The 50551-nt window shown below is 44.2% G+C and carries 46 protein-coding genes and 1 riboswitch; of the genes, 33 read left to right on the top strand and 13 right to left on the bottom strand.

From position 1 onward, the window contains the following. Positions 1 to 177 precede the first annotated feature (177 nt). A complete protein-coding gene (locus ACWQ4X_RS14390; protein WP_161932859.1) occupies positions 178 to 678 on the top strand; it encodes a DUF1877 family protein in 501 nt (166 codons plus the stop codon). Between the two features lie 74 nt (positions 679 to 752). Here the strand turns inward: ACWQ4X_RS14390 and ACWQ4X_RS14385 are convergent, their stop codons facing one another. Together ACWQ4X_RS14385 and puuE are read right to left on the bottom strand one after the other, a co-directional pair. Then, positions 753 to 1472 (bottom strand): outer membrane protein OmpK, encoded by a 720-nt coding sequence (locus ACWQ4X_RS14385; protein ID WP_374527528.1) that lies wholly within the window; start codon positions 1470 to 1472, stop codon positions 753 to 755. Between the two features lie 513 nt (positions 1473 to 1985). Beyond that, positions 1986 to 2960 carry an allantoinase PuuE gene (gene puuE, locus ACWQ4X_RS14380; protein WP_457904106.1) on the bottom strand — a complete coding sequence of 325 codons (975 nt, stop codon included), beginning with the start codon at positions 2958 to 2960 and terminating at the stop codon, positions 1986 to 1988. Positions 2961 to 3201: 241 nt separating this feature from the next. On the opposite strand from puuE, the gene ACWQ4X_RS14375 reads away from it, so the two are divergent. The 5 genes from ACWQ4X_RS14375 to ACWQ4X_RS14355 all read left to right on the top strand — a co-directional run bounded on the left by ACWQ4X_RS14375 (position 3202) and on the right by ACWQ4X_RS14355 (position 7571). Continuing rightward, entirely contained in the window at positions 3202 to 3579 is a 378-nt protein-coding gene (locus ACWQ4X_RS14375; protein ID WP_100241157.1) for an HPF/RaiA family ribosome-associated protein, read from the top strand. Between the two features lie 143 nt (positions 3580 to 3722). After that, positions 3723 to 4265: an ankyrin repeat domain-containing protein gene (locus tag ACWQ4X_RS14370; protein WP_457904105.1), complete on the top strand. Its 543-nt coding sequence runs from the start codon at positions 3723 to 3725 to the stop codon at positions 4263 to 4265. A gap of 14 nt (positions 4266 to 4279) precedes the next feature. After that, positions 4280 to 5050 carry a transporter gene (locus ACWQ4X_RS14365; protein ID WP_457904104.1) on the top strand — a complete coding sequence of 257 codons (771 nt, stop codon included), beginning with the start codon at positions 4280 to 4282 and terminating at the stop codon, positions 5048 to 5050. 29 nt (positions 5051 to 5079) lie between these two features. After that, entirely contained in the window at positions 5080 to 6888 is a 1809-nt protein-coding gene (dsbD, locus tag ACWQ4X_RS14360) for a protein-disulfide reductase DsbD (RefSeq protein ID WP_457904109.1), read from the top strand. A 2-nt stretch (positions 6889 to 6890) separates the two neighbouring features. Then, on the top strand, positions 6891 to 7571 hold the full coding sequence (locus ACWQ4X_RS14355) for a glutathione S-transferase family protein (RefSeq protein WP_374527535.1): 681 nt from the start codon (positions 6891 to 6893) through the stop codon (positions 7569 to 7571). Here the strand turns inward: ACWQ4X_RS14355 and ACWQ4X_RS14350 are convergent. Beyond that, positions 7534 to 8769 carry a GGDEF domain-containing protein gene (locus tag ACWQ4X_RS14350; protein WP_457904103.1) on the bottom strand — a complete coding sequence of 412 codons (1236 nt, stop codon included), beginning with the start codon at positions 8767 to 8769 and terminating at the stop codon, positions 7534 to 7536. The genes ACWQ4X_RS14355 and ACWQ4X_RS14350 overlap by 38 nt on opposite strands. Positions 8770 to 9004: 235 nt before the next feature. Here ACWQ4X_RS14350 and ACWQ4X_RS14345 point away from each other — a divergent pair, with 235 nt between their 5' ends. Beyond that, complete coding sequence (locus ACWQ4X_RS14345; protein ID WP_457904102.1) at positions 9005 to 9571, top strand: FMN-dependent NADH-azoreductase; 567 nt, start codon at positions 9005 to 9007, stop codon at positions 9569 to 9571. A gap of 51 nt (positions 9572 to 9622) precedes the next feature. Here the strand turns inward: ACWQ4X_RS14345 and ACWQ4X_RS14340 are convergent, their stop codons facing one another. Further along, positions 9623 to 10552, bottom strand: coding sequence for an alpha/beta hydrolase (locus ACWQ4X_RS14340; RefSeq protein WP_457904108.1), 930 nt, complete (start codon positions 10550 to 10552; stop codon positions 9623 to 9625). Between the two features lie 139 nt (positions 10553 to 10691). On the opposite strand from ACWQ4X_RS14340, the gene ACWQ4X_RS14335 reads away from it, so the two are divergent. Continuing rightward, positions 10692 to 11129 (top strand): DUF2147 domain-containing protein, encoded by a 438-nt coding sequence (locus tag ACWQ4X_RS14335; RefSeq protein WP_100241164.1) that lies wholly within the window; start codon positions 10692 to 10694, stop codon positions 11127 to 11129. A 65-nt stretch (positions 11130 to 11194) separates the two neighbouring features. Here ACWQ4X_RS14335 and ACWQ4X_RS14330 read toward each other — a convergent pair whose 3' ends face one another. Together ACWQ4X_RS14330 and ACWQ4X_RS14325 are read right to left on the bottom strand one after the other, a co-directional pair. Further along, the gene (locus tag ACWQ4X_RS14330) at positions 11195 to 11545 is read right to left on the bottom strand and encodes a Spx/MgsR family RNA polymerase-binding regulatory protein (RefSeq protein ID WP_142769949.1); all 351 of its coding nucleotides are present in this window, start codon (positions 11543 to 11545) and stop codon (positions 11195 to 11197) included. A gap of 474 nt (positions 11546 to 12019) precedes the next feature. Continuing rightward, positions 12020 to 12838, bottom strand: a complete 819-nt coding sequence (locus tag ACWQ4X_RS14325; RefSeq protein ID WP_457904101.1) for an exodeoxyribonuclease III — start codon at positions 12836 to 12838, stop codon at positions 12020 to 12022. A gap of 40 nt (positions 12839 to 12878) precedes the next feature. Here ACWQ4X_RS14325 and pyrE point away from each other — a divergent pair, with 40 nt between their 5' ends. Next, the gene (pyrE, locus tag ACWQ4X_RS14320) at positions 12879 to 13529 is read left to right on the top strand and encodes an orotate phosphoribosyltransferase (protein WP_457904100.1); all 651 of its coding nucleotides are present in this window, start codon (positions 12879 to 12881) and stop codon (positions 13527 to 13529) included. Between the two features lie 113 nt (positions 13530 to 13642). Here pyrE and ACWQ4X_RS14315 read toward each other — a convergent pair whose 3' ends face one another. Both ACWQ4X_RS14315 and ACWQ4X_RS14310 read right to left on the bottom strand, forming a co-directional pair. Next, positions 13643 to 15892 carry a TonB-dependent receptor gene (locus ACWQ4X_RS14315; protein WP_457904099.1) on the bottom strand — a complete coding sequence of 750 codons (2250 nt, stop codon included), beginning with the start codon at positions 15890 to 15892 and terminating at the stop codon, positions 13643 to 13645. A gap of 209 nt (positions 15893 to 16101) precedes the next feature. Continuing rightward, positions 16102 to 16320, bottom strand: coding sequence for a DUF3565 domain-containing protein (locus ACWQ4X_RS14310; RefSeq protein WP_457904098.1), 219 nt, complete (start codon positions 16318 to 16320; stop codon positions 16102 to 16104). Between the two features lie 121 nt (positions 16321 to 16441). Between ACWQ4X_RS14310 and gshB the strand changes: the two genes are divergently transcribed. From gshB to lpxC, 8 genes are all read left to right on the top strand, one after another. After that, positions 16442 to 17389, top strand: coding sequence for a glutathione synthase (gshB, locus tag ACWQ4X_RS14305; protein WP_457904097.1), 948 nt, complete (start codon positions 16442 to 16444; stop codon positions 17387 to 17389). 310 nt (positions 17390 to 17699) lie between these two features. Next, on the top strand, positions 17700 to 18797 hold the full coding sequence (gene murG, locus ACWQ4X_RS14300; RefSeq protein WP_457904096.1) for an undecaprenyldiphospho-muramoylpentapeptide beta-N-acetylglucosaminyltransferase: 1098 nt from the start codon (positions 17700 to 17702) through the stop codon (positions 18795 to 18797). Between the two features lie 12 nt (positions 18798 to 18809). Continuing rightward, complete coding sequence (gene murC, locus ACWQ4X_RS14295) at positions 18810 to 20258, top strand: UDP-N-acetylmuramate--L-alanine ligase (protein ID WP_457904095.1); 1449 nt, start codon at positions 18810 to 18812, stop codon at positions 20256 to 20258. 49 nt (positions 20259 to 20307) lie between these two features. Then, complete coding sequence (locus tag ACWQ4X_RS14290; RefSeq protein ID WP_161932874.1) at positions 20308 to 21237, top strand: D-alanine--D-alanine ligase; 930 nt, start codon at positions 20308 to 20310, stop codon at positions 21235 to 21237. A 3-nt stretch (positions 21238 to 21240) separates the two neighbouring features. Further along, complete coding sequence (locus ACWQ4X_RS14285; RefSeq protein WP_100241174.1) at positions 21241 to 22095, top strand: cell division protein FtsQ/DivIB; 855 nt, start codon at positions 21241 to 21243, stop codon at positions 22093 to 22095. A gap of 64 nt (positions 22096 to 22159) precedes the next feature. After that, positions 22160 to 23422: a cell division protein FtsA gene (gene ftsA, locus ACWQ4X_RS14280; RefSeq protein WP_142769957.1), complete on the top strand. Its 1263-nt coding sequence runs from the start codon at positions 22160 to 22162 to the stop codon at positions 23420 to 23422. 162 nt (positions 23423 to 23584) lie between these two features. Further along, positions 23585 to 24775: a cell division protein FtsZ gene (gene ftsZ / locus ACWQ4X_RS14275; RefSeq protein WP_100241176.1), complete on the top strand. Its 1191-nt coding sequence runs from the start codon at positions 23585 to 23587 to the stop codon at positions 24773 to 24775. Positions 24776 to 24900: 125 nt separating this feature from the next. Beyond that, the gene (gene lpxC / locus ACWQ4X_RS14270) at positions 24901 to 25803 is read left to right on the top strand and encodes a UDP-3-O-acyl-N-acetylglucosamine deacetylase (RefSeq protein ID WP_457904094.1); all 903 of its coding nucleotides are present in this window, start codon (positions 24901 to 24903) and stop codon (positions 25801 to 25803) included. A gap of 97 nt (positions 25804 to 25900) precedes the next feature. Here the strand turns inward: lpxC and ACWQ4X_RS14265 are convergent, their stop codons facing one another. After that, a complete protein-coding gene (locus ACWQ4X_RS14265) occupies positions 25901 to 26344 on the bottom strand; it encodes a DUF721 domain-containing protein (protein WP_100241178.1) in 444 nt (147 codons plus the stop codon). A 107-nt stretch (positions 26345 to 26451) separates the two neighbouring features. Here ACWQ4X_RS14265 and ACWQ4X_RS14260 point away from each other — a divergent pair, with 107 nt between their 5' ends. From ACWQ4X_RS14260 to recJ, 10 genes are all read left to right on the top strand, one after another. Then, positions 26452 to 27141: a M23 family metallopeptidase gene (locus ACWQ4X_RS14260; protein ID WP_457904093.1), complete on the top strand. Its 690-nt coding sequence runs from the start codon at positions 26452 to 26454 to the stop codon at positions 27139 to 27141. Positions 27142 to 27469: 328 nt separating this feature from the next. After that, entirely contained in the window at positions 27470 to 30184 is a 2715-nt protein-coding gene (gene aceE, locus ACWQ4X_RS14255) for a pyruvate dehydrogenase (acetyl-transferring), homodimeric type (protein ID WP_457904092.1), read from the top strand. 2 nt (positions 30185 to 30186) lie between these two features. Continuing rightward, positions 30187 to 32154: a 2-oxo acid dehydrogenase subunit E2 gene (locus ACWQ4X_RS14250; RefSeq protein WP_457904091.1), complete on the top strand. Its 1968-nt coding sequence runs from the start codon at positions 30187 to 30189 to the stop codon at positions 32152 to 32154. Between the two features lie 166 nt (positions 32155 to 32320). Further along, entirely contained in the window at positions 32321 to 32614 is a 294-nt protein-coding gene (locus ACWQ4X_RS14245; RefSeq protein ID WP_457904090.1) for a hypothetical protein, read from the top strand. A gap of 73 nt (positions 32615 to 32687) precedes the next feature. Beyond that, positions 32688 to 32832: riboswitch (yybP-ykoY riboswitch) on the top strand. Positions 32833 to 32916: 84 nt separating this feature from the next. Continuing rightward, a complete protein-coding gene (locus tag ACWQ4X_RS14240; protein ID WP_142769960.1) occupies positions 32917 to 33492 on the top strand; it encodes a TMEM165/GDT1 family protein in 576 nt (191 codons plus the stop codon). A 180-nt stretch (positions 33493 to 33672) separates the two neighbouring features. Continuing rightward, on the top strand, positions 33673 to 34470 hold the full coding sequence (locus ACWQ4X_RS14235; protein ID WP_142769961.1) for an oxygen-binding di-iron domain-containing protein: 798 nt from the start codon (positions 33673 to 33675) through the stop codon (positions 34468 to 34470). Between the two features lie 182 nt (positions 34471 to 34652). Then, positions 34653 to 36119, top strand: coding sequence for an IMP dehydrogenase (guaB, locus tag ACWQ4X_RS14230; protein WP_100241184.1), 1467 nt, complete (start codon positions 34653 to 34655; stop codon positions 36117 to 36119). A 123-nt stretch (positions 36120 to 36242) separates the two neighbouring features. Beyond that, complete coding sequence (glmM, locus tag ACWQ4X_RS14225) at positions 36243 to 37574, top strand: phosphoglucosamine mutase (RefSeq protein ID WP_457904089.1); 1332 nt, start codon at positions 36243 to 36245, stop codon at positions 37572 to 37574. 11 nt (positions 37575 to 37585) lie between these two features. After that, positions 37586 to 38242: a pyridoxamine 5'-phosphate oxidase gene (gene pdxH, locus ACWQ4X_RS14220; RefSeq protein ID WP_161932879.1), complete on the top strand. Its 657-nt coding sequence runs from the start codon at positions 37586 to 37588 to the stop codon at positions 38240 to 38242. Beyond that, the gene (recJ, locus tag ACWQ4X_RS14215) at positions 38243 to 39943 is read left to right on the top strand and encodes a single-stranded-DNA-specific exonuclease RecJ (protein ID WP_457904088.1); all 1701 of its coding nucleotides are present in this window, start codon (positions 38243 to 38245) and stop codon (positions 39941 to 39943) included. It abuts the gene before it with no gap. Between the two features lie 51 nt (positions 39944 to 39994). Here recJ and ACWQ4X_RS14210 read toward each other — a convergent pair whose 3' ends face one another. Together ACWQ4X_RS14210 and ACWQ4X_RS14205 are read right to left on the bottom strand one after the other, a co-directional pair. Then, complete coding sequence (locus ACWQ4X_RS14210) at positions 39995 to 40771, bottom strand: putative porin (protein WP_100241188.1); 777 nt, start codon at positions 40769 to 40771, stop codon at positions 39995 to 39997. A 343-nt stretch (positions 40772 to 41114) separates the two neighbouring features. Then, positions 41115 to 41273 carry a hypothetical protein gene (locus tag ACWQ4X_RS14205; protein WP_457904087.1) on the bottom strand — a complete coding sequence of 53 codons (159 nt, stop codon included), beginning with the start codon at positions 41271 to 41273 and terminating at the stop codon, positions 41115 to 41117. 288 nt (positions 41274 to 41561) lie between these two features. Here ACWQ4X_RS14205 and prfB point away from each other — a divergent pair. The 5 genes from prfB to ACWQ4X_RS14180 all read left to right on the top strand — a co-directional run bounded on the left by prfB (position 41562) and on the right by ACWQ4X_RS14180 (position 46512). After that, a protein-coding gene (prfB, locus tag ACWQ4X_RS14200) for a peptide chain release factor 2 (RefSeq protein WP_100241189.1) occupies positions 41562 to 42657 on the top strand; the annotation gives its coding sequence in 2 pieces (ribosomal slippage) (positions 41562 to 41633 and positions 41635 to 42657; 1095 coding nt in all). 141 nt (positions 42658 to 42798) lie between these two features. Further along, complete coding sequence (locus ACWQ4X_RS14195) at positions 42799 to 43098, top strand: ArsR/SmtB family transcription factor (RefSeq protein ID WP_100241190.1); 300 nt, start codon at positions 42799 to 42801, stop codon at positions 43096 to 43098. A 24-nt stretch (positions 43099 to 43122) separates the two neighbouring features. Beyond that, positions 43123 to 44202, top strand: a complete 1080-nt coding sequence (locus ACWQ4X_RS14190) for an alkene reductase (RefSeq protein ID WP_457904086.1) — start codon at positions 43123 to 43125, stop codon at positions 44200 to 44202. A gap of 99 nt (positions 44203 to 44301) precedes the next feature. Next, positions 44302 to 45582 carry a 3-deoxy-D-manno-octulosonic acid transferase gene (locus ACWQ4X_RS14185; protein ID WP_457904085.1) on the top strand — a complete coding sequence of 427 codons (1281 nt, stop codon included), beginning with the start codon at positions 44302 to 44304 and terminating at the stop codon, positions 45580 to 45582. 222 nt (positions 45583 to 45804) lie between these two features. Further along, positions 45805 to 46512: a 16S rRNA (uracil(1498)-N(3))-methyltransferase gene (locus tag ACWQ4X_RS14180; protein WP_457904107.1), complete on the top strand. Its 708-nt coding sequence runs from the start codon at positions 45805 to 45807 to the stop codon at positions 46510 to 46512. Here ACWQ4X_RS14180 and ACWQ4X_RS14175 read toward each other — a convergent pair. Together ACWQ4X_RS14175 and ACWQ4X_RS14170 are read right to left on the bottom strand one after the other, a co-directional pair. Further along, positions 46492 to 47415, bottom strand: coding sequence for a mechanosensitive ion channel family protein (locus ACWQ4X_RS14175; RefSeq protein WP_216071719.1), 924 nt, complete (start codon positions 47413 to 47415; stop codon positions 46492 to 46494). The genes ACWQ4X_RS14180 and ACWQ4X_RS14175 overlap by 21 nt on opposite strands. Before the next feature lie 161 nt (positions 47416 to 47576). Continuing rightward, on the bottom strand, positions 47577 to 48158 hold the full coding sequence (locus ACWQ4X_RS14170) for a DUF805 domain-containing protein (protein WP_161933066.1): 582 nt from the start codon (positions 48156 to 48158) through the stop codon (positions 47577 to 47579). 291 nt (positions 48159 to 48449) lie between these two features. On the opposite strand from ACWQ4X_RS14170, the gene acs reads away from it, so the two are divergent. Further along, the gene (acs, locus tag ACWQ4X_RS14165) at positions 48450 to 50393 is read left to right on the top strand and encodes an acetate--CoA ligase (protein WP_457904084.1); all 1944 of its coding nucleotides are present in this window, start codon (positions 48450 to 48452) and stop codon (positions 50391 to 50393) included. The last annotated feature ends 158 nt before the right edge of the window (positions 50394 to 50551 follow it).

Here is a 50551-nt window from a genome sequence, read left to right as displayed (position 1 = left end):
AACAGTATAAATCAAGAAAAAATGAGCGATACAGGTGGCTGGTTTTTGTTTAAAAAGGAAGCGATTCAATTTGGGCGGGTAGGTTACAAACTGCAATTGAATTAACACAGTTTGTACTGTGTTTTGGTCGCCGAATCGAGCTAAGCTAAGGGCAATAAGTATAACAAGGACCTCATCATGGACGCTTTTCTTTTCAGCATTGCCCCGAATGATTTAGAGAATTTAATGCTCGATGCGGAGAGCATGGGGGACATTGAACAGGCCCCATATAAACAGCAACAAATTGATTTGGGGGGGCTCTGGCCTGTGCTGGGTCAAATGTTCAGCCAGCAGCGTTCGACTCATTTGAATTTACATGACCTCATTTATGCAGAATATCCCATCTCGGAACACTCGAAAATAAAATCCGTTGCGCGCTATAATCCAGCCGTGCATGTCATGGAATTGACGCAAGCCCTTGAACAGATTAGCGTTGAAGATCTAGAAAAATATTGTCAGCAGCATCGGCATACCTCTGAAATTGCCCAGTTAGTGGGGGATCACTCAGCGCAGTTAGATGAGGCAGAGCTCATTTTATTATTGACCCAATTAAAAAGTTTTTATCGGCATGCCATGGAACAAAACTATGCTGTGGTGAGCTTGATTGCCGAAAATTTACGTCCGAAACAATTGATTTAGTCTACAAGCTACGAAACGGATGCATAAAAAAAGCAAGACCGATGTCTTGCTTTTTCTCAGGCTGATTCAATCCATTAGAAATGGTATTTAATCAAAGCGCTGACGTTATTTTCGTCTTTACCAGAAATGCCGTATTTGTTGTGCCAAACCGACCATTCTGTACCGAGGTATAAACGCGTATCTGGAGAAATGTGTTTACCGACATTCCATTTCCACTGAGTCGTCCAGTTCATTTCGCTCGCATGATCATCTTCAGCTGTTGACCAGTCTAAGAAACCATCCACAAGGAAATCTTCTGAACCGAGTTTAAATGGTACGCCATAGACCAAGGTCATTTGGTAGTCATCATCTTGAGCTTCGTTGTCAGCTTTGTACAAGTTGACTTGAGCATATTGGAAATATGGAATGGCAAGATCTACACCTACACCATAGAGGTAGTTGTTGAAACCTTCACCACCTTCCCAAGTGGTTGCAACCAATACATCTTTAATTGGACCTAACTCAAGTTTTTGACCTGAGATTGCACCAAGGCTCAAACGCGGTGAAGCTTCGAAATAAGTTTCGTTGCCACTTACATCGTTGTTGGTACGGTCAGCAAAAGCGAAAAAATCACCATATTTTAACTTTGCTGTATATTCAAAAGTTACCGTGCTTTGCTCGTCTTTACGTGCAATCAGTTGGTAATCTTCACCATATAAACCTGTGATACTAAAATCTTGCCAGATTGGCGCAGCTTGAGTAAAAGTCGCTACAGTAGCCAATGCACATGTCGCCGCAATTTGAGTCAGTTTCATCAAAAAATATCTCCCCCGAGAAAGCGTTTAAAGGATACAGATTCTTTAGCAAAAATAAAGCCAAATTTGACCAATAATTTAAAAAATCAGCCATTGAAAATGAATTTAAATAGAGTTAATAGATGTGATTGATAATATTGATTATTTTACCAAATGGTATAGTTTTAATAGGGTTTTAAAATCACATAAAATAGATTGAAAACTATTGGTGATAAAATATTCAAGATAAATGGTTTATGAGACAGATATTTGCACTAATTTGGTGAGTTTGTGTTTAACCATTTGGTCAATTGTGGTGATTGTCGAGCTGACCTTAAAAATAGAAAGAGATGGTTAAAGCATGGTTCATTTTGCATCATCCTTTGGCAGAAAGACGCGACCTACTGAAATTCAGGATTAAGCAATTTAACTTATTAATGTCTGAACATGGGATCTGTAGCAGATTGCCAAAAGAGCGCAAACTTTGCAGTTCTCTTTTGGCGGTGAGTGATGCCTCTGTGCATTTAACGCCATTTAATGGGATGCTGCGGGTGGATGTTGCTCTAACCAATGTTGCGCGATATCGCCACGTCGGCAAATCCAAACCTGCTCATGCGACTGAATATAATCCAAAAACTTTTGTAAGGCCTTAAATCGTCCAGGTCGACCTAACAGTCGGCAGTGCATACCAATTGAAAGCATTTTCGGTGCATGCTCACCTTCGGCATAGAGCACATCAAACGCATCTTTTAAATACTGGAAAAAATCTTCACTGGTGCTGAACCCATTGGCTGCACTGTATTTCATGTCATTGCTGTCGAGGGTATACGGAATAATCAGATGTGGACGACTGTCGCCTACCTGATTGGTCAATGTGGTCCAAAAAGGAAGGTCATCACCATAATGATCGCAGTCATATTGAATCTGTGGGAACTCTGCCAGCAGCTGACGGGTGCGTGGGCTATCGCGTCCTGTATACCAGCCAATTGGAGCATAACCAAACAAGGCATCGAGTACACTCATGGCCTGATCCATATGCTGACGTTCTATTGCTGCATCGATATTTTGATAATGTAGCCAGCGTTGCCCATGCGAAACGACATCGTACTGTGCCGCTTGAATGGCTTCGACCACATACGGATTACGCACTAAGGCCATGCCGACACCAAAAATGGTCATTGGCAGTTGGCGACGTTGAAATTCTGCATGAATACGCCAGAACCCTGCGCGAGAACCATATTCGTACATGGAATCCATCGACATATGTTTTTCTGGATAGCTGGCGGCGCCAAAAATTTCCGATAAAAATTGTTCCGAACCTGCATCGCCATGTTCAATGTGGTTCTCTCCACCTTCTTCATAATTCAACACAAACTGCACCGCAATGCGTGCTTGATTGGGCCATGCAGCATGAGGAACTTGCCCGTGATAGCCAATTAAATCACGGGAATAAGGGGTTGATCGTATCGAGTTGATGAGTTCTTGACCACGCAAGTAAGGAGTTGTCACGATTGGTTATCCTTTTGATAATTTTTTTAAAATAGCACTTGCATATTTTCGAGTTAAGCCCGATATTCAAAGGACAAGGACACGATTCTGCAGACTCAAAAGTGTTCATCATTTCAATGAGGAGGTTGGTTCCAAAATTGATTAAAGATGTTCGAATGCTGTGTAAACAGCAAGCTACAAGCGTGCCAAGATAAAAAAGTTTTGCACAAAAAAGATTCAGATAGATAAAGAGGATTAGATTATGAACATTGAAATCCGTACAGATAAAAACATTCAAAATAATGATCGTTTAATTAGTTATGTGCGTGCAGAACTGAACCAAGAATTCCAACGTCATAGTGAACGTATTACCCATTTCTCAGTCCATTTAAGTGATGAAAATGGGGATAAAGGCGGCGATGATGACATTAAATGTATGATAGAAGCGCGCCCAGCAGGATTAAAGCCTGTGGTGGTGAATCATAAAGGACATAATGTTGATACTGCCTTGCACGGTGCCATTGATCGTTTGAAACGTAGTCTTGAGCATGTGTTTGAAAAACGAGAAAATCCCCGAGGTGGGCAATTAGAATTTGCGGATGCTGATGCAGACAAAGATGTGATTGATGATGAAGATTAAGCTCAACTGAATTGAGCCAAAAATAGAAAAAAGCCCTGCGGGGCTTTTTTTATATGAATTAAAAACTTTAGATATACATTTACCTAAAACAAAACAGCGAGAATTCGGCATAATATTCCGAAACTGATGAAAGAGTATGTTCCATGTTAACAGCACAACAACAAGTCTTTGTGCAGGCGATAGAACAATTAGACCTGCCGCAAGTACAACGTCTTTTAGCTGAAGGTTTAGATCCCAACTTTATTGATGCTGAGAAAGGTCCTGCTGTTTCAGTGTGGTCAGACGGATTATTTCAATGGTGGGAACACGTTTGCGAAGCTTATGAAGCAGGGCAAGCATTGACTGAAGAACAAAAACAGCAGCAACTGGCAGTGCATCTCGAGATTATGGAAGCTTTAATTCAAGCCAAAGCCAATTTCTATTTATGGGACAGTGAAGAATTATATGGTCCGTTATGGGATGCGGCGAGTTCGGCTTGTGTACCCGCAGTACAGCGTTTATTAGACATCAAGGTCGATCCAAATACCCGTGATGAACATGGACACACCATTTTATCTTCGATCAGTGATTTATTTTTTGATTGCGACTTCGATGCCATTAACTGGGCAGAAGCTTTACCTGAAGAACGTCAAACGTTAGAGTTATTGCGCAGTCAGGGTGCAAAAATGACCAAAGAATTGGCTTAATACCGAGGCAAATCATGAAAAAATTACAACAATATGGCGTATTGGCACTGACTCTTGGTGCCGCTTGTCCAGTTTTTGCGGCAGACTTTTCGTTTGAGCGTCCAGGTTCCGGCATCGGCACAGGGATTACACCAGTCGGACAACTGGCTTGGGAACAAGGTTTGCCAAGTGCCAGCTATCAAGAAAGTACTGTCGATGGCGTACAGCAAAAAACCACAACCTTGAATGCAGACACCTTATTGCGTACGGGGATTGCACACAACTTGGAATTACAACTGGGTTGGCAAGGACCCTCTTGGAGTCAGGTCAAGCAAGCGGGTAAAACGGTGGATGAAGATGGCTTAGGCGATGTCAGCATCGGTTTAAAAAGTGCAATTGACCTGAATGATGACAACTTGACCATGGCGGTGCTATTGGAAGCGGTACTGGCAACAGGCAATGATGGCTTTACCGCAGAAGACGATATTTATGCCTTGGCAACTGCCGTGTCTTATCAGCAAAGTGATTTACTTAACACCTCTATCACCATGCGTTACGAAGTTCAGGATGGCGATTGGGCAGTGACCGCAATCCCGACCATTGGCTATAAGCTTTCCGACAAATGGTCAGGCTTTTCGGAATTGGTCTATCGTAAAGCGGAAAGCCAAGACTATGAATACTCACTGGGTTCGGGTGTAATTTATGCCTTGAATGAGCGGACTCAGTTCGATGCCAGTGTCGGTGTGATGTTGAGTGGTGCCGATAAGAGCTATCAATCTGGTTTAGGCGTTTCGTACTTATTCTAAAGGTGTCAGTCTTGTTTATGGAAAAGTCTCTGCTGCTTGCAAAATCGTATGGGCGCAGTGTGCTCTGGCTATGTGCTGCATTCTTGGCATTTTGTTCAACCTTGCTGCACGCGCAGCCAGCTTTGTTATCTGCCGAAGAGGCTTTTCCTGTTCAAGTCGAATCTGTTTCTGCGCAAGAAGTGCAGTTACATTGGGATATTCCCGAACATTATTATTTGTATCAGCACAAGTTTGAGGTACGACAAGGGCAGCAGGTCCTACCGTTAGCCTTGCCCAAGGCACAAGCACTGTTTGATGATAACTATGGTCAAACTCAGGTCTATTATCAGCAAGTACAATTTAATGTCCCTGCACAGGCCTCGCAAACCTATCAAGTGACTTGGCAAGGCTGTGCCAAAGACCGTATTTGTTATCCACCACAAACCATTGAATTTAAAACCGATGCCGATGGTTTGGTGGCTTTGCAAAATCAATCGACTGCACCCAAGCGACTGTTAGATTTAAATTCAAATCTCAACCATGCCACCGTAGAAAATGCAGAGGTCTTGGATCAAAGCACTACACCTACTGCATCGCCAACTGCTCAGGATCAACGTTGGTCGGCCCAGTTGGCGCAGCGCTCACCCATTTACGGCTTATTGTTGTTCTTAGGCTTGGGTATTTTGTTGGCGTTTACCCCGTGTTCTCTACCGATGATCCCGATTCTCAGTTCTTTGATTGTGCGTGATCGGCGTGGGGTCAAGGCTTGGATGATTGCCTTGGTGTTCGTGTGCAGTATGGCCATGGTCTATGCTGTGTTGGGCTTGGTGGCTTCTTCTGCGGGTCTGAATTTCCAGCGCTGGTTACAGCAGCCATCGACCCTGATTGCGTTTAGTCTGTTATTTGTGGTGTTTTCTTTCAATTTATTCGGTCTGTTTGAACTACGTTTGCCACATGCCGTGGTGCATCGTTTAGATCATTGGCAGTCGATGCAAAAAGGCGGCAGCCTGCTTGGGGCTGCAGTCATGGGCATGATTTCTGCCTTGCTGGTGGGTCCATGTATGACCGCGCCGCTGGCAGGGGCTTTGCTCTTTATTTCTCAAACCCAGAATCAGTGGCAAGGCGCTTTGCTGTTGTTTACCCTTGGTTTTGGCATGGGCTTACCGCTGTTGTTAGCCAGTATTCTGGGGGCTAAAGCTTTGCCAAAGGCGGGCCTGTGGATGAACCAGATTAAAGTGCTATTTGCCTTTTTAATGCTGGCACTGGCGCTGTATTTTATCCGTCCACTGTTGTCCGAAGGCTGGATGCAGGGCTTAAGTTTGCTTTTGGGGCTGAGTTTTATTTGCTATGTGCTGTACCGTGCGCTGTGGCAAAAATCTCCGTTACGCCCGTTGTATCTGGTGATTTTAATTGTCGCGGTACCTTATGTGATCTACAGCCAATATCAGCAAAGCCAGCGTTTCTTTGTAGAGCAAAGTTCACAACAGGCCCAGTGGCAGGTGGCGCAAACTGCGGCAGAGTTTCAGCAAATTTTGGCACAGGCACCAAAAGATCGTGGCATTGTGATTGATGTCTATGCGGACTGGTGTGTGGCCTGTCAACCGATTGAGCATCGTATTCTCAAGTCGGCACAGGTACAGCAGTCCTTAAGTCCCTATACCCTGATTAAACTGGATTTAAGTCATTATGATGCCAGTCATCAACAATTGCTGAATCAATGGGATATTCTGGGGCCACCGACCTATTTGTTTTTAAGCCCTGCGCAGCAGGAAATTCGTGGGCTACGCTTGACGGGTGCCTTTAGCGAAACTGAGCTATTGCAGCAATTACAACAATTCCAACAAGGTTTAGGACATTAAGCATGCTCGAACTTTATATTGCCAATAAAAACTATTCCAGCTGGTCGATGCGTCCTTGGTTGGTGTTAACAGCTTTTGACATCCCCTTTCAGGAGCGTGTGATTTATTTTGATCGTGAACGCTCAATCGGTGTATTTCAGCAACAACTTGCGGCGATTTCTAACAATGCCAAGGTGCCGATTCTGTGCGATCAGGAGCTGAAAATCTGGGATTCTTTGGCTATTTGTGAATATTTGGCAGAACAGTATCCCGAACAGGCACTTTGGCCGAAAGATAAAGCTCAGCGTGCCCGTGCCAGAAGTATCAGCGCAGAAATGCACAGTGGTTTTACCTCGTTAAGAACGCTGTGTGGCATGAATATTCGGGCACAACTGGCAGATGTCGGGCAACGACTTTGGGCAGAACATGCAGAGTTAAGACAGGATGTTGCGCGTATCGAACAAATTTGGGCAGAACGTCCAGATCCAGCAGGTTTTTTGTGTGGCGAATTTAGTATTGCAGATGCCTTTTATGCGCCTGTCGTGATGCGTTTCAACAGCTATGCTTTACTACTCAGTGCATCTAGCCAGCAATATATGCAAAGCATGTTGCAACATCCTGCGGTACAAGCATGGATGCAAGCAGCTTTGCTTGAAGGGCGCTGGGTCAATTATCTAGAGGCCTATCAGACTGAACCAGCTTAAATTCTGGTTCAGGTTTCACGTCGTTGCTTGTACGAAACACCTGAACCTGATTGCGTCCTGAAGCTTTGGCTGCATATAAGGCTTTATCCGCTTGAGTCAGTAATTGGAACGGGGTAAAGGGTAACTGCGCCGTTGCAATGCCGAAACTGGCGCTCAGTGGAATGCGGCAGTCCACATCATCGCGGAGTTCCAGTTGTTCAATCGCAGCGCGGCAGCGTTCTGCGGTGTGCTGTGCCTGTTCCAGTGTGCTGTGATACAACACCAGTAAGAATTCTTCTCCGCCAAAGCGTCCCACCATGTCGCTGCTGCGTAACTGTTGTTTTAACAGTTGTCCCACCAGAATCAGCGCTTCATCACCTTTATGATGTCCATGCCGATCATTGATAAACTTGAAATGATCCAGATCCAGCAGCACCAAGGCATAGTGGCGATGCTGCTTGCGATGAATTCGTTCCAGATATTGATTCAAACTGCGCCGATTATACGTGTTGGTGAGTGGGTCAATTTTACTGAGCTGTTGAATTAATTGCTCACGATGGCGCCATTGACTGAGTAAAATTTCAAATAAGATCAGACAAATAACCACGATAGGTGCAATAAAATACAGCATGCTACCGACCCAAAACGAATTGGCATAGGCATAGGTTGGTAAATTGAACACAGGTGCATAAGGCAATACACCCTGCAAACTGAGATAACCACAGCTAAATAAATACAGCGTTGCAGGAATCAATGCGCTATATACGATGGCACGTGGCAACAACACCAAACCCACTGCTAACAGGCTGACATAGGCACTTAAAGTCGCAGGACTCAGCACACCAATCAGATAGGCATCGCGGCACAATGAGATAATAAAGCACCATACGGCAATGTAAGGGATATAGCGTTTGACCCAAGCTTTATGCTGCCAGTAAATACAGGGATAAATCAGACCGCCCAATACCATGATAAAGAGGAAATTTCCGAGAATTTGCTGCTTGATCAACTCAATATTGGTCATGTGCCACAGCGCTGGGTTTAAGACGACAAAAATCTTCCACAGCATCCAGATCAGATGGGTTAGGCAGCCTAAAATCAGCATCAGAATACATTTATTCAGGGTATTCCAATTCATGATGACGCCATCTTCAAGCAGGATTTTCTTGATTTTCTGTTGCAGCCAAGCCATGGTTGGGAGAGATGTTTTTTTGGTCATGGATGCTTATGCCCTCGACATCAACAGTTCCTTTGTTGTTTTAAAGCGAGATTTATTTTTGCTCACAATAGCATAAATTTTAAACAATCTTTCGATTGCTTTACATTTACCTTTTTTCGGAATGTCTGATTTGTTCTAAAAACAGAACATAGTGTATTACCTTAGATCATTATTCTATTTTTATAGATGGCCTAAACTGAGCCTATTCCAAAAGATCAAATATTCGGGTGAGGTTATGAAAGTTTTACATATCGATTCCAGCATTTTAGGTTCAGCCTCCGTTTCTCGTCAGTTAAGTCAGGCGATTGTGGAGCAGTTACAAACCAAACATGCCGATGTTCAAGTGCAGTATTTAGATTTGGCAGCACAGCCCATCCCGCACTTAACCACAGAAATTTTAATGGGACAAAATGCGGAACAAACTGCATTAGGTGAACAAATTATTCAGCAATATTTAGATGCTGATGTGGTTGTGGTAGGCGCTGCCATGTATAACTTTGGTTTGGCTTCAACTTTAAAAGCTTGGATTGACCGCATCAGTGTGGCTGGTAAAACTTTTAAATACACTGAAAATGGTCCGGTCGGTTTGGCAGGGGATAAACAGGTGTATATCGCCAGCAGCCGTGGCGGTGTGTATGGTGACAACAGCCCTGCAGATTTCCAAGAAGGTTTCTTGAAAACAGTGTTTAACTTCACGGGTGTTAACCAAGTGGAAGTGGTTCGTGCTGAAGGCGTGAACATGGGTGAAGAGATGAAAAGCAAAGCTATTGAAGCAGCTTTGGCTCAGGTGAAACTCATCTAAGTGACTTTGAGATCGAAAAAGGTCAGCAGCTGCTGACCTTTTTTATGGGTCTTAATCGCGGTCTAAGCGGTGCGCAAAGGCGGCTAAATCGGCCAATGCTTGTTGGGCTTCTTCAAACCATGCACTGAACATTTGGAAGTTGTGCCACATTCCCGTATATATTTTAAATTCAACCTCGACACCCGCAGCTTCAGCTTGTTGCTGAAAGCGCTTGCCATCATCCATTAAAATTTCTTTAGAGCCGACTTGAATCAGGGTCGGAGGTAGCCCCGTTAAATCTTCAAATACGGGAGAAACCCGCGGATCACCACGATCAATCTCTTTGGGCAGATAGTAGTCAATGCCTGTTTCTAGCGCTTCAATCGACAAGAGGGCATCATGCTTTTGATTAAAACGCAGCGATTCGCTGGTCAGGGTCAAATCTAAAAACGGGGACAATAAAATCAAGCCGCTGACCTGTTCCAGTTGTGCCTCACGTATTTTAACGGCTAATGCTACCGCGAGGTTTGCCCCACAAGAGTCCCCCGACAGGATAATATCTTTGGCTTGAATGCCTTGTTCCAGCAAATTCAAATACACGGCAAATAAGGCCTCTACTGCCTCGGGAAAGGGATGTTCAGGCGAAAGCGGATAATCCACATGTAACACCTGCATTTGCGTACATGCGGCAATCTGGCTCAGAAAAGCCCGATGGGTTTTGAGTGAGCCCAGGAAAAAAACGCCGCCATGAATATGAAAAATCAATTGGGTCGATTGCTTTTGCGGTTTCAGTTCTTCGGCATTCAGTTGCCCCAAACGTAAGCTACGTACTTGTACATCGGGCTGCATTGGAAAGACACGACAAAGCTGTTCTAAGCCGAGTCTTAACGTTTTGGGTGGTAGGCTGTATTGGCTTGGCGTGCGGACGGTAGTTTTTAAAATACTTTCTATAATGAATTGTTTCCACGGGGCTGAAGTATTCATGGTTCTTCCATTTGTTATCAATTTAGTCTTATTAAAGGTGTATTTACCAACAATAATTACAAGGTTACACTAAACAGTCACACTCAAGAATTGCAAAATTGTTGTGGCTTAACAATACTTAAAGGCGTCTACAGACAGACTAGGGAAATCAAGAAAAATGAAAAAAATTGCGCTTGCATTAGGATTGCTCGGCTTCACCGTATTGGCAAATGCGGCTGATCCATTGAATGGTACAGTGTGGAAAACCATTGATGATAAAACCAAGCAACCGCGTGCGGTTGTGAAATTTACTGAGCAAAAGAATGGCATGTTAACAGCAACCATTCAGAGTGTTCTGACTCCAGGTGAGGAAAATGCGTGCAGTAAATGTGAAGGTCCTTATCAGAACAAATCGTTAAAAGGTCTTACCATTGTGCGTGGTTTGAAAAACGTCGGTGGCACTAAATACGATGATGGTACGATTTTAGATCCGAAAAATGGCAAAACCTATAGCCTAAAAGGTGAGCTAACTTCGGGGGGTAAAAAACTTGAGCTTCGTGGTTATTTGGGTGTCGCAGCTTTAGGACGTAACCAGACTTGGGTGCGTGTAAACTAAGACAGTATAAAGAAACAGAAAAGCCTGACTCAATGTCAGGCTTTTTTATTCTACTATTTGGGGTTTCAGCCAGCAAGCGCACGATAAGCGGCTTCATCAAAACCAACAATATAACCTGTTGCTGTATTGAGTACAGGACGTTTGATCAGACTTGGCTGCGCCATCAGGGTTTCAATGAGTTGGGCTGGTGAAGCCAAGGCATGCTGTTGTTCTGCTTCCGTCAGTTTGCGCCAAGTGGTGCCTTTTTTATTGAGAATCAGCTCTTGTCCAACTTGGTCTAGCCAAGTTTTTAAAGTGTCTGCGTCAATACCTTGCTTTTTATAATCATGAAATTCATACGCCAAGCCCAGTTCAGTCAGCAAATCGAAGGCTTTTTTCATGGAGCTACAGTTTTTAATGCCATAAATTTTGAGCATTTTAAATATTTCCCTAAAGTGATTTCTGGCTATAGGGTAAACAAAAAAACAGGCATTCTCTAGAGTGAGGGGTTAAAGGTATAAAATATCGACAGTTATAGTGTGCTTGTCATCGAACTGCAATCAAAGCTTGGCATGCTATACGCATAAACAAAAACAATCTTAAAACAATGAGAACATCAGCGCGTAAATAAAAAGAAGCAATAAAAAAGAGAAAACCCGCATTCAATCATCCTGATTATGCGGGTCTCATTACAACGTCCATTGTCACATCCTTGAAAACAAACTCAAACTGAGTGTGTTTTATTCCATCCTACGGCTTCCTATCCCTTTGCTGTCATCCTGACATGTCCCTGTGCCGTGCCGCTATAATGCCGTTTCTGACCGAGGATAAATAGACAGAAAATACGTCATCTGTTGTGCGTAAAAAGAGATTATTGAGTGAACAAATGTTCACTCAATACAACATATTCTTTAGATTTGATAATCAATAATCACGGGAGCATGGTCACTAAACCATTCTTCTTTATACACCCAAGCATTGACAGTTCGGGTTTTCCAGTCAGGTGAGCAGGCTTGGTAATCAATCCGCCAACCGACGTTCTTGGCACGGGCTTGTCCGCGATTCGACCACCATGAATACAGTTCCGCTTCTTTACGTACTTCACGGAAGGTGTCGACATAACCGAGTTCATCATAGATATGATCCAGCCATGCACGTTCGTGTGGTAAACAGCCTGAAGACTTTTGATTGCCCGACCAGTTTTTAATATCAATGCGCTTATGCACGATGTTGTAGTCACCGCAGACAATGATGGATTTATTTTCAGCACGCCATTGTTTTAAAATCTGCTGATAATTTTCTAGAAAATGGTCTTTACGTGCTTGTGCTTCATCGCCCGAAGAGCCAGATGGTAAATATAAAGAGCAAATATGCACAGGTTGCTCTAAACCTAAATCAAATTCTGCGCTGATAAAGCGGCCTTGAGAATCTGCCAGTTCAAATCCGAGACCATCTTTGACAGAAACAAAAGGCAAGCGGCTGTAAATGGCAGTACCTGCATAACCCGCACGTTCCGCAGGGAACAGGTGGGTGTACCAACCTTCAGGTTTAAATTTATCGGTCCATTGTGCATGGGTAATGCGGCTTTCTTGCATACAGACCACATCTGCATCAGACTTTTCTAACCATTCAAGTAAGCCTTTGGTTACCGATGAACGTAAGCCATTTACGTTAATTGAAACCACTCGTAGAATTTTTTGATCACTTGGGTAGCTACTCTTTGGTATCATGCGCAGTCATAACCTCAATGTATGAATTTCGGAGCACCTCATGTCAACGCCAGCTCAATTTAACCCACAAGCATTTATCGAACTCGCTTTATCACGTGGTGTGCTTAAATTTGGTGAGTTTACTTTAAAATCAGGCCGAGTGAGCCCTTATTTTTTCAATGCAGGTTTATTGAATGATGGTGAAGCCTTATCGCTATTGGCTTCTGGCTATGCAGACAAATTGACCCAGTGTGACAATGTCGAAGTGGTGTTTGGTCCTGCGTACAAAGGGATTCCTTTTGTTGCAGCAACCGCAGTGGCTTTATCACAAAATCACGGGGTGAGTGTGCCTTGGGGCTTTAACCGTAAAGAAGCTAAAGATCACGGTGAAGGTGGTGTCTTGGTGGGTGCATCGGTTGCAGGCAAAAAAGTCTGGATCATTGATGACGTGATCACTGCGGGTACAGCAATTCGTGAAGTGGTAACCATTTTGAAAAACGCGGGTGCAAGCATTGCGGGTGTTTTGGTGGCATTAGACCGTCAAGAAAAAGGTCAGGGCGAACTCTCTGCGATTCAGGAAGTACAAAAAGAGTTGGAAATTCCTGTTCATGCCTTAATTACCATGAAAGATTTAATGAACTATTTAGATGCTAAAGGCGAAAGCGAAGCCTTGGCGAAAATGGAAGCCTACCGTGAGAAATATGGTATCTAAGCCTAAATTGCATGATTAAAAAGGAAAAAGCATATCTGAGGATATGCTTTTTTTTATGACTAAATTTTAGCAGGGGAACAGCAATTTGGATTCTTTCTACAGCACCTATTACTTTAGAACTGGTAATTAAGACGCATCAAGAAGCTACGAGGCGCGCCTGGCATCGAATCTGAGCGCCAGTACTCTTTACCTGTTAAGTTGCTGATTGCTAATGTCATGTTCCATGGGTCTGCACTATAGCCAATTGCAGCATCAACACGGTTGAAGCCTTCCATTTTGGTCTGGTTGTTGATGTTGGGATAATACGAACCGACATAGGTTACCCCAATTTCACCATAGAGGCTGTCCGTCGGAAGATAGCGTACAAACAAGTTACCTGTATTTTTTGAGGTATTGGCTAAATAGTTGCCGACATTTTCTGGTTTTTCTTTGTCTTTGTTTACGCGTGCATCGGTATAGCCATAACCACCACGAATAAAGACATTATCCAAAGCGCGACCAATGAAGCTGAACTCTAAACCTTGCGATTGGTGTTCACCACCGATTGCCCAGACATCAGGCTGCTCGTCAGGATTGGGGCGGTAACGAATGTTCTTTTTACGGATGTCATACAGTGAAAACTGAGTATTCAGGCGTTGTTCTAACCAGTCGCTCTTGATGCCGACTTCATATTGCTCGTTATATTGTGGTTCTGCATTAAAGATATTCATATCTTGGCTTGCTGAAGAAATAGGATTCACACCCATTGATCCGCCAAAGGGTGCGAAACTTTTGCTATATGAGGCATACAGGCTTTGATGTTCAGTTGGTTGCCAGACGATACCGACATTCGGACTGACGGAATCATCGCTGATTGAACGTTTCCGCTTATCAGGATCGGCATTCGGCAGTTTATTGGTGGTAGAAAAATCATAACGATCATAACGCAGCCCCAACATCAATTTGAGTTGTTCATTTAAGCTCAGCAAATCTTGCGCAAAGAAGCCTAAGCTGGTGCCTTGGTTATAATTGTGTTGACTGATTTTCAGTGGTCCTGTCCCGCGGCTAGATTCACGTGCACCTGTAATTGGATTCACATAGCCATAAATTGCTGAACCATTTTGATTGCTGTTGGCTAAACGGGGTTCACGCTGCTCATAGGTCCAGTCACTTCCCAAGACAAGATTGTGCTTAATCGATCCTGTATCAAATTCACCTTTAAGATCAAAGGTATTGCTGGTGGTTTTATTGCTGGTTTGTTGCCAGTAATAAATTTGAGAGATTTCTCCCACATGACCCTTACAGGTTCCTGCATTGCGAATCTGAGTGGCTTCAGTCGCGCAATATCCACCTAAGTAGAAATGATCAAAATTCTGTTCGGCCTGTCGGTAGCTTGCGGCCCAATGAAAACTCCAGTTGGGCGTCAAGGAGTAATTGAGGTCGCTACGCACGACTTGTAATAAGTCATCAACATAATCACCATCCTGCGCAAAGCCCGTTTTAATGGAGGTGCCCGCAGGTAAACTCGAATAACTTGGACCGCGGTCAGGTACACGGCTTAATTTGTCATAAGTGTATTGGGTGGTCCATGTCAGGCTTTCATCATCATTTTTATAGGTAAAACTCGGCGAGAGCATTTCAATCTGATTATCAATCCCACTGCGGAAACTCCCAGATTCGCCATATTCACCCGTTAAACGAACCGCCCAATGGTCATTGAGAACTTGGTTGATATCAGCGGTTGTACCATAAGTGTCGTAAGAGCCAATATAAGTTCCTACCGAACTTTTTGAGTCAAAGTTTGCGTATTTGCTGACCATGTTGATCACGCCACCGCCTGCACTGCGCCCATATAACACCGAAGCAGGACCTTTGAGAATTTCAATCCGTTCAATATTGGCGGTACTCCGACGTACTTGGCCACTTTCTCGGATTCCATCACGGTAGATGTCACCCGTATCTGCAGAAAATCCTCGCAATGTGATGCCATCTCCACGCATATCATAGTTGCTGGAAACCCCCGGCGTACCTTGTAGCATGATGCTTATATCATTGCTGCCGTAAATTTTATATTTTTGAACATCAATGGTATCAATGGTTTGGGGAATGTCCTTCTTCTTTAACCCATTGCGCGTCACATTGGCTTGATCATAATCCACATAGCTTTTAATCGGGTCAAGCTCACTCATGGCTTCAATTTTGAGTGTGGGTAATACCGCATGAGTGGAAGTTTTTTGAACATGATTGGGTTGTAAAGTCTCAGTATTATTTGACGTTTCTAGGTCTTCAGCAGCCATAGCATGTGCATTGATCATCATGCAGCTGAGGAGACTATATTGAAAAAAAGTGGAACCACAAATGAGGCGTGGTGAAAAGTAAGACATATGCAAGCTCTGCAACATGAAAATTAAGAATAATAATGAGAATTATAATCATTAACTAAAATAAGACAAGTTTTTATGAATTCTTTACTCAATATTCATGTTTTCTACATATTAATCTTAGAAGTGGTAAGAGGTTATGCTGTAGCAGATGAATGTTCAGGCAAGGGTAATAAAGATGCATTAGGCTTTATCAAGGCAATTTAAATCACTCAGTCTTTTATTGAGGGTGAAGAGGGTTGCTCTGTGGCATCACACAAAAGGCAATTGAGTTCTACGCCCAACTTCTCTTGACGCCCTTGTTCAGTCATCACCCAAGGACGATTTTGCCAAGGCGGTGTATGCCGTACATGCTGGCTATGTCCACACGCCAAATCAGCCACCCAATGCTGTTCCTCATCTTGATGAAAGCCAATAATTGCTTGCCGCATAGCAGAATCCTCCACAACTTATACAAAATTATCCATAAGCGAAAAACGAAATTCAGAAATAGAAACCCATAATCTCCGTTATACTCCTTGAGGATTATACTTTTTAAAAAGAGCTTTGATTATGCGCGTACTTGTTGTGATGGATCCCATCGAAAGTGTCAATTTGAAAAAAGACTCCACCATGGCGATGTTGTGGGCGGCAAGCCGTCGTGGACACGAACTTGGTTATGCATTACAACAAGATTTATATATCGAGCAAGGCAAGGCTTTTGGTCTGATTGCACCGTTACAGGTGTTTGAAGATTACAACCATTATTATGAATTGGATGAAAAGAAGAAAGAATCCATCGCAGCTTATGATGTGGTGTTGATGCGTAAAGACCCACCGTTTGATATGAACTTTGTTTATACCACTTACATTTTAGAGCAGGCGGAACGTGAAGGCGCATGGGTCATTAACAAGCCACAAAGCTTACGTGACTGTAATGAAAAACTGTTTGCGACTCAGTTCCCTGAACTGCAAGTCCCGACTTTGGTGACGTCACAACAAGGCTTGATTCGTGAGTTCATTAAAGAACAGGGTGATGTTATTGTGAAACCGCTGGATGGTATGGGTGGCATGGGCATTTTCCGTCTGTATCAAGATGGCGTGAACATTGGTTCGACCATTGAAATTCTGACCAATCATGGCACGTTGCCGATTATGGCTCAGCGCTATATTCCTGAAATTGTCGAAGGGGATAAACGCATCTTGATGATCAATGGAGAGCCTGTACCTTATTGCTTGGCACGAATTCCACAAAATGGTGAAGTGCGTGGCAACTTGGCGGCAGGTGGTCTGGGTGAAGCGCGTCCATTGACTGAAAATGACCGTAAAATTGCGGCAAAAGTCGGTCCGTTCCTGTGTGAAAAAGGGCTGATTTTTGTGGGTCTGGATGTGATTGGGAATTATGTGACCGAAATTAATGTCACCAGCCCAACCTGTATTCGTGAAATTGACAACAAGTTTGGCACTCAAATTGCGGATGATCTATTTGCGGTATTGGAAGCAGGCCGTCCAGCAGTCTAATCAGCATTATTCTGTTTTGAACGCCTCAATCATACTGTCGTGGTTGAGGTAATTTTCGCTGGTTTTGGCTGAAAAGAAACAGTGCGAGATCAGCGTGAATATGTGGACGATTTTTCGTTTTTAACAAAGATAGAGGTTTTTTGTACTAGATTAATAATAAAACTTGTTTAAACTTACAAAACTGAAGAAAAAAACAATGAAACGCTGGGTGAAACAAAGCAAATAAACTTTCGCGCCCCCTCGTTTGTGATTACAATTGTTAACTTAAAATGAAATTTTTGCTTATTTTTTTGAATTGAAGAATTAGACCGTGACTGATGCTCAGCAAATAAAGCCCAAACGCGTGATGATGATGGCCGCAGGTACCGGTGGACACGTTTTTCCAGCACTTGCCGTTGCAAAACAATTGCAACAACAAGGGGCACAAGTGTCTTGGTTGGCAACGCCAACAGGCATGGAAAACCGATTATTAAAAAATCAAAATATTCCAATTTACCAGATTGATATTCAAGGCGTGCGCGGCAATGGTGTGGTGCGTAAATTATTGGCGCCTTTTAAAATTCTAAAAGCCACCGTTAGTGCCATGCGCTACATGAAACAGTTAAATATTGAGGCTGTTGCTGGTTTTGGGGGCTATGTGGCTGGGCCGGGTGGTCTGGCAGCGCGTGTACTGGGAATTCCCGTGCTGATCCATGAACAAAATGCGATTGCAGGCTTTACCAATACCCAATTGTCACGCGTAGCAACCACAGTGTGTCAGGCATTTCCGCAGACCTTTCCAGCGCAAGCCAAGATTGTGACCACAGGCAATCCTGTACGCAAAGAAATTACCGAAATTTTAAATCCGTCTTGGCGTTATCAAGAACGTGAAAAAGCCCATCAACCGCTCCGCATTTTAATTGTCGGGGGGTCTTTGGGCGCGAAGGCACTGAATGAGTGTGTACCCGAAGCCTTAAAGCTGTTGAATGTACCGATTCGTGTCTATCACCAATGTGGTCAAAACCATGCTGAGGCGACACAGGCGCAATATGCAAATGCACCTGCGAATTTGGACGTCGAAGTGCATCCGTTTATTGACGATATGGCGCAAGCCTATTCTGAGGCAGATTTAATTATTTGCCGTGCGGGTGCTTTAACGGTGACGGAAATTGCAACAGCGGGTGTGGCGGCTATTTTTGTTCCGCTGCCAAGTGCGGTGGATGATCATCAGACGGCCAACGCTAAGTTTTTAGCAAAAACTGGCGCTGCAAAAATTTGTCCGCAAGCCCAGATGACGCCTGAAAGTTTAAAAGAATTGTTAGTGCCGTTAATGAATCGTCAATTGTTGTCTGAAATGGCAGTCAAAGCGCGTCAACAGGCTCAACCCGATGCAACTCAACATGTCGTTGAGCTAATTCAAGAATTGTAATTAGAGTAAGCTATGTCTCCATCTACACCTGCTGATCAAGCAAAAAAGTTAATTAAAATCCCAGAAATGCGTCGTATTAAGCACATCCATTTCGTGGGTATTGGTGGTGCTGGGATGTGCGGCATTGCTGAAGTCTTGAAAAACCAAGGTTATAAAGTTTCAGGTTCGGATATTAAAGCCTCGAAAACCACTGCTCAGCTCGAAGAAAACGGCATTAAAGTTTATATCGGGCACGCGGCTGAAAATATTGCAGGTGCGAATGTGCTGGTGGTTTCAACTGCAATTGATCCAGAAAATCCAGAGATTAAATCGGCGATTGAACACCGTATTCCTGTGGTGCGTCGTGCAGAAATGCTGGGTGAATTGATGCGTTACCGTCACGGTATCGCGGTTGCGGGTACGCATGGTAAAACCACAACCACCAGTCTTGTGACCTGTATGTTGGCAGAAGAAAACCTCGATCCAACTTATGTTATCGGTGGTTTGCTGAATCGTACGGGTGTCAATGCAGCATTGGGTGCCAGCCGTTTTATTGTGGCAGAAGCGGATGAGTCAGATGCCTCTTTCCTGCATTTACAACCAATGGCCGCCATTGTCACCAATATTGATGCAGACCATATGGATACCTATGGTGGTAGCTTCGATGTGCTCAAAGACACCTTTGTTCAGTTCTTACAGAACATGCCATTTTATGGTTTAGCTGTGGTGTGTGGTGATGATGCCAATATCCGTGAAATCATGCCGCGCATTGGTCGTCCATTGGTGACTTATGGCTTCAATGAAGACAATGACATTCGTGCAGTCGATATTCTGCAAGAAGGCATGCAGTCACACTTTACTGTATTGCGTAAAGACCGTGAGCCATTACGTTTGACCATTAATTTGCCGGGTTTGCATAACATCCTGAATGCGCTTGCAGCAATTGGGATTGCGACCGATGAAGGCGTGTCAGATGCTGCGATTGCGCGTGCACTAGAAGGCTTCAGTGGTGTGGGTCGCCGTTTCCAAGTTCAAGGTGAATTTGCATTGGGCGAAGGCAATGTGAAATTGGTGGATGACTATGGTCATCACCCGAAAGAAGTGGAAGCGACCATTAAAGCAGCGCGTGCTAGCCACCCAGATCGCCGTCTAGTGATGTTGTTCCAGCCGCACCGTTTTAGCCGTACCCGTGATTGTTTTGATGACTTTGTGGATGTGTTGTCGCAAGTGGATCAATTACTGTTGCTTGAAGTTTATCCTGCTGGGGAAAAACCAATCGTTGGTGCCGACAGTCGTGCCTTAGCACGCAGTATTCGCCTGCGTGGTGAAGTCGAGCCGATTTTGATCGATCCTGTGGATGGCAACCTGCCAAACGTGATGCGTAAAGTGTTACAAGCGAATGACTTGTTATTAACACAAGGCGCAGGTAATGTGGGAGCTATCTCAGTTGAGCTGGCGCAGCATCAATTATACGTGGACTAATTACGGTCTCTGGTTTTATTAAAAGTTATAACAGTTTAAGGATAAAAACGTGTCAAATGCTTCAAAGTTCGGCAAAGTTGCCGTGTTGCTTGGTGGTAAATCAGCTGAGCGTGAGGTTTCTCTCGATAGTGGTCAGGCGGTACTTGAAGCATTGATTCGTTCTGGGGTAAATGCCGAGGCATTTGATCCTCAAAATCGTAGTGTGACTGAATTGGTGGGCTATGATCGTGCCTTTATTGTGTTGCATGGTCGTGGCGGGGAAGATGGTCAGATTCAAGGTGTCTTGGAGTGGTTAAACATTCCGTACACAGGCACTGGCGTACAAGGCTCTGCCATTGGTATGGACAAGGTCAAAACCAAGCAAATCTGGCAGGGTTCAGACTTGCCAACCGCACCATATCGCATTGTGGATAAAGATACAGACTTGGCTGAAGTCGTGCAAAGCTTAGGCCTGCCGTTGATTATCAAACCAGTACATGAAGGTTCGAGCGTCGGCATGAGCAAGGTTGAAAAAGCAGAAGATTTATCGGCTGCAATTGCCAAAGCCACTCAGCATGATGCTGTGGTCATGGCGGAAAAATGGATTACAGGACGTGAATTCACGATTTCATTCTTGAATGGTCAACCGTTACCTGTGATTCGTTTACAACCCCCTGCGGATGTTGCGTTCTACGATTATGAAGCAAAATATCAGCGTAACGATGTGCAATATGGCATTCCATGTGGCTTGACTGAGGCTGAAGAGCAACGTTTACAAGCCTTATGCTTGCGTGCATTCCAAGCGGTGGGTGCAAGTGGCTGGGGACGTATTGATGCCATGCAAGATGAGCAGGGCAATTTCTGGTTGCTTGAAGTGAATACAGTTCCAGGTATGACCAGTCACTCGTTGGTGCCTAAAGCAGCCAATGCAGTGGGTTATAGTTTTGATGCATTATGTGTCGCAATTTTAGAACAAACACTTACAGGTGCAGCACACTAAGTTATGGCTCAACTTCCAGCATCGATGCGCCGCAAACGCGCCGCAATTACCTCGATACATGACAAACCACCCACGCGTCAGGAACAACTGACCAACGTAGGCGGCTGGTTGCTTTTGGTCATTGCCTTTGTGGTGCTGGCTGCTGGAGTGTTTGGCTTATATAAAGTAATGACGGATGCCCGAGTGGCAGATCTGGACGTGGTGGGCACCCGTTCCGATGCAGAGCAGCGCCAAGTAATGTTGCATGTGGCACCGACGGTACAAAATAATTACTTTACCTCTGATTTAGAGCAAATTCGGGATCGCGCATTAGAGTTGTCGTGGGTGGATCGTGTGGTGGTTTCTCGCGCTTGGCCAAATGCCATTCGTGTTCGCGTGATGCCACGTCATGCAATCGCCCGTTGGGGAACAGGACGCCTACTCAGTGACAGCGGTGATGTTTTTGCTGAAGTGACCCCGCGAAATTATCAACAATTGCCACTGCTTCATGGGCCGATGAGCCAATCTAAAACCATGATGCGTCGCTATAATGAAATTAATCAGTTATTCCTTCCAGTCAACCTTCGGCTAAAAGAATTATATTTAACGGAGCGTATGACTTGGTTTATGCAGTTTGATTCTGGATTACGTGTTATTGTTGATCAAGATCAGACCATGAGTAAGCTACAACGCTTGAGTCATCTTGCGCAAAGTGATTTGAAACCCGTGTGGTCACAAATTTCGTCAATCGATTTACGGTATAGGAACGGCTTGGCCATCCAATGGAAAAGTGCAGCTCCACCGAAAATTGCAAATGGTCACTTTGTTGTAACGATTAATGACACAAGCATTGCGGATGGGATAAATGCAAAGCCATAATGACTGGCTTTATAAATAGAGGCGTAAAGCCATAAATTAAACAAACATGTAATGGTAGTAAATAATGAGTGAAGCTGTTCCCTCAGTTGTTGCGATTGACATTGGGACACATAAAGTTTCAGTTTTGATTGGTAAGGTGCACGCCCCAGACAAGATTCAGGTCATTGGGATGGCGACGGCACGTAACCGCGGTATGAACAAAGGCAAAATCGTGAGCTTGGATAAAGTCATCACGGCGATAAAAAATGCCGTTCAGGAAGCGGAAGATATGGCTGAGTGCCGTGTGCACTCGGCTTGGGTTTCAATTCCAAGTGCAGAATTAAAAAGTTTTTACGCTTCGGGTCGTACCCCAATTGAAAATGCCGAACATAGTATTACCACCAATGAAGTGGTTAGAGCATTAGAATTGGCAAAAGCCAGTCATATTACTTCAGACCACTATTTAGTGAGTGCGGTGCCTTTAGGCTTTGAACTGGATGATTCTCCAGAATGGGTGCAAAACCCGATTCGAATGTCTGCGCACAGCATGAAAGGGCATTATCAGTTGATGATGTTGCCGATCAGCACCATGCAGAATCTGGATCGAGCCATGAAAGGAGCGAACATCACCGTTGAAAAAATGGTGGTGTCGTGCTTAGCGACGGCTGAAGCCAGCTTGCTCAAAGATGAAAAAGAATATGGAGTCTGCTTGCTCGACATGGGCGCTGGCACCACCAATCTTGCGGTCTATTTAGACGGTCGTCTTGCCATGGCTGAAACATTGCAGCGTGGCGGTGAACATGTAACGCGTGATATTGCTGCAGTTTTACAGACCACCACAGAAGAAGCAGAAAGAATTAAGCTGCTCTATGGTTGCGTCGACTTAAAAGTGGTAAAACCAGATCATATGATTCAAATTCAAGGCATTGATGGTCCGCAAACCATTAGTCGGATTGAGTTATCTGAAATTATGATTGCCCGTTACGAAGAAATTCTGACCCAAGTTCGCGAAGTGTTGGAACGCAGTGGCGCGATTCATGGTTTGTATCATGGTGTGGTTTTAACTGGAGATGCCTGTCAGATTGAAGGTATGGTCAGTTTGGTACGCCGTATGCTTGGTATTTCTGCACATTTGGGGAATCCGCCTGTGCAGGTTTATGCCGATGAACCGTATTTGGCATCGTTGCGTCGTTCGCAATATGCGACTGCAGCAGGCTTGTTGATGTTTAGTCAGGGTGATCCACAAGAAACATTGGTCGAAACAGTTGACCCTGAAACGCTGTCGTTTTGGAAACGTGCAGGACGGGCTTGGTCAGGGTTAAATGATAAGTTGAAGTCTATTTTTTAGTTGTATTTTTTGGGAATATTGTTTGGAAGTTGTACGTTAAGCAGTCGAGACTTGACAAGCTAGACATAGCGCAGCATCCTAAAACCAATTTTTATTTATGCAGATCAAGGCAGTATACGGGCTTAAGTGACTGCCAATTACGAATTAGGAAATTTAAAGGTCATGGCCTCATTTGAATTTTTAGAAGATGATCAAAACGATAGCAACGGTCAAGCCCGTTTCACTGTATTTGGTGTAGGTGGTGCAGGCGGTAATGCTGTTCAACACATGTTGGAATCTGACATTCAAGGCGTAAAATTTGTTTGTGCCAATACGGACAAACAAGCATTAGACCGTATGAATGCACAATTCAAAATTCAGTTGGGTGAGCAAAGCACGCGTGGTCTGGGTGCAGGTGCCAATCCGCAAGTGGGACAAACCGCTGCTGAAGAAAGTCGCGAGTTAATTCGTCAGCATCTTGAAGGCACCGATATGGTGTTCGTGACTGCAGGTATGGGTGGTGGTACAGGTACAGGTGCTGCACCCGTGGTTGCCGAAATTGCCAAAGAAATGGGGATTTTGACCGTAGGTGTGGTCACTACACCATTCAACTTTGAAGGTAAGCGTCGTCAACAATCTGCGGAAAAAGGCATTGAGGCTTTAGAGGCACATGTCGACTCGTTAATCATCATTCCGAACCAACGCTTATTAAAAGTGTTCCGCGACATCTCAATGAAAGATGCCTATAAGAAAGCGGACGATGTATTGCTGAATGCAGTCCGTAGTATCTTTGATTTGGTGGTTCGTCCTGGTCATATCAACCTTGACTTTGCTGACTTGAAAACTGCAATGAGTACTCGTGGTTATGCCATGATGGGTGCAGGTTCTGGTCGTGGTGAGCATCGTGCACGCCAAGCAGCAGAACAGGCGATTCGTAGTCCATTGTTAGATAACGTCACCATTATGAATGCCAAAGGCATTTTAATTAATGTGACGGGTGGTGATGATGTGACATTTGGTGAGATCGAAGAAATCACTGATGTTGTAAACCAAATCGTTGACTTGGATGAAGGTCAGGTATTCTACGGTACCGTATTTGATCCAGATGCGCGTGATGAAATTAGCGTCACTGTGATTGCAACAGGTTTAACCCGTAATTCGGCGGATGCCATTGAGCCAACCAAACGCCCAACCACGGCACAGGTGTCACGTTCTGCAACTACAGCACATGCTGCAGTTGAAGAAGATGATGTTCCTGCGATTCAACGTCAACAAACCGATTCACCTGCGATTAATGCAGCGTCATCGGCGGGTGCTTCACGTCCTACACCAATGAGCATTCAAGATTATTTGAAGAATCAGCAACGTAAGTAATTATTTAATAATATCTTTTTATCAAGATATGACAAAAAGGTAGCGCATTCGCTACCTTTTTGTTTTTTATCAATGGCTAAATATGCTAACGTATAGCGGTTTTATGGGCAGATGATAGAAAAAGCATGTTGAAACAGCGTACCCTGCAACGTGTCGTGAAAGCGAGCGGTATTGGTCTTCATAGTGGGCAAAAGGTATTAATGAACTTTGTGCCGCACCATGTGGATGGGGGCATTGTGTTTCGTCGTATTGATCTTGATCAGCCTGTCGACATTCCTGCCGATGCCATGCTGATTCAAGAAGCCTTTATGTGCTCCAATTTGGTTCAAGAAAATGCCAAAGTGGGCACCATTGAGCACGTGATGAGTGCAATCGCAGGTCTAGGCATTGATAATTTAATTATTGAAGTCTCTGCTTCTGAAGTCCCAATTATGGATGGCAGTGCAGGCCCGTTTATTTATCTATTAATGCAGGGCGGTTTGGTCGAGCAAAATGCACCAAAAAAATTCATCCGAATTTTAAAGCCTGTTGAAGCACTCATTGATGATAAGCGTGCCATCTTTACCCCGCACTCGGGTTTTCAACTCAATTTCACCATCGATTTTGACCATCCCGCATTTAAAAAAGAATATCAGTCTGCCACCATTGATTTCTCTACTGAAACTTTTGTCTACGAAGTGAGTGAGGCACGTACTTTCGGCTTTATGAAAGATCTCGATTACCTCAAAGCCAATAACTTGGCATTGGGTGCAAGCTTAGATAATGCGATTGGGGTCGATGATACAGGTGTGGTCAATGAAGAAGGACTACGCTTCTCTGACGAATTTGTTCGTCACAAAATATTAGATGCCGTGGGCGATTTATATTTATTGGGGCATCAAATTATTGCGAAATTTGATGGATATAAGTCAGGGCATGCTCTAAACAACCAATTGTTGCGCAATGTCCAAAGTGATCCAAGCAGCTACGAAATTGTAACATTTGATGACATCGATCAATGTCCAATCCCTTATGTAAGTGTGACATAAGTCATTGTCTTACATGGGTTACATTATAATATAATAAATAAGAGTGTGATAATTGTCACATTTAAGCATAGAAACATTTTCTAGTGACGCGTCTAGGTTACTTTTTATTGCTTGCCAAACGTAGCATCGCTTGGCTAAGCTTAGGGTCGCTCACAAAGTCAGCAGCCCCTTTTAATAAGTCTTGGGTTTCTGTGCTTAAAGACCGAGAAGATGGTTCAGTGGTCGGGTGTGTAGTTTTGGGGGAAACTCTCAAACGTACCTGAAGCTTTTGTAAATCTTTAAGTTCTTCGAGTCGAGCTAATTCAACAATATAGTGTTTTTGCAAATAACCCAGCTGACTCACCATCGCTTGATTTTCACCTGTTATGGTCAAAACACCATGTTGATAACAAGCAACCTGCCATTGCTCTGGTTGAGGCAATAGCGGTTGAATAAGTTTGCTAAGTTTCTGCCATGCAGCAACTTGGGTTGAGAGAAACGATAAGTTTCCTGTTTTTATGCGTTTTCTTGTTTGTTGAAAGAGATTCTCTGGTTCGGACATACATATTACCTTCATATTTGTGTCTTAATCTTATGCGCTCCTTTCAGTAGATATCAAGGAAGAGATCACGCAAGGAACTTTTGTAAGAACAGTTTAAAGAGGTTTTTATGCACACGAGACGTATTTTATTGGCGTTTTCTTTAGCAGCTTCGGCCGCATCGGTCGCTTTCGCTGATTTAGTTCAATTGAATTCAAATACCACTGTTTCACCAGATCGTATTGAGCAGCTTACTCAAACACTTGCCCAAGGTTCGTATGCTGAACCTGAAGATATTGATATCCCTGCAAGCACACAAGTATCCGTTAAGCTGCGTGAAAAAACAGTTGAACTCAACAACGAGTCGATTGCTAAAAAATATGGCACTAAAGCTACGTATTCAGCATCTTCAAATAATCCTTATTCATGGTTAGTGACGCATCCATTGCCAGACATGAAACGTGTGAGCTCAAACTATGGTGGTCGTACCATGGGCGGCCGCGCTGAACATCACTCTGGATTGGATTTGTCTGCGCCAAGTGGTACCCCGATTTATGCAACGGGTCCTGGTGTCGTAACCAAGTCGGGTTGGGGCTCAGGTTATGGTCAATACGTTGAAATCAATCACGGAAATGGCTATATCACGCGTTATGCACATGCTTCTCGTCTAGTGGCACGTGTGGGTGATCGCGTAGAAGCGGGTGAACACATTGCCAATGTTGGCTGTACCGGTCGCTGTACGGGTCCACACTTACATTATGAAGTTGTAAAAGATGGTCAGCGTAAAAATCCATCTACCTACTTAGCGATGTTGCCATAATCGTACCTCGAATTTATTCCATAAATTCCTTCAAAGGCAGTACATTGGGTCTAACCTCTTTCCAATGTGCTGCCTTTTTGTTTCTGTGAGTTTTGCACCAAAACAAGGATGTTTTCTTCACCTTTTTTCATACTATCAGGCAAAAGAATTTTGTTTGTATAAAAAATCTACATTATTGGCGATTTTTTGTTAATTTGAGTGTTAAATCGTCAGCAATTATTTATTTTATAAATAGTGGTGCATGTCCGTATTCAGCTGTAGCGATAACTTCTAATACCAAAGTATGGTACATATATAAAATAGATTAAGCTCAAGGAATAGGTGGATTATGGCGTTTTATGGCGATACTGATGCGCAAGAAACCCAAGAATGGCAAGATGCTTTTGATTCGGTTCTAAAACACATGGGAACAGAACGCGCTGCATTTTTATTAGAAAAATTATATCAACGTGCAATCGCGAAACATGTTCCTATTCAGCGCTTAAATACTCCTTATTTAAATACGGTTTCAGTTGACGAAACTCCTGCAATGCCAGGCGACCAGGATATGGAGCGTCGTATTCGTGCGCTGATCCGTTGGAACGCTTTGGCAATGGTTTTACGTGCCAACAAAACAGGTGATGACTTAGGTGGTCACTTGGCAAGCTTTGCATCTTCAGCAACTTTATACGATGTTGGTTTTAACCACTTCTTCCGCGCAAACAGTAATAACTTTGGCGGAGATATGATTTATTACCAAGGTCACTGTGCGCCTGGTATTTATGCACGTTCTTTCTTGGAAGGACGTTTAACTGAAGAACAGTTAAGCAATTTCCGTCGTGAAGTGGGCGGTAACGGTTTGCCAAGCTATCCACATCCATATTTAATGCCGGACTATTGGCAGTTCCCAACGGTATCGATGGGTCTGGGTCCAATCATGTCGATTTATCAAGCACACATTCAAAAGTACTTGATGAACCGTGGTTTGATCAAAGAAGAAGATCGTAAAGTCTGGGCTTATCTTGGCGATGGTGAGATGGATGAGCCAGAAAGTACGGGTGCAATCTCGCTTGCTGGTCGTGAGAAATTGGATAACCTGATCTGGGTGGTGAACTGTAACTTACAGCGTCTAGATGGTCCAGTACGTGGTAACGGTAAAATCATTCAAGAATTAGAATCGTTATTCCGTGGCGCGGGCTGGCGTGTCATTAAAGTAGTCTGGGGTCGTCATTGGGATCCATTATTGGCGAAAGACACCACAGGTGCTTTAAAAGCAGTGATGGAAGAAACAGTTGATGGTGAGTACCAACGCTATCAAGTGAAAGGCGGCGCATATATGCGTGAGAAATTCTTTGGCAAGTATCCAGAAGCTGCGGAATTGGTCAAAGATCTAAGTGATGAAGACATCGACAATCTTAACCGTGGTGGTCATGACCCGTACAAGGTGTTTGCAGCCTATGCGGAAGCAATGAAAGCCAAGGGGCAACCAACCGTTATTCTTGCGAAAACGGTTAAAGGTTACGGTTTGTCTGAAGAAATTGAAGCGGTGAACAAAACGCACCAAATCAAAAAAATGCAGATCGACTCTTTGAAATATGTGCGTGACCGTTTCAACCTTCCATTTACAGATGATAAGTTAGAAGAGCTTCCATTCTACCGTCCAAGTGAAAACTCGCCAGAAATGAAGTATATGAAGGCGCGTCGTGAAGCTTTAGGTGGCTATTTACCTGCACGTCGTAAAGAGAGTGAGCAATTAGCCATTCCTGAATTGTCGGTATTTGATGCGGTACTCAAAGGTTCTGCGGGCAAAGAACAATCCACCACCATGGTGATGGTGCGTTTAATCGCGTCTTTATTGAAAGAAAAAGCAATTAAAGACCGCGTAGTACCAATCGTTCCAGACGAAGCGCGTACTTTCGGTTTGGAAGGGATGTTCCGTCAGTTGGGTATTTATGCTGCGCATGGTCAGAAATATACCCCTGAAGACCAAGAACAGTTGATGCATTACCGTGAAGCCAAAGACGGTCACATGTTACAAGAAGGGATTAACGAAGCGGGTGCGATGAGTGCATGGGCAGCGTTGGCAACCAGTTATTCAACCAATAACTTGCCAATGATTCCAATGTACATGTACTACTCAATGTTTGGTTTCCAACGTATCGGTGATATTGCATGGGCGGCAGGTGATGCTCAAGCGCAAGGCTTCTTACTCGGTGCTACTGCAGGTCGTACCACACTGAACGGTGAAGGCTTACAACACCAAGACGGTCACTCACACATCCTTGCGAACACCATTCCAAACTGTGTCTCGTATGACCCATGTTTCGGTTATGAATTGGCGGTGATCGTGCATGATGGTTTACAACGTATGTATGTGAACCAAGAACGTGTGTTCTATTACCTCACTGTAATGAATGAAAACTATGAGCATCCTGAAATGCCAGCAGGTGCAGAGGAAGGCATTAAACGTGGTATGTACTTGTTCCAACAAGATGAAAAAGCCACTGTTCAATTGCTCGGTTCGGGTGTGATTCTGCGTGAAGTGATCAAAGCGGCGAAGATTTTACGTGATGAATACCAAATCCATTCAAATGTATGGAGTGTGACCAGCTTTAACGAGTTGGCGCGTGATGGTATGGCATGTGAAGAATACAACCGCCTACATCCTTTAGCTGAACAAACCAAAGAAGCGTGGGTATCTGAGTTGCTTCGTCCTACAGATGGTATCGTGGTGTCTGCAACGGATCATATGCGTGCTTATAGCGAACAAATCCGTGCTTATTTACCAGACAACCGTCCATTCGTGGCTTTAGGTACTGATGGTTATGGTCGTTCAGATACACGTGCCAACCTACGTAGCTACTTCGGTGTCGATGCAGCGCATATTGTGGTTGCAACCTTGAAAAAGTTAGCGGACGAAGGTGAAGTAGATGCACGCTTAGTCAAAGATGCGATTTCTTCATTTGAACTTGATACAGACCGTCCAGTGGCATGGGCACCTCAGGCGCACCCTGAAGTTCATGCAGTTGCGGACTACAAAGAACAATCAGGTGAGGAGAACTAAGTATGCAAATTACAACACCTGATATTGGCGTAGATAAAGCTACGGTTGCCGAAATTTTAGTGAAAGTGGGCGATCAGATTGCGGTGGATGACAGTCTGGTTTTGCTTGAGTCTGATAAAGCCTCTGTTGAAGTGCCAAGCACTTCAGCAGGCGTGGTGAAAAGCATTAAAGTTACAGTGGGTGATGAAGTTTCTGAAGGCGCTGTCCTGATTGAGCTTGAATCAGAAGCTGCTGCGACTCCTGCTGCTGCAAAAGTTGAAGAAAAAGCGGCTGAACCTGCTGCAGTGGTTGCAACACCAGAAGTGGCTGCCCCTGTTGCAGCGAGCCAAGCAGCGACAAGTGCTGTGGTTGATGTACAAGTACCAGACATTGGCGTTGAAAAAGCAGTTGTGGGTGAAATTCTGGTTCAAGTTGGCGATACGATTGAGATCGATCAAAGTATCGTGGTGGTTGAATCGGACAAAGCGACGGTTGAAGTGCCGAGTACAGTTGCGGGCACAGTGAAAAGCATTGAAATTCAAGCTGGCGACACCGTGAAAGAAGGTGTGGTGTTGTTAAAGGTGAAAGTGGCAGGTGCTGTAGCTCCAGCAACGACTACGCCAGCAGCTGTCAGCACGCCTGCTCCAGTTGCTGAGCCTGTACAAGCAGCGGTTGCTCCTGCAGCACCAGTGGCAGCAGGACCAGTTGAAATTACTGTACCTGACTTGGGTGTCGACAAAGCTGCAGTCGCTGAAATTTTGGTGAATGTGGGTGATCGTGTTGAGAATGATCAAAGCATTATTGTGGTTGAATCGGATAAAGCGACCGTTGAAGTGCCAAGCACGACTGCGGGTGTGATTAAAGCCATTCATGTTGCTGCTGGACAAAGTGTTGCACAGGGCATGCCTTTGGTGACGATTGAAGCTGAATCGGCAGCGCCTGCGGCGCAAGTGGCCGCAGCACCAGCCAAAGCACAAACCCAAGCCGCTACTGCACCAGCACCGCAAGCCGCGAAAGTTGAATCTGCACCTGTAGCGACAACTGGGGCAGACAAACTGACCAAAGAACAAAGTGCAGAAAATGCAAAAGTGTATGCAGGTCCTGCAGTGCGTAAATTGGCACGTGAGTTGGGCGTTGTACTGGCTCAAGTACAAAACTCAGGTCCACATGGTCGCTTGATGAAAGAAGACGTGTTTGCCTATGTAAAAGCACGCTTAACTGCACCACAAGCAGCACCAGTGGCTGCGGCAGCACCAGCAGTTTCAGGCTTGCCGAAATTGCCAGACTTCACGGCTTTCGGTGGTGTGGAAGAAAAAGTGCTGACGCGTTTACAGCAAGTTTCGATTCCGCAATTGTCATTGAACAACTTCATTCCACAAGTGACGCAGTTCGATTTGGCTGATATTACTGCGTTAGAAGATTGGCGTAATGAGCTAAAAGGCAACTTCAAGAAAGAAGGTATCAGCCTGACCATCATGGCGTTCATCATCAAAGCGGTTGCGCATTTGTTGAAAGAAGAGCGTGAGTTTGCTGGTCACTTGTCGGATGACGGCAAGTCAGTGCTGTTACGTAACGAGATTCATATGGGTATTGCAGTGGCAACCCCAGATGGCTTAACTGTTCCAGTGTTACGTAACCCAGACCAGAAAACCATTAAGCAAATTGCAGTGGAATTGGGTGTGATGGGTCAAAAAGCCCGTGACAAGAAACTTTCTCCGAAAGACTTGCAAGGTGCTAACTTCACCATTTCCAGTTTAGGTGCAATAGGTGGTACTGCATTTACCCCATTGGTGAACTGGCCACAAGTGGCTATTTTAGGGATCTCACCAGCGACCATGCAGCCTGTATGGAATGGTCAAGGTTTTGATCCACGCCTGATGTTGCCGTTGTCTTTGTCTTATGATCACCGTGTGATTAATGGTGCAGATGCGGCACGCTTTACCAATAAGCTCACTAAGTTATTGGGCGATATTCGCAGTTTACTGCTCTAATTTATTTTTAAATCAGCGCATAAAACCTCGCATCGGCGGGGTTTTTTTATGCTGATGGATTTGGATAAATCGTAAAAATCTGTTGTGAAGTCTCGTGCATTTGAATGATTTGGTTAAAATGCATAAAGATGTCAAAGATAAATAGAATGCAGGGAGTTGCATGCAGATGTTTGCCTTTTTTAAATTTATGCTGCCAGTCCTATTGTTGGTTTTGGTGTTGATGGGGCTTTGGCTCAGTGTGCTGCATTTCCCATGGCATTGGGTCACCTATCTGGTGATGGGACTGGAAATTTTCACCGCCACGATTGTCTTTTCAATGGAATATCAGGCACAGCATATTGGGGGTGCCAGTGGTTGGGGCTGCTTTGGCTGGTTGGGGTTTAATGTTGGCTTGGCGATGTTACTGGGATTGTGCCGTGGTGCACTGTGGTTATATCAGCGTTTCGGTTTTTCAGTTTAAAAAGCCAAGCATGGTAGTAGAAAAGGAAAAACTACAATCAAAGATTTGAAAAATTAGTGGAATTTTATATAATACTGATGATTCATTGGGGAGTAGCCGCTTTTTACGCTCCGTAAAAAGGTGATGATCAACATAATTGTTCCACAGAACATGGTCATCATAGCAAAGAACCAAATAAGCTCATTAAACAGCTTTTTTTGTTGGCAAGACCTTTGATTTACCACTCTGCATCAATCTATTTGATTTTGGCTAGCAGGAGGGGTAAGTCATAGGCAAATTTTGCTAGCCAGAGAAAAGATGTTATGCATGAGTTCCTAATTTCGACAGCAATTGTCGCTCTCGCTGAAATGGGTGATAAAACCCAACTTCTTGCCTTATTACTGGCTGCACGTTTCCGTAAACCTGTTCCTATTCTGATTGCCATTTTAGCTGCAACGCTGATTAACCACGGCTTATCTGCGGTATTGGGTCAGTGGATTACGACTGTTTTGAGCCCTGAAGTCTTGATCTGGGTATTGTCACTTGGCTTTATTGGTATGGCCGCGTGGATGCTCATTCCAGATGAACTGGATGATGAAACCGCGAGCATCAATAAATGGCAGAAATTTGGGGTCTTGGGCGCGACCTTCATCCTGTTCTTCTTGGCTGAAATTGGCGACAAAACCCAAATTGCAACAGTAGCTTTAGCGGCACGTTATGACAGTATTTTCTGGGTTATGGCGGGAACAACCGTGGGGATGATGCTGGCCAATGCACCTGCGGTGTTTGTTGGCAATAAACTGGCTGACAAATTGCCAATTGCATTAATTCATAAAATTGGCGCAGCCATCTTCTTGGTGATTGGTGTCTCAACACTGGTACAGCACTACTTCTTCTAAGCAGCCTATGATTTTAAAAAACCCAGCAAAATAGTTGGGTTTTTTATTATGTAAATCAGATAAATAACTTCATAAAACTGCAAACTTGCTCTGTATATTTATTGTAAGTTGGACTGATTCCCTTTATGTTATAGGGAATTAAAAATTGAACTTTTAGAATATAAATATTGGGGTTTTGCTATGGCTTTCGATCGCACCACATCGCAAGTGTTATTTGATAATGGTACGCATAAGTGCATCAGTTTTACCAGTCTAGTCAAAGGGGAAGGCGTTCAGGCAAACCAGTTTCTGATTTTGGATCATGAGCGTGCTGCGGTATTGGACCCAGGCGGTGATTTAACTTATGTTCCGTTAACCATGGAACTGAATAAATATACACGCCTGACCAACCTCGACTATGTGATGGCATCGCATCAAGACCCAGACATTATTACTTCTATGCCCCGCTGGTTGGTGTATACCGATGCCAAAGTGGTGGCTTCAAAGCTGTGGGCACGCTTTTTACCACATTTGAACTCCGCGTTTATGAGCGATCGTATGAAAGGCAATTGGTTGGATCGTCTGATTGAACTGCCTGATCATGGTCAGGTGATTCCTTTGGGGCAGTCTTCGATTGTGGCGATTCCAGCACACTTTTTGCATTCTGTGGGGAATTTCCAGTTTTATGATCCAATTGCGAAAATTCTATTTTCGGGCGACATGGGCGCATCCATGGTCGATGATGCCAATAAACCATTAGAAAATTTTGCTTCACATATTCCGAAGATGAAAGGCTTCCATCAGCGCTATATGTGTTCCAATAAAGTGATTCGTCTTTGGGTCAACATGGTACGCAGCATGGATGTCGAGATGATTGTGCCGCAGCATGGTACGCCATTTATTGGTAAGGACATGATTAACCAATTCCTCGACTGGATTGAAACGCTGGAATGTGGTGTTGATTTGATGGACGAAAGCGTTTTCACCTGTCCAACTTAAATCTTAATCGAATGTAAAAGGAAATTAGTGGATGGATTGACGCTAATTTCCTGAGTTAAAACTGGGTCTGCAAAATGATTTCCAGCGCGCTTGCATTTTTAAATGATATTTTTTTAATAAAAAATGAAATTTAAAGCTAAATTTGTTTATAATAGCGCACGGAAATTACCAGTGAGACTGTTATGTTGACCATCGTTCAAGAAGCGTTAACCTTCGATGATGTCTTATTACTCCCTGCCTATTCTACTGTCCTCCCAAAAGATGTCTCTCTAAAGACACGCCTGACTCGCGGCATTAACTTAAATATCCCTCTCGTTTCAGCAGCAATGGATACCGTGACTGAATCACGTATGGCAATTGCGATGTCACAAAACGGTGGTATTGGTATTTTGCACAAAAACATGGATATTGCTGCACAAGCTGCAGAAGTACGCCGTGTGAAAAAATTTGAAGCAGGTATGGTCAAAGACCCAATTACAGTGACACCAGAAACCACAGTACGTGAGTTGATTGCGATTACGCAAGCCAACAACATCAGTGGCGTGCCTGTAGTAAAAGATGGGAAAGTGGTTGGTATTGTGACAGGACGTGATACACGTTTTGAAACCAACCTTGAGCAGCCTGTAAGCAGCATTATGACGGGTCAAGACCGTTTAGTGACTGTGCGCGAAGGTGAATCGAAAGAACAGATTCAGGCATTATTGCAGAAACACCGTATTGAAAAAGTATTGGTGGTTGGCGAAAACAACGAACTGAAAGGTTTAATTACGGTCACTGACTTCCGTAAAGCTGAACTTTATCCAAACAGTTGTAAAGATGACCTCGGTCGTTTACGTGTGGGTGCTGCAGTCGGTACGGGTGTAGAAACACCAAGCCGCGTAGAAGCTTTAGTGGAAGCGGGTGTTGACGTGATTGTGGTGGATACTGCACATGGTCACTCTGCAGGCGTGATTGAGCGTGTACGCTGGGTGAAACAGAACTACCCTCAAGTTCAAGTGATTGGTGGCAACATTGCAACAGGTGATGCTGCATTAGCGCTTCTGGATGCGGGTGCAGATGCTGTGAAAGTGGGTATCGGTCCTGGTTCAATCTGTACGACTCGTATTGTTGCGGGTATTGGTATGCCACAAATCTCTGCGATTGATAGCGTTGCCAATGCACTGAAAGAACAGATTCCTTTAATTGCCGACGGTGGTATTCGCTTCTCTGGCGATATGGCGAAAGCAATTGGTGCAGGTGCAAGCACGATTATGGTCGGTTCATTGCTTGCAGGTACTGAAGAAGCACCTGGTGAAGTAGAATTCTTCCAAGGCCGTTACTACAAAGCATACCGTGGTATGGGTTCATTGGGTGCAATGGCGGGTGCGACAGGTTCTGCGGACCGTTACTTCCAAGACTCTAAAGCTGGTGCTGAGAAGTTGGTTCCAGAAGGGATTGAAGGTCGTGTACCGTATAAAGGACCTATGGGCAACATCGTGCATCAAATGATGGGTGGCTTACGTTCTTCTATGGGCTATACGGGTTCTTCAACCATTGAAGATCTACGTCAAAATGCAAAATTTGTGAAGATTACGGCAGCAGGTATGTCCGAGTCTCACGTGCATGATGTGACCATTACCAAAGAAGCGCCAAACTACCGCGTTGGTTGATTTTTAGTAAATTAGATTCAAAGAGACCGTCAACACTATGACGGTCTTTTTTGTTTTGGTGTAAAGTATTTCACTATGACAAAAGGTGGATCACAACACCTAGATATAAGAAGTGAGTAAAACATGAGTTATTTTGGCACAGATGGTATTCGAGGGAAATTTGGAGAATTACCAATTACGCCTGAATTTGCACTAAAGCTAGGATTTGCTGCAGGTAAAGTTCTAAAGAAAAATTCGCAAAAAAATAAACCGATTGTGGTCTTGGGTAAAGATACTCGTCTCTCGGGTTATATTTTAGAAGCGGCTTTACAGGCTGGACTGAATGCGGCTGGCGTGTATGTGCATTTATTGGGTCCATTGCCAACACCAGCGATTGCGCATTTAACGCGTGCTTTACATGCCAGCTTAGGTATTGTGATTTCCGCTTCACATAATCCTTATTTTGATAACGGGATTAAATTCTTTTCGGGTGAAGGGAAAAAACTGCCAGATGCTCTACAAGAAGCGATTAATCAAGAATTAGAAAATGAGTTGTTGATTGAAGACACCGCTAACTTGGGTAAAAGTGTGCGGGTCAAAGATGCCAATGGGCGTTATATCGAATTCTGTAAATCGACATTCCCTTACCATTTTGATTTGTCCAATTTAAAAATTGTGGTGGACTGTGCCAATGGTGCTGCGTATAACGTTGGTCCAGCCGTATTTAAAGAGCTCGGGGCATCGGTTATTGCACTTTATAACAGACCCGATGGCTTAAATATTAATGAGCACTGTGGTTCCACTCATCCAGAAAGCTTACAAAAAGCAGTGGTTGAGCATGCTGCGGATGTGGGGATTGCCTTTGATGGTGATGCCGACCGTGTGATTATGGTCGATCGCAATGGTGAGCAAATCACAGGTGACCATATTCTGTATATTTTGGCGACCCAAGCCAGTAAAAAACCAGAGGGCATTGTCGGGACAGTCATGAGCAACATGGCACTGGAACTGGCGCTCAAGCAGGCAGACGTGCCATTTGTGCGTGCCAAAGTGGGTGACCGTTATGTATTGCAAGCCCTTGAAGAAAACCAGTGGATCACAGGCGGTGAGCCTTCAGGTCATATTCTGACTTTGGACAAGAGCACGACAGGCGATGCCATCATTGCGGCATTACAAGTCCTTACCGTGATGGTCGAGCAGAAAAAGGCACTGCATGAGTTGGTTGAGGATTTTAAATTGTTCCCGCAAGTGCTGGTGAATGTGCGTTTAGAACAGATGATCGACCCCTATGCCAACCCTGCGATGGTGGCTGAATTTGAAAAAGCTGAAGCTCAGCTGGCAGGTCGTGGCCGACTGTTGATTCGTAAGTCAGGCACTGAGCCTGTGATTCGGGTCATGGTTGAAGGTGATCAACTCGAAGAAGTGACTGCATTGGCGAATCATCTCGCAGATGTGGTTCGTACCCAAGCTGCTTAAGGAAGAATGCAATGAGCGATTTAATTAAAGATTTAAGTGAATTGCGTTTAAGTTACCAAAAAGGGGAGCTGCTCGAATCAGAAGTACAGCAACATCCGCATGAGCAATTCCTAAATTGGTTCAATATGGCATTAGAGGCGCGTTTACACGAGCCCTATGCCATGTATTTGGCAACGGCAAACCGTCAAGGGCGTCCGCATGTGCGTACGGTGCTGTTACGTGGCGCAACCGAAGCAGGCTATGACTTCTACACCAATTACGACAGCCAAAAAGGTCTAGATCTGGTTGAGAATCCATATGCAGAGCTGTTGTTCTACTGGCCTGAACTTGAGCGCCAAGTACGCGTTAGTGGTCGAGTGGAGAAAATTTCAGAAGACGAAGCCACCTCGTATTATCGCAAGCGTCCACGCGATAGTCAGATTGCGGCACATATCAGTACCCCGCAAAGCGGTGTGATTGCCAGTCGTGATGAGCTTCAGCAACGTTTCCAGAATTTGCAAGATCAGGTTGCGGAGCAAGCCGAATTGGATAAACCAGCGTTCTGGGGCGGCTACCGTTTGCAGCCAGATTATTATGAATTCTGGCAAGGACGTCCAAATCGTTTACATGACCGCCTGAGTTATGAAAAAATTGACGGTATATGGAAATTACAACGACTTATGCCGTAAATGACAAAAATACAGATTAAGCAACGACCTTATTTAACACGCCCTGAAGATTTTCAGGGCGTGCCAGCTTTTATTGCACAAATTTTGGCGCGCCGAGGCGTGCAATCCGAACAAGAACTTGAATTCAAACTCAAGCATTTATTGGCACCGAATTTAAAAGGGCTCACACAAGCCATTGCATTGCTGGATCAAGCCATTGATCAGCAGGAAAAAATAGTAATCGTTGGCGATTATGATGCCGATGGTGCCACCAGCACAGCCTTGATGATTTTGGCTTTGCGAGAGATGGGTGCAGAGGTGAATTATCTGGTGCCTGACCGATTTAAATATGGCTATGGTTTAACCCCAGCGATTGCAGATTTGGCTTTTGCCAAGTTTCAGTCGCAAGTGCTGGTCACGGTTGATAATGGCATTTCTAGCCATGCAGGCGTGGCGCATGCACAAGCGCTAGGTATGCAGGTGGTGATCACTGATCATCACTTGACCACCAAAGAAACACCTGCTGCGGAAGCCGTGGTGAATCCGAATCAATTGGGCTGCGAGTTTTCAAGTAAAGCTCTGGCGGGTGTAGGCGTTGCATTTTATCTACTGGCGAATTTAAGTAGTCACCGTGCGCAGCAAAGTAAATCCAGTGCCAAGATGGCGCAATATTTGGATTTGGTGGCGTTGGGCACCTATGCTGATGTTGCAGCACTGGACTATAACAACCGTATTCTGGTGGATGCCGGTTTGAAACGTATCCAGCAACAGCAGTGTCGTGTCGGAATTTCAGCTTTATTGGACATTGCAGGACGTGATGCAGCACAACTTAAAGCCCAAGATCTCGGTTTTGTCTTGGGTCCGCGGATCAATGCTGCGGGACGTATGGAAACCATGGATATTGGTATAGAGTGTCTTTTGGCGGAGGATTACAGTAGTGCTTATGCGTTGGCACAGCAGTTGAATCAACTGAATGTCGAACGTCGCCAAGTTGAAACTCAAATGAAACAGGATGCCCTAACCGCTTTGGCACAATTTAAGTTGGATGAGACGGAAACACCAGCGGCATTGATTTTATTTGAGCCGCATTGGCATCAAGGCGTGATTGGCATTGTGGCGGGGCGTTTGAAGGAGCAGTTTCATCGCCCTGCAATTGTGTTTGCCGCAGATGACGATGGTGAACATATCAAAGGTTCTGCCCGATCCATAGAGGGGATTCATATTCGCGATGCAATTGAAAGCGTCGCAGAACAATCTCCGCATTTGGTCAGTCATTTTGGCGGACATGCCGCTGCGGCAGGGTTGACCATCAAGAAACAGCATTTTGATGAATTTAAACAGCAATTTGTTCAGTTGATTCAAACGATGGATGAGGCTTTATTTCAAGCCACGTTATGGACCGATGGTGTGCTTCCGACTGAAGCATTGAATTTGGATACGGTACATTTGTTACAGCATTTAAGCCCGTGGGGACAAAAATTTCCTTCTCCTGTTTTTGAAGGGCAGTTTCAGGTATTGGATTATCGCTGGTTAAAGGAACTACACTTGAAACTGCGACTGGCCTTAGACAATGGTCAAGTGGTGGATGCCATCGCCTTTAATGCAGCAGATAAATTTAGCTTTGATCCGATGCAATCTTCTGTGCATTTGGTGTATGAGTTAGAGCAGAACAGTTTTAATGGTCAGGTCAGTTTGCAACTGAGAGTGTTGCATTTGCAATAATAAAAAAACCGCTGAATTCAGCGGTTTTTTTATGGTTATCGTTTGGGTCAATTAGAAGCGGTATTTCGCTGCTACACCAAACTTGTTGTAGTCATTGTTGCCGACTTCGCCAAAGCCAACACGACCTTCAAGGCTGACTTGCGGTGTAAAGAATTTACGTGCATTTACGCCAAATTCGTTTACATCGCTCAGGTCATTGCTGTAGTAGTCAGCACCGACACTGAAGCTCTTATCAATGAAGTAGTCCGCAGCAAGATTGTACTCATCGAGGTCACCAAAAGAAGCACCCGCTTCTAGGTTGATGTCTTTACCGTTGCTCAGTTGAGTGACATATTTAGCACGTACTGTTGGGTCTACACCATCATCATAGTCGTTGTCATAGCCTTTTAGACCAGCCGCCACCAAGAAACCTGGTGCAGGTAAGTAACCGACTTCAGCGCTGTAAAGCGTGGTATCAAGGTCACGACCATAACGGTGTTCTACATCTTGGCGACCAATGTTACCGCTCAAGTAGAAATCTGAGTTAGGTACGAAGAATTCAACGCCAGCACCGTAGTTATTCACTTCGTCATCGCCGACTTCGTTATAAGCATAGTGTGCATTGACATTGCTGGCACGGTCTAAGAACGCCGCTTCTGCTAAAGGTGCATTACGGGTTTGTACAGGGTTGAAGTAATAAGTGCCATCTACACCAAAAGAGCCGCTTGAGCTGCCGTTATCCGGATCGATTAGTCCAGCAGAAGCACCGATTTCTGCTTGGTATGCGTGTGCTGTTCCAGTCATTGCAACGACAGAGAATAGCGCTGAAGCAATTGCTAATTTTTTCATGGAAATGACCCCTCTGAAATTTGGCTAATAAATAAGTTAAATTTTTTGTTACACTTTTAGTCTAGGGGAAAACACAAAAGCGTCAACAGCTCGAAGGTTACGGAATTGTGTCGAGCGTAATATTGTGTAATTACGTTATTTTAAATATTTGATATATAAATAATTTAATAATTGTAGTGATTTATTAAAATTGTGGATTTTCTATGAATAGCATAGTTTTTGCTGTAGAAAACGACGAAATTGTAAGCATAAAATATCAAAAAGCATGCCTAAAAAGATCTTTTTAGTAGCAAATGTAAATTATGCTATCTGAGAAGTATCCTGTGGGATTTATGTGGAAGATTTACGCTTCATCACCAAAATCAACCGTACCAGCAAGGGTAAAGTTTGCAGTGAAGAAAGCGTGAGAGTGTAGTAAAAATGACGAGATCTTCCGCACCCCCATTCCTAAGCTGGTACGTCCATCCAAAGTGAAATGCAGATTTAAATCATCATCGGTCATCTAGCGGTGATGATCCATATTCACTCAAACTACATACCCCTTTTCCTTGAGGAATTGTCGTTAATCAATTGTTGAGACCAATTGGTCTGGGAATGCGAAATACTGATCCTCAAATTCCGCATCAGTGACATTGCCCTTAGGGTGAAAATCGAAAAATCTGGTTGTAATAGTCGTGAAATCCAGCAGCCCCGTCAATTCCTAATTACATGTGCAGGTTAAAAATCTCGATGTGCTCTGTGCTATAATTGAGGGCTATTTAAGCTAATAATTGATTTGAGAGTAGCTCCCGTGGAAATTAATCCTTATTTAAACCAATTAAAAGATTTAAACGACCGTGGTCAAACACTACGGGGGTATCTTTGACTACGATCTGAAAAAAGAACGTTTAGAAGAAGTTCTGCGTGAATTAGAAGATCCTGCGATTTGGAATGACCAAAGCCGCGCGCAGGCAATGGCCAAAGAAAAAGGCGAACTCGAAAACGTTTTAAATGTGTTGGATGGTTTAGCGACTCAACTTGAAGATGCACAGGCGATGCTAGATTTGGCCGTTGAAGCCGATGACGAAAGTCTATTGGCCGATGTGCAATCTGAATTGAGTTCTGCCGAAGAAGAACTGGCAAAACTTGAATTCCGCCGTATGTTCAGTAATCCAATGGACCCGAATCCATGTTATGTGGAAATTCAGGCAGGTTCAGGTGGTACGGAAGCACAAGACTGGGCATCCATGTTGTTGCGTATGTATATGCGCTGGATCGAACGTCACGGCTTTAAAGCTGAATTGATGGAAGAATCTGATGGTGATGTGGCAGGGATTAAATCGGCAACCATTCGCGTTGAAGGTGAATATGCCTATGGTTGGTTGCGTACCGAATCAGGTGTACATCGTTTAGTGCGTAAATCACCATTTGACTCGGGTAACCGTCGTCATACGTCTTTCTCTGCGGTGTTTGTCTCTCCAGAAGTTGATGACAATATTGAAATTGACATCAATCCATCGGATGTACGTACCGATACGTATCGTGCGTCGGGTGCAGGTGGTCAGCACATTAACAAAACTGACTCTGCGGTACGTTTAACCCATGCGCCGACAGGTATTGTGGTGGCATGTCAGAACCAGCGTTCGCAACACGCCAACCGTGACCATGCGTGGAAACAGTTACGTGCCAAGTTGTATGAATTGGAAATGAGCAAACGTAACGAAGCTGCGCAAGCACTAGAAGACTCCAAGTCGGATATTGGTTGGGGCAGTCAGATTCGTTCCTACGTTTTGGATGACTCACGTATTAAAGATTTACGTACCGGTGTTGAAAACTCGAATACGGGTGCAGTATTGGATGGTGATCTGGATAAATTTATTGAGGCGAGCTTAAAGCAAGGCTTATAAGTTAAGTATCATCAGTAACTTAGCCAAGTTTGATGCAGTTTTTTACAATATATCTAAAATATTCGATATAAAAATCGAAAAAATGCGATATATTAAAGAAAAGCTGAATCAAGCTTGTGCCTGATTGAACATGTCTGGACTATGGATATTGATTTAATTTTTAAAGCATTGGCGAATCCGACCCGCCGTCAAATTCTGGAATGGTTAAAACATCCTGAACAGTTTTTATCGGCTGAAGAATGCGGTGGCTTTCGACGTGGCGTATGTGCAGGGCACATCGAACGCTTGGGTAAAGTCTCGCAATCGACCATGTCGAATCATCTCTCGGTGCTCCAGCAGGCAGGTTTAATTCAAGTCGAAAAATACGGACAGTGGTCTTATTTTTCCCGTAACGAAGCCTTGATTCAGCAATATATCGATCATTTAAAACATTCACTTTAAGTTTGAGTGAATATTGAGGCGACTATGGCTGAGTTAAGCACCCCTTTGCGTTTGGGCGATTTAGAATTAAAAAACCGTGTCATCATGGCACCTTTAACCCGCAGCCGTGCGACCGTTGACCGCGTTCCAACGGCAATGATGGCAGAGTATTACGCACAGCGTGCCAGCAGTGGTTTAATTATTTCTGAAGCGACCGTCATTTCTGAAGAAGCCAATGGATATTTAAATACCCCTGGGCTGTTTAATGATGCGCAGGTTGAAGGCTGGAAACAGGTCACCCAAGCAGTACATGCCAATGATGGCTTAATTGTGGCGCAGTTGTGGCATGTGGGTCGTGTTTCACATCCCGATTTACTCAATGGTGAAACCCCAGTTTCGGCCAGTAATGTACAGCAAAAAGGCTATGTGAGCCTATTGCGTCCAAAACGTGAATATGTGGTGCCGCGCCCATTAGCAATCGCAGAAATTCAAAGCATTATTGAACAATATAAACAAGCGGCGATTCGTGCCAAAGTTGCAGGGTTTGATGGGGTTGAATTGCACGCAGCCAATGGTTATTTGATTGACCAGTTCCTGCAAAGTTCAACCAACTTACGTGATGACCAATATGGTGGCAGCGTAGAAAATCGTGCGCGCTTGTTATTAGAAGTGGTGGATGCACTGATTGAAGTGTGGGGTGCAGGACGTGTTGGTGTCCATTTGGCACCGCGCGGTGATGAGCATGATATGGGCGATGAGAATCCACGTGAAACCTTTGGTTATGCCCTCGAAGAATTAGGCAAACGCAAGATTGCTTTCTTCTTTACCCGAGAGTATTTGGCAGATGACAGCATTAGTGCCTATATGAAACAGCGTTCGGGTGGCGTGCCGTATATTGCCAACATGCGTTTAAGCCGTGAAGATGCCATTGATTTATTGGCGACAGGTCAGGCGGATGCTGTATCTTTCGGGAAAGCTTATATTGCCAATCCAGACTTGTACGAACGTTTAGTCCAAGATGCACCGTTGAATGAACTCAAGCTGGAAACCATGATTGGAACGGATGTGGCCGCGGGCTATATTGATTATCCAACCTTGGCTGAACTGGAAACCGCAGCGGTTTAAATTGCTTTTCCGCTAAATTCACGACAAGATAACAGCGCGATTTACCCAATGTGGTAAATTGCGCTGTTTTATTTTAAATCGTTTTTTTGGAGCACGTATTTGGCTACTCCTTTTTGGTATAACGCAGCACTCGCAATCATTAAACCGCTGTATCAATGGCGAATTAAAAAACGTGCGCAAGATGTCGTAGCTTATCAACAAGAATGTGTCGAGCGTTTTGGTCCATTTCAATCCCCTAAAAATTTAAACACCATTTGGTTTCATGCGGTTTCTGTCGGTGAAACCAATGCAGCACAACCGCTGATTGAGCATTATTTAAAACAAGGTCATCCTGTCTTGGTAACCAATACCACCAAAACAGGGCAGGCACGCGCCAAGTCATTATTTAATAAAGCCCCATATCAAGCCTTGTTTCAAGCGGTGTATTTACCTGCAGATCAAAAGGGGCTGGTGCAGGTGTTTTTCCAAAAATATCAACCGAAGATTTTGATATTAGTCGAAACCGAGTTATGGCCGAATTTGATCGATCAGGCACAGGCATTCAAGGTGCCCACCATTTTGGTCAATGCCCGCCTTTCGGCAAAATCGGCACAGGGTTATGCCAAAGTATCAGGTTTAACCCAAGCCATGCTCAAGGGGTTGAATCAGTTATTGGCACAGGATGCGGCAACTGCGGAGCGTTTTATCCAGCTCGGTGCGGCTCCGTCAGTGACGCAGGTGGTGGGCAGTATCAAGTTTGATATTCATGCCCCAGAGCAATTTGTGCAACAGGCCATACAGCTCAAACACAACTGGCAGTTGGCAGATCGGAAAATTATCACTATTGCCAGCACGCATGCGCCTGAAGAGCAAAAATTACTGAGCGCATTGCAGCCTTATTTACAGCAGCATCCTGAATTGCTGTGTATTGTGGTGCCACGTCATCCAGAGCGTTTTGATGAAGTTTATCAGATCGCACAAAATTTGAATTTACAAACCAGCAGACGTAGTCAGCAGCAACCTATACAAGCAGACACCCAAGTCTTTTTAGCCGACAGTATGGGTGAACTGTGGCTATGGTATGCCTTAAGTCAGGTTTGTTTTGTTGGTGGCTCATTGAATGAGCCGGGTGGCGGGCATAATATTTTAGAGCCGATTGCATTAAACGTGCCGACCATCTTGGGCAAAAACTATTTCAACTTTCAAACTATTGTTGATGAATTTATCCAAGCCGATGCCGTGAAAGTGGTTGAGAATGCTGAGCAGGCCGCAGTGGTACTGATGCAGTTACTGGACAATACGGAACAAGCGCAACAATTGAATCAAGCGGCGCAGCAGATTATGCAACTGAATAAAGGTTCCTTGGATAAGCATATTCAAGCCATTGATGGTTATTTATAAGTCCCTGAAATTTGAATGCGTTTGTCACAACCGCAAATATTGTGGATTCAGTTGATGCCTTTGTGTAGGTGATTCCTACTTTTCAGAGATGAAAAGTAGCAAAAATCTTTTGCGGTGCTGAAGGTACGTCCTGTACCTCAGCACCGCGGGCGACATCCCTGTCGCCCTCTGCAATGGCATGTGCTGATTGAGCCTTTACTGATTGGATTTGTTCTCTTTATTATGAATATCGTTCTCTTAGACCCACGCCAAACTGAATCCGATGTGTGGTCCATTACTTCTAGTCGCCAGCTTGAACATTTGCAGATTCACGTTAATGTACAGGTGGGAGATCGTTTAAAAGTCGGGATCAGAGCGGGAAAACGTTATGTAACGGAAGTTTTGGCCGTGAGTGAACGGGCCATCCAGCTAAGACCTATTCAGGAAGAAGCCGTTCCTGCCAAATTACCTGTAACGTTAATTGTGGCAATGCCGCGTCCTAAAGTTTTGCGCCGTTTAATCATGGACAGTGTGACCATGGGCGTGGAAAAAATTGTATTGCTACATAGTTATCGGGTCGATAAAAGCTATTGGCAAACGCCTTTTTTACAGCAAATTGATCAATACGTGACTTTGGGCTTGGAGCAGGCGGGCGATACCATTGCCCCGAACATTGAAATTTATAAACGCTTCAAACCCTTTGTAGAAGATGTACTGCCCACGTGGATTAGTCTTGAAAAGCCAGCTTATGTGGCGCATCCCTACGCTGAAATGGCTATGCCGCATGCCATAGAGCATGCTTGTACCTTACTGATTGGTCCAGAAGGGGGATTTATCCCTTATGAGGTTGATCTACTCGAAAAAAACGGCTGCCAAGCGGTGAGCTTAGGCAACCGAATTTTAAGAACGGAAACGGCAATTTCCTATGTCTTAGGACGTCTGTTTGCCTGAGTTTTCAGGCATCATGTAGGGTAAGTTCTGGTCACGATGCACTTTCACTTCCTGTACAGGATAAGGAATGTTAATGTCGTGCTCGTTAAAGGCCTGTTTCACCTCCGCCTGAATTTCACTGACTGATGCTGCAATATTGGTTTCAGTGGTATCAATCCACCAACGCACAGTCAGATTGACCGAGAAATCCGCTAAGGCAGTAACATTCACGGTGAACCCCGGTTGACTCAGCACATTACGATTTTTATCTAAAATTGCGTTAATTATGTTTTTAGCTTTCTGTTCGTCATCATCATAGCCAATGCCGACAATAAATTCACAACGACGACGTTGATAGGCGGTATTGACTGTGACTGGGCTGGTATAGACGGTGGCATTCGGAATTACGATGCGACGACCATCATAAGAACGTAAGAAAGTCGCACGAATTTGAATGTCTTCGACCGTACCTTCCATATTATTCACAATAATGTCATCGCCAATACGGAATGGTTCACCCAGTAAAATCAGGATGCCAGACAGCATATTCTGGAAAATGTCTTTGAAGGCAAAACCAATCGCCACCGAACCAATCCCTAAGGCACTCATCAGTTGTCCAGGGGTAAAGCCAGGAATGGCAATCACCATGGCGATCAGGAAACCAAAGAAAATAATGACGCTGGTGCCGACACGATTTAGGACCAAGACCAGATTTTGACGGGTATAAGAACGGTTTTCTAAAGTCCTACTAATGAAAAACTTAAAGACTTTGGACAGTAACCAGAAAATGACCAGAACAATCAGTGCGATACAGAAATAAGGCACGCGCTCCCAAAAACTGTCCATGATTTTATCGATGGTGGTATACGCATCATTATACTTTGAGGTATGCGCAATGACGGTTGCACCAGCCTCATGTATCATTTGTGAAGTGCCCTGAGCGACGTCACTCAGGTTATTTGTTTGTTCTGCCACAGGAGATCCGAAACGATTTAAATTTTCCGCTATTTTGCCTGAAAAGCAGCGGAAAGATAACTCAATGCAACCGAAGTTATACAGCTTAAACGTGATGATGAAGAAGCAGCTTAGAAATATTCAGTGCCTTTTTGAAGCACTTCTTGCGGTGTTTCCAGCTCGCCTGCGCCCATCATATAAGAAATGAGGCTGCCTGAAGCAATAAAACTGAGCACGAATAAAATAATCATCAACCATGCCAGAATCTTTTCCCACACAGGCGTTGCGCGTGGCGCACCATATTGATTCAAGCCCGTCGTACCTGATGCCAATAAAATATAGATGGCCATCAAGAAATTGATTAAGGGAATAAACAGTAACAGCAATAACCAACCTGATTTATTCAAATCATGCAGGCGGCGGATCACAATCACGAAACTGAAATAAAAATACAGCAGGAAAATGACCCAAAAGCCTAGTCCAGCCAAACTTAAAAAGGTTTGCAAGAGATTGCTTTCAAGAGAATAGGTACTGAAATTAAAAATCCCTAAAAATAGACTCAAAGCCAGTGTGGCAAAAAAGGTGATCAGATTGAGAAAGCCGCTCCATGCAATCAGGCTCAGTCGTCCAAAACGTCCTTGTGCAGACAAGGGATTATCATTTTGGGGTGCTACATTACGCGAGAAAAATGGGGAGGTTTGCGGAGTGCTCATACGCTGTTCCAGTGTGGATTCGGTAATGAAATGTTGCATTTTGCAAAAGCATGCATGCGGCAATTCAGGAAAATTATAAGATGATTTCAAACATGTAGACACTGATTCATCGAAAGTTTTTTAGAGGTCGGATTTCATCTTGTTGATTTAAGTTGTATAAATAATATACGACCAAAGCATGATTGTAGTGTCTAAAACATCGCCGTAATACTGCTTTAATGCAGCAATAAAAAATCAATAACGTGGCATGGCATCTCGAGATGAGATGAATAAGATCAAGGAAGTATGAATATGAAAGAAGTCTATCCTGTTCCAGAAGAATTTAAAAAAACTGCACGTACCAATGAAGCTGAATATTTTGAACGCTATCAAGAATCGATAGAGCATCCTGAAGCGTACTGGGCTGATCAGGCGCATAAACTGGAGTGGATTACGCCATTTACCCAAGTCAAAAATACCAGTTTTGATAAAGAAAATTTTAAAATTGAATGGTTTGCAGATGGTGAATTGAATGTCTGTGCTAACTGTTTGGACCGTCATTTAAAAGAGCATCCCTATAAGCCTGCGATTATTTGGGAGGGGGATCATCCTTCACGGCACAAAATTATTTCCTATGTGGAACTACACGATGAGGTTTGCCGTTTTGCCAATGTCTTGAAAAAAAATGGAGTCAAAAAAGGCGATCGTGTGGTGCTGTATATGCCTATGGTCTCTGAAGCCGCGATTTCGATGCTGGCTTGTGCGCGGATTGGCGCTGTGCATTGTGTGGTGTTTGGCGGCTTCTCCCCAGACTCCTTGGCCAGTCGTATTGAAGACAGTCAGGCCAAAGTGGTGATTACCGCAGACTCAGGGATGCGTGGTGGTAAACCGATTTTACTCAAAGCCAATGTCGATGCGGCTTTAACTTTACCGGGCACGGACTCGGTACAAAATGTGATTGTGGTGCATCGCACAGGTAATCCAATTGAAATGCAACCGCAGCGAGATTTGTGGTATCACATGGAAATTATGTCGGTGAATGACATATGCCCGCCTGAACCGATGAAAGCCGAAGATCCTTTATTTATTCTCTATACCTCGGGGTCCACAGGCAAACCGAAGGGTGTGCTGCATACCACAGGCGGTTATTTAACTTATGTGAATAGTACCTTTCGTGAAGTTTTTGATTTAAAACAAGATGATATTTTCTGGTGTACCGCCGATGTGGGCTGGATTACGGGACATTCCTACGTGATTTATGGACCACTTTCTAATGGCGCCACCACAGTGATGTTTGAGGGTGTGCCGCAATATCCAAGCTGGGCACGGACTGGACATATCGTCGATAAGCACAATGTCACCATTTTATATACTGCACCGACTGCCATTCGTTCCATGATGCGTGAAGGCGATGCTTTCGTGCGCGAGAGTGATCGTAGCAGTTTACGCTTGTTGGGCTCAGTGGGTGAACCCATTAACCCTGAGGCATGGAACTGGTATTACACCGTGGTTGGAGAAGGTCGTTGTCCGATTGTGGATACTTGGTGGCAGACGGAAACAGGCGGGATTCTTATTTCTCCTTTACCAGGTGCAACCGACTTAAAACCAGGCTCTGCGACGCGTCCCTTATTTGGCATTCAACCCGCTTTGGTTGATGCCGATGGTAAAGAACTGGAAGGCGAAGCTGAAGGTAATCTGATTATTAAGGATTCTTGGCCGGGGCAGATGCGCACCATTTGGGGTGATCCAGCCCGTTTTATTGAGGCCTATTTCTCGACTTATCCGGGCAGTTATTTTACAGGGGATGGAGCGCGACGAGACAAAGATGGCTATTACTGGATTACGGGTCGTGTGGATGATGTACTGAATGTCGCAGGGCATCGTTTAGGCACCGCTGAAATTGAAAGTGCCTTGGTGGCGCACGAAGCCGTAGCGGAAGCCGCTGTGGTGGGTATGCCGCATGAGATTAAAGGACAGGGCATTTGTACTTTTGTGACCTTACAAGCGGATGTTGCTGAATCTGAAGAACTCAGAGCTGAACTGGTGGCGTGGGTGCGTAAAGTCTTGGGGCCTGTCGCGACACCCGATGCCCTTTATTGGGCGCCAGCCTTGCCGAAAACTCGTTCGGGTAAAATCATGCGCCGTATTTTAAGAAAAATTGCGGCAAATGAACTGGATAGTTTGGGGGATACTTCTACTTTGGCCGATCCGCAGGTGGTCGATGTGCTGATTGCGAATGTTTATCCGCAAACGTAATCTGAAGTGGGGCTATAAATAAAATTTTATTTATAGCCCCAGACTATGAGGAGCAGTTAAATGACGGCTCCTCATTGATTTTGTAGGTAGAATAATAATTTAACGATTGGTTAAATATAATCATTCCTAAAATATTGAGACTATTGTGTAAATTTTAA

The sequence above is a fragment of the Acinetobacter sp. NigerLNRRAM0016 genome (assembly GCF_054112845.1).
The sequence above is the reverse complement of the archived record's forward strand: the minus strand, read 5'-3'. Positions and strand labels throughout refer to the sequence as shown.

Excerpts from the sequence above, each read along its gene's own strand:
- pdxH (WP_161932879.1), top strand. The coding sequence starts at position 37,586 with ATGAGCGATTTAATTAAAGATTTAAGTGAATTGCGTTTAAGTTACCAA.
- gshB (WP_457904097.1), top strand. The coding sequence starts at position 16,442 with ATGCGCGTACTTGTTGTGATGGATCCCATCGAAAGTGTCAATTTGAAA.
- ACWQ4X_RS14175 (WP_216071719.1), bottom strand. The coding sequence starts at position 47,415 with ATGATACATGAGGCTGGTGCAACCGTCATTGCGCATACCTCAAAGTAT.
- ftsA (WP_142769957.1), top strand. The coding sequence starts at position 22,160 with ATGAGTGAAGCTGTTCCCTCAGTTGTTGCGATTGACATTGGGACACAT.
- ACWQ4X_RS14370 (WP_457904105.1), top strand. The coding sequence starts at position 3,723 with ATGTTAACAGCACAACAACAAGTCTTTGTGCAGGCGATAGAACAATTA.
- ACWQ4X_RS14325 (WP_457904101.1), bottom strand. The coding sequence starts at position 12,838 with ATGATACCAAAGAGTAGCTACCCAAGTGATCAAAAAATTCTACGAGTG.
- ACWQ4X_RS14240 (WP_142769960.1), top strand. The coding sequence starts at position 32,917 with ATGCATGAGTTCCTAATTTCGACAGCAATTGTCGCTCTCGCTGAAATG.
- ACWQ4X_RS14335 (WP_100241164.1), top strand. The coding sequence starts at position 10,692 with ATGAAAAAAATTGCGCTTGCATTAGGATTGCTCGGCTTCACCGTATTG.
- ACWQ4X_RS14190 (WP_457904086.1), top strand. The coding sequence starts at position 43,123 with ATGGCTGAGTTAAGCACCCCTTTGCGTTTGGGCGATTTAGAATTAAAA.
- ACWQ4X_RS14265 (WP_100241178.1), bottom strand. The coding sequence starts at position 26,344 with ATGTCCGAACCAGAGAATCTCTTTCAACAAACAAGAAAACGCATAAAA.
- ACWQ4X_RS14180 (WP_457904107.1), top strand. The coding sequence starts at position 45,805 with ATGAATATCGTTCTCTTAGACCCACGCCAAACTGAATCCGATGTGTGG.
- ACWQ4X_RS14330 (WP_142769949.1), bottom strand. The coding sequence starts at position 11,545 with ATGCTCAAAATTTATGGCATTAAAAACTGTAGCTCCATGAAAAAAGCC.
- ACWQ4X_RS14385 (WP_374527528.1), bottom strand. The coding sequence starts at position 1,472 with ATGAAACTGACTCAAATTGCGGCGACATGTGCATTGGCTACTGTAGCG.
- ACWQ4X_RS14375 (WP_100241157.1), top strand. The coding sequence starts at position 3,202 with ATGAACATTGAAATCCGTACAGATAAAAACATTCAAAATAATGATCGT.
- lpxC (WP_457904094.1), top strand. The coding sequence starts at position 24,901 with ATGTTGAAACAGCGTACCCTGCAACGTGTCGTGAAAGCGAGCGGTATT.
- ACWQ4X_RS14355 (WP_374527535.1), top strand. The coding sequence starts at position 6,891 with ATGCTCGAACTTTATATTGCCAATAAAAACTATTCCAGCTGGTCGATG.
- ACWQ4X_RS14210 (WP_100241188.1), bottom strand. The coding sequence starts at position 40,771 with ATGAAAAAATTAGCAATTGCTTCAGCGCTATTCTCTGTCGTTGCAATG.
- ACWQ4X_RS14350 (WP_457904103.1), bottom strand. The coding sequence starts at position 8,769 with ATGACCAAAAAAACATCTCTCCCAACCATGGCTTGGCTGCAACAGAAA.
- ACWQ4X_RS14260 (WP_457904093.1), top strand. The coding sequence starts at position 26,452 with ATGCACACGAGACGTATTTTATTGGCGTTTTCTTTAGCAGCTTCGGCC.
- ACWQ4X_RS14245 (WP_457904090.1), top strand. The coding sequence starts at position 32,321 with ATGTTTGCCTTTTTTAAATTTATGCTGCCAGTCCTATTGTTGGTTTTG.
- pyrE (WP_457904100.1), top strand. The coding sequence starts at position 12,879 with ATGTCAACGCCAGCTCAATTTAACCCACAAGCATTTATCGAACTCGCT.
- ACWQ4X_RS14365 (WP_457904104.1), top strand. The coding sequence starts at position 4,280 with ATGAAAAAATTACAACAATATGGCGTATTGGCACTGACTCTTGGTGCC.
- ACWQ4X_RS14390 (WP_161932859.1), top strand. The coding sequence starts at position 178 with ATGGACGCTTTTCTTTTCAGCATTGCCCCGAATGATTTAGAGAATTTA.
- ACWQ4X_RS14195 (WP_100241190.1), top strand. The coding sequence starts at position 42,799 with ATGGATATTGATTTAATTTTTAAAGCATTGGCGAATCCGACCCGCCGT.
- ftsZ (WP_100241176.1), top strand. The coding sequence starts at position 23,585 with ATGGCCTCATTTGAATTTTTAGAAGATGATCAAAACGATAGCAACGGT.
- glmM (WP_457904089.1), top strand. The coding sequence starts at position 36,243 with ATGAGTTATTTTGGCACAGATGGTATTCGAGGGAAATTTGGAGAATTA.
- aceE (WP_457904092.1), top strand. The coding sequence starts at position 27,470 with ATGGCGTTTTATGGCGATACTGATGCGCAAGAAACCCAAGAATGGCAA.
- ACWQ4X_RS14235 (WP_142769961.1), top strand. The coding sequence starts at position 33,673 with ATGGCTTTCGATCGCACCACATCGCAAGTGTTATTTGATAATGGTACG.
- acs (WP_457904084.1), top strand. The coding sequence starts at position 48,450 with ATGAAAGAAGTCTATCCTGTTCCAGAAGAATTTAAAAAAACTGCACGT.
- ACWQ4X_RS14285 (WP_100241174.1), top strand. The coding sequence starts at position 21,241 with ATGGCTCAACTTCCAGCATCGATGCGCCGCAAACGCGCCGCAATTACC.
- murC (WP_457904095.1), top strand. The coding sequence starts at position 18,810 with ATGTCTCCATCTACACCTGCTGATCAAGCAAAAAAGTTAATTAAAATC.
- recJ (WP_457904088.1), top strand. The coding sequence starts at position 38,243 with ATGACAAAAATACAGATTAAGCAACGACCTTATTTAACACGCCCTGAA.
- ACWQ4X_RS14345 (WP_457904102.1), top strand. The coding sequence starts at position 9,005 with ATGAAAGTTTTACATATCGATTCCAGCATTTTAGGTTCAGCCTCCGTT.
- ACWQ4X_RS14315 (WP_457904099.1), bottom strand. The coding sequence starts at position 15,892 with ATGTCTTACTTTTCACCACGCCTCATTTGTGGTTCCACTTTTTTTCAA.
- ACWQ4X_RS14170 (WP_161933066.1), bottom strand. The coding sequence starts at position 48,158 with ATGAGCACTCCGCAAACCTCCCCATTTTTCTCGCGTAATGTAGCACCC.
- ACWQ4X_RS14205 (WP_457904087.1), bottom strand. The coding sequence starts at position 41,273 with ATGACCGATGATGATTTAAATCTGCATTTCACTTTGGATGGACGTACC.
- guaB (WP_100241184.1), top strand. The coding sequence starts at position 34,653 with ATGTTGACCATCGTTCAAGAAGCGTTAACCTTCGATGATGTCTTATTA.
- ACWQ4X_RS14310 (WP_457904098.1), bottom strand. The coding sequence starts at position 16,320 with ATGCGGCAAGCAATTATTGGCTTTCATCAAGATGAGGAACAGCATTGG.
- ACWQ4X_RS14250 (WP_457904091.1), top strand. The coding sequence starts at position 30,187 with ATGCAAATTACAACACCTGATATTGGCGTAGATAAAGCTACGGTTGCC.